Origin of the sequence: Idiomarina sp. OT37-5b (assembly GCF_002968395.1) — a bacterium.
Taxonomy (GTDB): domain Bacteria; phylum Pseudomonadota; class Gammaproteobacteria; order Enterobacterales; family Alteromonadaceae; genus Idiomarina; species Idiomarina aquatica.
In genome coordinates, this window is record NZ_CP027188.1 from 2,626,888 (window position 1) to 2,684,558 (window position 57,671).

Genomic DNA, 57,671 nt, shown 5'->3' on the forward strand with positions numbered 1-57,671 from the left:
GAGAATTAAACTCGGTCCCGACCATTGTGAACCGGAATACAGTTTTACGTCGTGGTTTGCGATGCTTTTTTCGGCCGGTTACGGCATTGCACTGCTGTTCTTTGGTGTCGCAGAACCCGTGTTACATTATGCCGATCCACCGGCAGGAGCCGCAGAAACCGTTAACTCAGCCAAACAGGCCATGCAAATCGCCTATTTTCACTGGGGCTTCCACATTTGGGCCATCTACGGGTTGGTCGGTCTGGTGCTGGCTTATTTCTCCTTCCGTCACGGCTTGCCGTTGTCAATGCGTTCCACCTTATATCCGCTGATCGGCGAAAAGATTAACGGCCCAGCCGGGCATGCAGTAGATACTTTTGCCATCCTCGGCACGATGTTTGGCATTGCCACTACGCTGGGCTTATCGGTCATCCAGATTAACACCGGCCTGAATTATCTATGGGAAGATATCCCGATTGGTTCCACGGTTCAGATCATCGCCATCGGGGTCATTACACTGGCCGCTATCGCATCCGTGGTCGCCGGTATGGATAAGGGCATCAAACGGTTATCGCTGATCAACATGACGCTGGTTTTATTTTTACTGTTGTTTGTGTTTTTTGCCGGCCCTACCGTGCATATTCTGGAGACCTTTTTACAAAATACCGGCGCCTATTTAAGCGGTATCGTTGAGCGTACCTTTAACTTACAAGCCTACACACGCAGTGACTGGATTGGTAACTGGACGCTGTTTATCTTTGGCTGGACCATTGCCTGGGCGCCGTTTGTCGGGCTGTTCATTGCTAAGATCAGCCGTGGCCGCACCATCCGCCAGTACGTCTTCGGTGTCATGCTGGTACCGTCGATTTTCACCTTCTTCTGGTTTGCCGTATTCGGTGACACCGCGCTGAATATGATCATGAATGAAGGTTACACAAGCCTCATCAACGAAGTGCAAAATAACCAGGCCATCGCGCTGTTTAAGCTTTATGAACAACTGCCACTGACCAGCATCATCAGCTTTGCGACGGTTATTTTGATCATCACGTTCTTCGTCACCTCCTCTGACTCAGGCTCGTTGGTGATCGATTCCTTGTCCTCCGGCGGAATGATGGAAACTCCCGTTTGGCAGCGTGTGTTCTGGGCGTCGACCGAAGGCATCGTTGCCGCTGTACTACTGCTGGCCGGAGGCCTTGGCGCTTTACAAACCGCAGCCATTACCAGTGCCTTACCCTTTGCGGTAGTCATCCTCATCGCTGCCGTTGGTATGTGGCGTGCCTTGATCATTGAAGGGCACCAATACACCAGTCTCAAGAGTCACCGTCAGTTCCACCGTCGTGGCGTGAATGAAGGCCCCGACTACTGGAAGAAACGGTTGTCAGGCTTGGTGGACTTTCCTAAAAAAGAGCCGGTACTCGATTTTATCTACAAAGCTGCTGCCGAGTCACTTAAGCAGGTTCGCGACGAGCTAAAAGAGCAGGACTGGCCGGCCGAATTTCAGGAAGATAAAGAGCATAACCGTATTATGCTCACCGTAGAGCGCGACAAAGAGCTCGACTTTGCCTATGAAGTCCGGTTACGTGACTACCTGCTGCCGGAGTTTGCACTCACTAACGATAAAAACCGTGAGGTTTATTATCGAGCTGAAGTGTTCCTGCGTCAGGGTGGACAGTCTTATGATTTGTATGGCTGGGAAAAAGCCGACATCATCAACGACGTCATCAATCAGTTTGAAAATTATCTGCACTTCCGTCACCACAGCCCCGGCGTGTTGCCGTGGGAGATGGAAAAACATGACGCAGACTTACAGGATACGGAAACACAAAAATAATTCGTATCGACTAAAGGCCGCCTTCGGGCGGCTTTTTTTATGATGTATAGTAGTCACATCACTCTGTAGCAAAAACGATCGCATGAGAATTCTGCATACCTCAGACTGGCACTTAGGGCGGCTATTTCATCAAATATCGCTTGTTGACGAACAGCGCTGCGCCATAGAACAAGTGCTCGACTATATCAAAACCTATCAACCGGACGTGGTAATTATTGCCGGAGATATCTATGACCGTTCGGTTCCGCCGGCATCCGCAATCTCGTTGTTCGATGACTTTGTCGATACCTGTTTGAGCCAATTGGGTGTACCAATCATTGCCATATCCGGTAATCACGACGGTGCCGAGCGACTTGGCTTTGCTTCGCGCCAATTGGCAACGTCCGGTATGTATCTGGTCACAACACTGGAGCAAATGACACAACCGATCGTACTCGACGATGAGCATGGGCCTGTCGACTTTTGGGCGGTTCCGTTTCATGACCCGGCTCAAGTAGCCGATTTCACCGGCGAGCCACAGCGCGATTACAACCACGCCCATGAAACCTTAGTGAATGCCTTAAAAAAGACAAATGACCGTCGTTCCGTGCTGGTCAGTCATTGCTATTTGGACGGTGCCAACGAATCCGATTCGGAAAGGCCACTCTCAATGGGCGGTGCCGACCGGGTTGACTGGCAGTTGTTTAGCGACTTCGATTACACGGCCTTGGGGCATTTGCACCAACCACAGTACAAAGGCCGCGAGAACATTCGTTACAGCGGCTCACTGCTCAAGTACAGCTTTTCTGAACAACATCAGAAGAAGTCTCTCACCCTGGTGGATATGGATGCCGACGGCAACTGCTCGATTCAGTTATTACCGATTCAGCCACGCAATGATTTACGCGTATTAAAAGGCACGTTAGAGGAAATTCTGTCCAAGGCTAAAGAGGACGCGCGCAGTAACGATTATGTACAGGTCATCCTCACCGACGATGAGGCATTGCTTAACCCAATGGCGCGAGTCAGGGAGCACTATCCAAACGTTATGGAATTGAAGAAAGAGCGCTTTCAAGTCCGTCAGGGAGAGCAACTGGCAGCTGCCGGTGAACAGCTAAAACGCAGTGAACTCGACATATTTGAGGACTTTTTCAGTCAAGTTCATCATCAACAACTTAATGATGAACAACGCCAACAACTTGAAGCGGTGCTTGCCCAAATCGCCGACCAGGAGCGCCAATCATGAAGCCTATATTGCTCGCCATGCAGGCGTTTGGGCCGTTCGCCGAACGTGAAGTTATCGATTTCAGAGCACTCGGAGAACATCCTCTTTTTCTGATCAATGGCGCAACGGGAGCCGGTAAAACGACCATTTTGGATGCCATCAGTTATGCGTTATTCGGAAAGACCACTGGCGCAGAACGACAAGGCGAACAAATGCGCTGTCACCACGCGGCCGTTGATGTAGCAACCGAAGTGGATTTTATTTTTGCGATAGGCACAAACATCTACCGTGTCCAGCGTTTACCAACTCAATGGCGACCAAAACTTCGCGGTGAGGGCTTAAAGGAAGACCGAGCGACAGCCACACTCTGGCAAATCACTGCGGGTACGGAGCCGACTTTCGATCTCAATACGGATCAACAAAAACTGCTGGCAAGCCGCAAAGTTAATGACGTTACTCAGCACGTTGAGCAACTTATTGGCTTAAAGGCTGACCAATTCCGACAGGTGGTGGTGTTACCCCAGGGCAAATTTCGTGAACTCTTAACGGCCGATGCCGGCCAACGCGAAGACATTTTTGCACAGCTGTTCCAAACACATCGCTACTTATTGATTGAAGAACAGTTAAAAGAGTCTGCTCGTGAACTGCGCCAGCAGATGCGTCAGCACGAACAAAACTTACAAGCCCTGCTGGATGATGCAAAAGTCACCAGCGAACAGGAGCTGACCGAGCGATTACAACAATTGCGCCCGCAGCTAAGCCAACTAGAGCAACAGAAGACGTCGCAGGCAAAAGCGGTGCAGCAACTGCGCTCGCAATTGTTGCAGGCTCAACACGTGCAAAAGCAGTTTGCACAACAACAACAGTTGCTGAGCGAGCGCGATCAATTGCGCAACAGAGAACCGCAAATAAACACCCAACAGCAGCGCCTTGAACGTGCCAAAAAAGCACAACAGTTGGCAGCCGACAGCCAACATTTGGCATTGTTACAGCAGCAATCGCAAGAGCTGCGCAGTCGTACCGAGCAGTTGCAAACACAGCAACAACAGCTCAGTGAGAGTAAACAACAGGTGGAACAGGCCTATCAGCGGGCACTTCAGCTCGACGATGATAACCAAACACTGCGCCGCCAGCTTGAACAACAACGGCAATGGTTACCCAAACTCGAATCGTTGCAGCAGATGGCCACAGAGCAACAGCAATTGGCGGCCAAGTTAACGCAAGATCAACGGCAATTGACTGAAATCGATGGCGAACTTCAGCAACAGCGCGAAAACAACATCCATGCTCAACAGCAATTGGATGAGCTTCGTACTGCACTGGATCAACAAACATCATTGGAAGCCGAACAGCATCAGCTAACACTGTGGCAGCAGCAACGCCAGCGGCATGAAGAACTCGAACGCCAGCAACAGCAACTGCGCCAACAGCAACAACAACTGCAGCAACAACTGCTGGCTCAACGCGCAACCACCCACGCCGCGGAGCAACAGAGCCAGCATCTGGAAAACCGATGGTACGATCAACAAGCTCTGACACTGGCTCGAACACTTGAGTCCGGTAAGCCGTGCCCGGTGTGTGGTGCCACCGAACACCCCAGCCCGGCGCACAATCAGGATGAGGAATTAGTAGAACACCAGCAAGTCATCGCTGCACGTAAAACGTTTCAACAGGAACAACAAAAGCAACAGCAACTGGAACAGCAGTTGAGTCACAGCCAAAACCGGTTGGATCTGGTGCAACAGCAGTTGCATGAAAATGGTGAGCCTAAAGCGCCACAACAACTGGACCAGCTGCGCCAGCAACTGGCCGCCAAAACGAGTCATTATCAACAGCAGCGCCGGCAGTTGGTAAGACTGAATCAACAAATTTCGGAGGGCCAACAGCGATTAGAACAGCTGGGTACGAAACAGCGGACATTAGCCGAACGTATTCATCAGCAGCAGTTGCAAAAGCAGACGGCCGATGAACGTTTGCGCATGTTGCGCCAAGAGATTCCGGAAGATCTGCGTTCGGCAGAACAGTTACAACAATCAATGAGCGCTTTGGAGCATCAGTTACAACAAAACTTAAGCCGTCAGCGCCGCGCCACCGAACAGCGCGAACAACTGCTCGAGCAGCTCTCCGCCGTCGCTTCTCAGCTCGATAGCACCGGCCAACAAGCCAAAAATGTGCAGCAGCAACACCAACACGTTGAACAAAAGTTCCAGAAACAGTTGCAAGAGCTGGGTTTTGCCAGTAACAATGACTATGAAAGTGCCCGCCTGAGCAGCGGCGAGTACCAGCAACTCGAACAACAGATCGCTGAGTTTAAACAGCAAGTTACTCGCGTCGACAGTTTGTTATTTGAACTGCAACAAGCGCTGGATGGTAAGCAAGCGCCCGATATTGATGCGTTACAGCAGCAACAACAAGCCGCTGAATCCGAGCGACAACGATCCGAACAAGATTGGCTTGCTCTCCGCGATCAGTGCATCCAGCTGGAAAACGTTTTAAAACGTGTTAATAACAGTAAAAAGCAAGCAGAACAATTACATAAGCGCTATGCTGTGCAAGGAACTTTGGCTGATGTCGCCAGCGGACAAAACACACAACGGCTTAGCCTTCACCGCTTCGTGCTGAGCGTCTTGCTTGATGATGTATTAAACGTAGCTTCCGAGCGCCTGCAGCAGATGACTCATGGCCGCTATCAGCTATTACGCGAACAGACCGTTGCCGATGCCCGTTCAGCCGGCGGCTTAACCCTATTGGTCGAAGATGCCTATACCGGCCAGCAACGCAGTACAAAAACGCTGTCTGGTGGCGAGGGCTTTATGGCCGCATTAGCACTTGCTTTGGGTCTTTCAGATGTCGTACAGAGTTATGCCGGTGGCATCAGGTTAGATACTTTGTTTGTTGATGAAGGCTTTGGTAGCCTCGATGATGAGGCGCTCGATATGGCCATTAATACCCTGGCAGAATTACGTGCCAGTGGTCGGACTATTGGAATTATCTCGCATGTGCGAGAATTAAAAGATCGCCTGCAAGACCGTATTGATGTCATCCGTGAACGCAGTGGCAGCAGGATAGTAATGAGGACTCAGTAACGCATGGAAACGGTAAACCACCCGATTGATCACTTACCGGCAATGCCCGGCATGTTGGCAAAATCTCTGTTGACGTTAAATCGCGTTGATAACGTTGAGGCCGACAAGTCCGAACTGCATCAACAGTTTTTAATCGAGGCGGTCAGTGACCGACAGCGCCGCAATTATCACCGTATCTTTGATGGCTTTGTCAGTGAGTTACCATTAGCCCTGTTTTACTGCATGGCCCAGCGCACTCACCTGGCGCAAATGTTGGATCCGCAGTTCCCCTGGCCGGCACCTGGTCTCGTGCACGTCAACAACAGTCTCCAACAACACCATCCGATTGACCTATCACAGGGCTTTCGGCTTGATGCCAAGGTTACCATTCCAGCCCGCGGACCCGATGTATCTCCACGACGTTTGCGTCCTCAATTCACGGTACAGTTCTTCCAGGATGACACGCTGGTCGTCACCTGCAAAAGCACCTATCAGGTGATGAAGGGGCAGGCACCGGAACGTCCGTCCAAGAAGCCCGCCAAGGTCTTTGAACCCGCTCCCGGTTGGTTTCATCATTGTCATTGGCAATTGGGATCGGGTATGGGTCGTCGCTACGCCCGTGTTTCCGGCGATTTTAATCCGATTCACTTACACCCCATGACATCGCGTTGGTTTGGTTTCAAAAAACCAATTATTCACGGTATGTACATGATGGCGCGAGCGCAGGCAGAAATTGAGAAACGTCACGGTCGAGCCGCAACCCAGATTGACGTGACCTTTAAACGTCCGGTGGTGCTACCGGCACGGGTGCAACTGTGGCTTTGTGAGGAAGATGATCAACACCGCTATGAAGTACGCAGTGCTGATCATGCCCATGCTCAGCTTGACGGAAAAGTCGTGTTAAGCGCTGATTAGCGCTTAACGACCTCACCGTTTTTCATAACAAAATCAACATCCTGAAGTACCTTAACATCCGCTAACGGATCACCATCAACGGCAATGATATCGGCATACTTGCCAGCCGCAATTTCGCCCAGCTTGTCGTTCTTCAAGATCTCTGCGGCGACCGTCGTTGCGGTTTGAATGGCTTCTGCGGCAGGCATACCAGCTTCAACCATGTATTCAAACTCTAACGCGTTATCACCGTGCGCAGAAACACCACTGTCCGTACCAAACGCAATATTTACGCCCGCCTTATAGGCTTTAGCAAAGGTTTGCTGAATTAACGGACCAATTTCCGCGGCTTTAGGGCGAACAACCTCGGGGAAGTACCCGTCAATTTTAGCTTTCTCAGCAACAAACTTGCCGGCAAGAATCGTTGGCACTAAGTAAGTACCGTTTTCTTTCATGGCGGCAATGACTTCATCATCCATGTAGGTGCCGTGCTCTACCGTTTTGACCCCGGCTTTTACCGCCCGCAGCATTCCTTCTTTACCGTGCGCATGAGCAGCAACGTGGAAGTTATAGTCGTTGGCAATATCGATCAGCGTTTCCAATTCGTCCTGCGTAAACTGTGGATTTTCACCACTGGATGCCATGCTCAATACACCGCCGGTGGCAGTGATTTTTATAAAGTCAGCACCTTCTTTATAGTGCTGACGTACCGCCTCTTTCGCATCAGCCGGACTGTTAATGACCCCTTCCGTTGGGCCAGGACGTCCCATAAGATCGTGCTTAACGCCATTGGTCGGATCGGCGTGGCCTCCGGTCGTGGCAAGTGATTTGCCCGCCGAATAGATGCGTGGCCCTTGCACAGTACCGGCATTAATTGCGTCTCGTAAGGCGATAGTAACGTTGTATGAGTCACCAGGGTTACGCACCGTAGTAAAGCCCGCCATTAACGTCTTCATGCCATAATTTTGCGCAGTCAGCGCCAGGTCGGCCGGGCCTTCCGTAAAACGGTTCATGTAGGATTGCGGTCCAGACTGACCATCCAGGTGTACATGCAGATCAATTAACCCGGGCAAACAGGTCTTGTCACTCAAATCAATGATCTCAGCGCCATCAGGTTGGTCACGGGTTACACGTTTGATCAGCCCGCCATCAACCTCTATATAATGTTCACCGCGTAATTCGCCCGCCTGACTGTCAAACAAGTTGCCGCAATGCAACCAGTCTGAAGCAGCGGCTTGTGAGGTGAGTAAACTGATACTTAATCCCAGAGCAGCTTTCTTAATCATTGTTATTCTCCACGGGTTTATGAGTTTTCAATTTCGGTCTGCCAAAGTACACGTATTTTTTCAGGTTGCTTGGTTAACGAGGCAATCGTGAACTGAGCCAGATGGCGATAAAAAATTTCTTTACCTTCATTAATGATGTGTTTTAATTCACAGACTGGAAAAATCGCACACTGCGGGTTATGACAATCAATCCAATGCTCGTCCCCTTCAAGCCTGCGAATCAGATGATCAAGGCGAATGTCTTCAGCCGCCATAGCCAACTTGAAACCGCCGTTTTTACCGCGCCGGGTTTCAATAAAACCTTCTTTTCCCAAGTGATGAATCACCTTGTTTAAGTGGTTTCTGGGTGCGTTAAACGTGCGACTGAGTTCATCGATGGTGACCAGTCGTGTCTGTTCTTTGGCGGCCAGGTAAATTAATACACGCAGGCCATAATCGGTATACTTCTTTAATTGCACGGTCGTCCTCTGGGTCAGCTCTTAATAGGCTGGCTTGAGTGAAAGTTGCTGACCATCATTGGCTACTAGCACGATGCTGTTATCTTTTATGTCAACTTTCACGGTATTATTCAATAGCTCGGTGAATTTTTGTGCAAGATCCATGGTTTCTTGCGTGCACAGCCGTTTTGTCGAACCCACTATATTCAGCCTCGGGATTTCACCCTGAACACTATAGTGACCAAAAAAACGGTTGCAGCCATCACTCCCGACCAGACGTCCTTGTGGTAAAAACTGAAGCTCTGGTTTAGCCAGTAATCGCTCCGCTATCCCCGATAATGACTCAATCTGCCAAGGCTGTCCCTGGATCAGTTGCTCGGTGTCACCACCACAGCCCTGTACCGACACCCCATTGAATTTACCGGAGGCATGATAAGGGAACGCCTTACCACTCATCGAATCATAACAAACCTTCTGGGTCATTGTGAGATGACCCAGGTCATCGATTTCGATTTGCCAACCCCCAGTTTGTTGCTTTTTATCCATCTGATCAACGGCAAATTCCTCTTCACCGGATGGTGTGGTGTAGCTGGCCTGGTGTTGATTGATGGTCAACAACCAAAAAGGCTCATTGCCACGCAACGCAATAGCACGCGGCAGATAGCCTCGTTCAATACATTGTGGGAGTGCTTCGCCTTTCCACGTCACCTGTGCTTCGTGGCCTTTCGACCAATACTCCGTACGTTCATCTGTCGACACAAAACGCGCACCGGAAGCGGATTTTACCGGTGCCAACACTTGTTGTTCCGAGCGCATCGACAACGTTACGTTCTGATCGTCATACACGACCGTGATCGGCTGTATACCACAGTCGTAAGCTGTGGGTTCCGGTGACGTTTTCGTTACCGAACAACTCGACAACAAGAGTCCCAGACAAGTCATTCCGATAACGGGTTTGAAGCGCATTCGCATGGGTTAGTTACCTTCTTTTTTGTGCCGCAACGCATGCAGTTGGATCAGCTGTTCCGCCTGTCCTGCGAGGAGTTTCAACAGTTGTTGTTCATCATCACTGAACGAGCGCGGTCGCGTATGCATAACACACAGCGTTCCAAGAACTTCATCGCCAACCGGCCGTAGCGGCGCGCCAGCATAAAATCGAATGAAAGGCTCTTCAGTCACTAACGGATTATCGTAAAACCTGTCATCCAACATGGCATCTTCGACCACCATGACCTTAGGTTTTTCCACGATGTGCGCACAAAATGACACTTCTCGATGAGTCTCACACACGCCTAAGCCAATACTGGCCTTAAACCACTGGCGCTGTTCGTCCACCAACGACACCGCCACCATCGGTAAGTCAAAAAGCGTTTTAGCCAGTTCAACCAAGCCGTCAAAACCAGCGTCGGATTCGCTATCTAATATCGCCAAACTGCGAAGAACATCCAGCCGTTTAGGCTCATTTGTCGGTATCTGAGCAGGTTCCACTGCGCCTCCTTAGTCAAATTTGAGTCTTCATTCTACTTGTACCTTGACTTATTTAAAGAAAATTTACTGAAAAGCAAATTATGCTATTGCGAATTATTCTCATTATGATTAGTATTACGCGCAGTTTCTTAACGCAAATTAAACAATCCTTTTAAATGTTGTAAACAGGACTTTTTATGAAAAAATCACTGCTTTCCTCGTCCATTATCGCGGCACTGCTAGCCTCAGCGCCATCCTTTGCTAATGATTCTATTGATCTCGATGCGGATATCGAGCAAATAAAAATCATCGGTAGCAAACAGGAGTCACGCGCAACTGCCGGCTCAAGTGCTGTTGTCGATGAAGAACAGATGCGCATAGAAGTTGCAACGGACATCAACCAACTGATGAAAACCGTACCGGGCGTTTATGTTCGTGAGGAAGATGGCCAGGGTTTGCGTCCCAATATCGGTATTCGCGCGGCAACAGCGGGTCGCGTCAGCAAAGTGACCATTCTTGAAGATGGCGTGATGATGGCACCGGCGCCATACTCGAATCCAGCCGCTTACTACTTCCCCAGCACCTTCCGTATGTCATCCGTAGAAGTATTAAAAGGCGCACCTTTGTTACGCTATGGTCCACAAACGACCGGCGGTGTCTTGAACCTGGTCACCACACCGGTGCCGGAAACCTTTGGTGGCCAAGTGCTGACCGAATTCGGTGAAAACAGCAGCCGTGATATTCATGCTCATGTTGGCGGTACCGATGGCCAATTCGGCTTTTTGTTGGAAACCATTCAGCGCAGCAGCGATGGCTTCAAAACGATTGATCGCAGTGGCCGTGACGCTGGCTTCGATATCGAAGATTACGTGGCGAAATTGAAATGGACCGGTGATCGTCAGAGCATTCTGGCAAAATTCCAATACTCGGAAGAAACCTCCAACGAGACCTATGCCGGTTTGACTGATGCTGACTTTGCGGAAAACCCGAATCGCCGCTACGGTATCTCTGAAATCGATCAAATGAATAACCATCATGATTCAATTACCGTTAACTACAACCTGGAATTGAGTGACGCGGTTGAACTGAACGTTTTAGGCTACAAGAACCACTTTAAACGTAACTGGTTCAAAGCCGGTGTCGCTAAAGGCCTGATTAACGCGGCAAACAACGGCGACCTGGATGCCTTGGCGGTGCTGCACGGCGAACAAGATTACCAGGACATCACCTGGACCAACGGTAACCGTGGCTATGATTCCTACGGCGTAGAAATTAACAGCGGTATTGAGCTGGCTTCACACGTTATCGAAGTCGGTTTACGTGACCATACCGATGAGATGGATCGTTACCAATTAAAAGAAGTCTACGATCAAATTAACGGCAGTCTGGTTTTTGATTCATTTATTCAGCCAACTGGCGGTGACAACCGATTAGAAAAAGCCGAAGCCATGAGCTTCTGGGTGACCGATAACTGGCAAGTCAATGAGGACCTGCTGGTTCATTTCGCACTGCGTCACGAAGACGTTGACTCTTCACGTCGCCAGTTCGCAACGCCTGATCGCAGCGAATTAGACAGTGCACGCTCTAACAACAGCAGCGAGTGGTTACCGGGCGCGTCATTTACTTACAATGTTAGCGATAACTGGCAAGTTCTTGCCGGCGCACATAAAGGTTTCTCTCCTTTAGGCGGCGGTGCTAAAGAAAACCAACAACCGGAAACCAGCGTCAACTATGAAGCCGGTGTACGTTTTAACCAAGGTTCGCTGTTTGCTGAAGCGGTTGCTTTCTACAGCGACTTCAGCGATACCACGCAGGTATGTTCGATTGCCAACCCATGCCCGAATGGTGCCGAGTCCGGTAACTACGTGTTGGGTGAATCCGTCGTTCGTGGTCTTGAATTCCAAGCCAGCAATACCTTTGAAGCTGGTAGCTTCCTGGTGCCGGTCGATGTCACCTACACCCACACCAAAGGTGAAATCAGCAAAGACAACCTCAATTACATGGATGGTGATGAGCTTGCTGATATCCCGCAAAACACCTTTAGTGTTCGCGTAACGCTGGATAATAACGATGGCTGGATTAATTACGTTGTTGCGAAGTACGCCGACGAAATGTGCGTTAGTGTTGGCTGTAACCGCTCTGACAGCCGCTTCGACAGAACCGAATCGGTGTTCGTGACCGACTTTGTCAGCCGCTATGAAGTGGACAACAACATGACGGTCTACCTGAAAGTAGAAAACGTGTTTGATCAACAGAAAATTGTTGCCCGTTCACCTCACGGTGCACGCCCGAACAAACCGCAAACCGCCTCATTCGGGGTTGAATACACTTTCTAAATGCCAACCTCTCCCTGGCATGTCAGCTGGCCCCCTCCGGGGGCCGGTTTTTTATTGAGCCAAGCGTATTAAATAATCCGCTAAAGCACCCATGCCGGTATTCTTAACCTTCGCACGCTGTTCAGCGGGCTGATTGTAATTGGTGTTGGTGTTGACATCATAAACAAACAAATCGCCGCGCTCATCCTCGATAAATTCAATACCCGCGACATCGATATCATTACTGCGCAGGAAGTTCTCAAGGGCAACAATGATCTCATGATCGTTGAATCGTTTGGTTATCGTAAATTTATGTGACTGCTGATCGGTGGGACAAAAAGCCGCTTCAATCGAGCAGTTATCCGCCGGGCATAGCTCAAAGCCGTCCTCGGTATTGACTTGCACCGCATAAACGAATTTCTGTCCAACAAACTCTGCCCGGGTGATGAACGGCTGCTTTGGCTGAATGTATTCCTGTAACAACCAAGTGCCATCCAACGGCTCTTCCAGATCGTCTCGTTGTACATACTGCTGAAGTTGCTCGATACTATCGATGCGTTGCACACCAAGGCCTTTACCACCGCGATTTGGCTTTACAATGAGCGGCCATTGAGCGAACCGCTGCGCCGCCTCCACTAAGTGCTGCTTACCAACCACGGCATGAGTTTTCGGTACCTTCAAGCCCGCTCGTTCAAGAGCTGCGTACTGCGATAACTTACAGATTTCCAGTGCCAGCACCTGACTGCCGTTAACCACCGTGCGGTTTTTACTTTCCAACCAAGTCAGTACGGATTTTGTCAGTTCGGGTGCAAACCGGTGCCCCCGGGTGTGTGACGAAGCACTCATGCGATTGTAGTAGACCGCATCTTCAGGGGTCTCGGTATAAGGCACGATACCGCTATCCAAAAACCATTCCTTGGCGACAACCCCTCGTGCTTTAAAGGCTTCACGCAAAGGTACCAGCCACTCTTCATTTTCATGCAGTACGACAATCTCTCTCATGTATTCCTCTAAAGGTTACTTTTCCAGTCTGTTACATTACACTCGACTCACGCTGAACGATCAATAAAAGAAACATGACGCATATTGTTCTTGGCCCTTTAGTTGCGCTGGCCACACTGCTTATTAGTTTGTCGTTTTCAATGCCTGCCAGTGCGGCGATGGCATTAGCTGTCGTTATCTGGGTAGCCTGGTGGTGGATTACGGAATGTATTCCATTACCGGTGACCTCACTGCTGCCGTTTGTGCTGCTGCCATTGGCGGGAGTCCTAGAAACAGGTCAGGCAGCCGCTGCATTGGGCGACAATATTATTATCCTGTTTATGGGCGCCTTTATGCTGGCGAAAGCGGTCGAAGCCAGCGGTGTGCATAAACGGATTGCATTAGGACTGATTGGCGCTATCGGCACCAGTAACGGTCGTAAAATTATCATCGCGTTTATGACAGCCACGGCGTTTTTGTCCATGTGGATATCCAATACCGCCAGCGTACTGGCATTGCTGCCGGTCGCTCTGGCACTGATTGACGCAACCGACGATAAAGCATTTCAGCGTGCGCTGCTGCTGGGCCTTGCTTACTCAGCGTCATTGGGTGGCATTGCGACTCTGGTGGGGACGCCACCCAACCTGATCTTTGCTTCTATTTATCAAAACATCACTGGCGAGGAGTTCGGTTTTACCCGCTGGCTCGGTATCGGCTTACCGATGGTACTGCTGGGTTTACCGATTGTCGCACTGTGGCTGACTCGCAAGGTCAAACTTGATAAACCTCTGACGTTGCCGCAAAACACCAGCATCAGCCACTACGAAAAACGAGTGCTGGCCGTATTCGCGGTTGTTGTGGCGCTGTGGATAACACGCACCAGTCCGTTCGGCGGCTGGACCGGGCTGCTGGGTATCGGTAGCCTCAATGACGCCACCGTGGCCTTAGCCGGTGTGATCGCCATGTTTATCATTCCGTCCGGACGCGGCAGCAACGATAAGCTGTTGAACTGGGAGTTAGCCAAGGATATCCCGTGGGGCATCCTGTTGTTGTTTGCCGGCGGCATCTGTCTGGCGCGAGGGGTTATGCAGAGCGGTCTCGGCGATATTATCGGAAACTCATTAACGGCACTGGAGTGGCTACCGGTGTGGTTGCTGGTGCTGTTACTCGCCGTCAGTGTTTCATTTCTCACTGAAGTGACCTCCAACACCGCTACTGCAACGTTGTTGATGCCAGTACTGGCAGCCACCGCAAGCGCCATTCATCTACCCATCGAAATACTGATGATTCCGGCGGTCATAGCCTGTAGCTGCGCGTTTTGTATGCCGGTGGCTACGCCACCTAATTCGATTGTGTTTGCATCTAACCGGATTACCATTAAAGAAATGGCGCGTGAAGGTGTTGTGCTGAACCTTCTATTAGCTGTGGTTACCACCGTTGTGGTGGTGTTATTTGCGTAAAGCTCTGCAGTGGTCGCGGTTTTTGGATACACTAGCGCTTTCTGTTACATGATGTATTTTTATCTTAAGGAACCAAGATGAGTGATTTTCCCGCCTGTCCGGAGTGTCAATCAACCTTCACCTACCATGATGGCAACCTGCTCGTATGCCCAGAATGTGGTCATGAATGGTCGGAAAACGACACCGGCGAAGTCAGCCAGGAACCGAGTTACCGTGATGCCAATGGTACCCCTCTGGCCGATGGCGATACCGTAACGGTGATCAAGGATCTTAAAATCAAAGGCTCATCGTCGGTCGTAAAAGTCGGCACCAAAGTAAAAAACATCCGTCTGGTCGAAGGTGATCATGATATTGATTGTAAAATCGACGGTATTGGTGCCATGAAACTGAAATCTGAATTTGTTAAAAAGGTCTGAGTGATATTACGAATGGATAAACTCATGAAACGATTTTGCGTCGCCGCGCTCCTGTTAGTCTCAACCATTACCTTTGCCAAAGAACAGCAAGCGGTTGTACTGATCTCAATTGATGGCTTCCGTCACGACTACGTCGAAAAACACGACGCCAAAAACATTAACGCAATAGCAGAGTCGGGGGTTCGTGCCGAGGGTCTGATTCCGGTTTATCCTTCAAAAACATTTCCCAATCACCTGTCTATCGTGACAGGTCAATACCCAAGCCAGCACGGTATTGTTGATAACAATTTTTTTGATAAAGAGCGCCAGCAACGCTATTCGATGGGTGATGGCGTTGAGGACAGCAGTTGGTTAACAACGCTTCCAATCTGGAACCTGGCCGAATTCCAGGGGGTAAAGGCAGCGACTTTTTTCTGGCCTGAATCAGAAGCACGCATCAATGGTCGTACGCCGAGCTACTATTATCATTACAATACGCCCACCCCGAACCGCCAGCGCGTCAATCAAATTATCGACTGGCTCAAATTACCGGAAGCGGTACGACCACGCGTCGTAACCGGCTATTTTTCCGTGGTGGACTCGATGGGACACCGGTTTGGCCCCGATGCCCATCAAGTAAAAGGCGCCGTGCAACACGTTGACGAACTGATCGGAGAGCTCTGGCACCGTCTTAACACGGAAGTCGATATGCCGGTCAACCTTATCCTGGTATCTGACCACGGTATGGCCAGTATCAAGGCTGATCAAATGATCGAAACACAAAGCCTGCCGATCGATGAAAGCTTATTCGAAACGGTAAATTCACAAACGCGTTTTATGATTTATGCCAAGCCGGATACCACCGAGCAACACATTGAACAATTGCGGCGCAAGCTGGAACAGATGCCGCAAAAACGCTTTTATCTCGAGTCCGAGCAAAGCCTTGCAGCATTAGCCGTTACGGAAGGCCCGCGGCGACCGGATATCGTACTCGCCACTAAAGCACCGGCTACCTTTACCGATCGGCCACCGGAAAAACGCTTTGACGGCGGCACCCATGGCTTTCACTCCAACCGCGACATGGACGGCATCTTTATTACCGCAGGCCCGGGCATCAATGCTTCGGCCACACTGGAACGTTTTAGCAATATTCACATTTATCCGTTTATGGCGGAGTTGCTGGGGCTTGAATTAATGACACCGATTGACGGCGACAGCGCCGTACTGGCTCCATTAATCAAAAGCGATTAAATTACCTTTAATTGTAAAGAAGCCTAAATTCATTGGTCTTTTTTGTAAAATTTCGCTAAAACCTAAACATACACTTTTGTATGTTTAGGGAGAGCAATTATGGAAATACCGGTTCTGCTGGCCATTGTTGCGGGGTTATGGCTCTTGCTCGTGCTCGCCGGTGGATTAGAAGCGCTCAAGCACCGCTTGTTGGTCAACCGTATTCCAGTAAGAGTTCACGTTAATGGCACCCGCGGCAAAACCAGCGTTACTCGGCTGATAGCCGCAGGCCTGCGAGCCGGTGGTAAAAGGGTTTGCGCCAAAACTACTGGCTCCGCCGCCGCAGTGACTGACCCCGATGGCCGCGAGTTTCCCATCTACCGCATCAGCGGTGCCAACATCATCGAGCAAATGCGAACCCTCAAACGCATGGCCAAACTCAAACCAGAAATTGTGGTCATGGAGTGCATGGCTTTGCAACCACAGTACCAGTCGTTGAGCGAGCTCAGAATGGTTCGCTCCAATGTTGGTGTTATCACCAATGCCCGCGCTGACCACCTCGATGTCATGGGGCCCGGTGAGGAAGATGTCGCTCTGGCATTGGCCGGAAGTACACCGGTAAACGGCAATTTATTTACCGCCGAGCGCGATTTACTGGCCATCTTTGAGCACGCCTGTCAGGATCGTAAGTCGCACTTACACGGCGTTACGCTGGACGAAGTCGATGCGATCTCAGACGACACCATGAGTCGCTTTCGTTATGCCGAACACAAGGAAAACGTCGCCCTCGCATTGAAAATATGTGAACACCTCGGGGTTGACCGTGACCAAGCGCTCGCAGGGATGACCGACTTGCAGCCGGAAGCCGGTGCCATGCAAGTGCTGCACATCAATTATTTCCGTCGCGAAATCATCTTTGTTAACGCCTTTGCCGCCAATGACCCAGAATCGACCGGCAAAATATGGGAGAACATGGTCACTAAGTTTGGCGATGAACGCCGCAAAATCATGTTGATCAACTGCCGCGCCGACCGTCCTCACCGGTCACAGCAAATGGCCGAAGAAGCCGTTAACTGGAGCGAGGCAGATAAAGTCATACTGATGGGCTCGGGTTGTTTTGTCTTTGTTCGAAGCGCCGTTAAACACGGGCTGGATCCAGAAAAGGTATTGGTGCTTGAAGGCGGTGAAACCACCGATATCACCGAGACATTACTTGAGGAATCTGCTGGCAACGCACTGGTGGTTGGCATGTGTAACATTCACGGCGGCGGCGAAGAGGTCGCACGCTTCTTCCAGAACCGAGCCGTTAAAGAGGAAGATTTATGATCGCGCTTAATATTCTGGCCGTTGCCATCGGCATCGGTTTGTTTTTCACCTTGTTACTTACCCATACCTTAGGACTGGCCGCCGGAGGACTTGTCGTACCGGGTTATGTGGCATTACAACTCACCGACCCTCTGAGTCTTGCCATCACGTTATTAGCCGCACTGATGACCTACCTCATCGTTAAAGTGATCGCCAGTTTTGCCATCATTTATGGCCGTCGCCAAACCATCATTATGATTCTAACGGGCTACCTGATTGCCGGACTGTTTGACTTGTTTATCGGCAACTTGGTCAACTGGGCCGATTTACAAATGATCGCCGGCGGCGACGGAGAACAAGCGCGAGTCGGCATGCTTGAGTCGACCATGCTGATGTCGGTGATGGAAAGTAGCATCATCGGCTATATCATCCCCGGTTTGATTGCCATTTGGTTCGAGCGCCAAGGCGTACTACAAACTCTGTGTGGACTGGCGGTAACGGCGGTATTGGTGCGCTTAGCGTTGATCGTCATCATGCCCGAATCCCTACAAATGTACGAAGCAAGCCAAGCTTTCCAAATGCCCGGCTGGTAACAGGAGACCCGAAATGAGCAGTTTTACTAAAATTTATTGGCGCTCTTCAGGTGTTCCAACCTGGGGCCTTATCTTTTTAATCGTTGTGGCCATTGTCACCATGGTCGCCGCCGAGAATATGAAACAACGCGACCCTGTGGTTGAAGAAAACTATGCCACCATGGTGAATGCAGCAAAAATTATGCGCGAAGGCATGAATGTGCTGCAACCATTGCGGGCGCAACTTGCGCCTATCAACCCAGAGTTTGATCCACAACGTTCAGGGCTGGTCGGGCTGGAAAACAGCATCGTGACCACCAACCACGGCGGCCGTGAGTCAAAGCAAACCACCATCAACCCGAACTGGGCTGCTGTTGCGGTTAAATTACTGGCCGAAGCTGGCGTACAAAAAGGGGACTTGGTTGCGGTAACGGTTTCCGGTTCGTTCCCGGCATTAAATCTAGCGGTGTATTCAGCACTTGAAGCAATGGAAGCGAACGCTGTGATTGTCGCTTCAGCATCGTCGTCACAGTGGGGCGCGAATGTCCCCAATTTCCTCTGGCTTGATATGGAGCGCAAACTTCGCGACGCCGGCGTCATTTCTTTACACGCTGAATACGCATCCATCGGCGGTATTGAAGACCGGGGCGTCGGCATTCCTGAGGAAGGCCTCCAGTCCATCAAGCAGTCGATTAATCGCGCCGATGTAAAATTCATTGACCCGGCCAATTACCAGGAAGCGGTAGCGGACCGTATCGCGATTTTCCGTGAGTATTCCGCCGAGAGAAGTTACAAGGCTTACATTAATGTCGGCGGCGGCGCCACAGTGGTTGGTCCCCCGGGTATCGACGACATGTTCAGTTCCGGTTTGCAAAAAGATGCGCCGGCGCGAGCCTTTGCCGTCGAAACCGTAATGGGTTACTTCCTTAAGGAGGACATTCCGGGCATCCACTTTATTGGCATCAAAACCATGGCAGAACGCCACGGCCTGCCGCTTATGCCGCAGCAAGCGGTACCCGTGGGGAATGGCGGTATATATTCAGCAACCACCTACAACCGTTGGTTAGCACTGGGGCTTGCGGTTGGCCTGTTCGCACTCACCTGGCTGATCGTTCGCTCCGCTCGTATTACCAGCCTGTGGCAACGTTCTGGCCACAGTGGCAAGGGCACCAAACCGATGGTGTAAACCCACCCTGGTGTTAAATCAAACAAAGGCCCTATTTTTGATAGGGCCTTTGCATATTTGGCCGATTTCGACAAGACTAAGTACAACATGTACCAGCAAAGGAATGGGCTATGGACCAACGTCTAACCAACAAAGTTGCCATCATCACGGGCGGTGCCGCGGGGATTGGTAAGGCAACCGCAGAGCTGTTTTTAAAGCACGGCGCGCGCGTCATGTTAGTCGACATTAACGCCGAACAATTAGCCGCAACAGCCGATGAGCTAAACAGTCCTGATGTTCGTTGGGTCGCTGCAGACGTCGCCGACGAAGCGGCGGTTAAAGATTATGTCAACCAGACACTGGACCAGTTCGGTCGCATTGACGTGTTTTTCAACAATGCGGGCATTGAAGGAAAAATGGGCCCTATCACCGAACAAAGCATGGAGAATTTTGACCGCGTTATGGCGGTGAACGTTCGGGGTGCATTTCTGGGGCTTAAATACGTTCTCAAGCAAATGCTGAAACAAGGTTCCGGTAGCGTGATTAATATGTCGTCCGTCGCCGGCCTGGATGGTACCGCAACGGCTTCACCCTATGTCACCTCGAAGCATGCGGTAACCGGCCTGTCAAAGTGTGCGGCTCTGGAAGTGGCCAGCCACAATATTCGCGTTAACTCCGTACACCCGTCGCCGATTAATACCCGCATGATGCGCTCTATTGAAGAATTATTCAGCCCGGGGCACCCCGAAGAGGCCAAGCAGAAACTGGAGCGCGGCGTACCCTTAGGGCGTTATGGCGAGTCCGAAGAAGTCGCCAATTTGGTTCTGTTTTTAGCGTCTGACGAGAGCAGTTATATCACCGGCAGCGCTTATCGTGTTGACGGCGGCATGGGCGCATGAACAAACGATCATTAGCTATCGCGGTTGGCATTCTGTTGATTGCGACCTTTTTTTATCTTGGCTTACAAGATGACGATACCGCCTATCCCGATATCGTTAGTGGTAATGGCCGTATTGAAGCCGTTGAAATTAATATTGCCACCAAAGTCGCCGGGCGACTTGAACAACTATGGGTCAGCGAGGGCGATTTTGTGTTGGCCGGCGATGAGCTTGCCAAAATGGATACCACAACCCTTGAAGCGGAACATCACCAGACCGCGGCTCAACTGCGACAAGCGCAGGCTGCTATCGAGGCGGCGGCCAGCCAGGTTAAGCAACGACAGGCTGAACAGCAAGCAGCGCAGGCATTGGTAAAGCAGCGGTTGGCGGAACAGACGCTCAGCCAAAAACGATTGCAACGTATCAAAACGCTGTCAGAACAAGGTTCGGTGTCATCGCAAGATTTAGATGATGCTCAGGCAGCTGTTATCAGTGCCGACGCAGCCATTGCCGCTGCTCAGTCACAGCTTGCAGCCAGTGACGCAGCAATACAAACCGCCTTATCACAACTCAGCAGCGCCGAAGCAGCGGCTGAAGCGACGGCTGCCACGCTCGATCGTGTTCAGGCCGAAATTGACGACAGTATGCTGTACGCGCCCCGCGACGGTCGTATTCAATACATTGTCGCTCATCCCGGCGAGGTTGTGCCTGCGGGAGGCCGCATCATTAATATGGTCGATGTCAGCGATGTCTACATGACCTTTTTCCTGCCAACTTCGGCGATTGGTCGAATTTCCTTAGGCAGTGAAGCGCGAATTGTTCTTGATGCCCTGCCGGAATACAAGGTTCCTGCTTACATCAGCTTTATCTCCGACGTCGCTCAGTTCACCCCGAAAACTGTCGAAACCCGTGAAGAACGGGAAAAGCTGATGTTCCGCGTACGCGCCAGTATTAAAAAGTCGTTATTGGAGAAACACCTCGAGCAGGTGAAAACGGGGCTACCCGGAATCGCCTACGTAAAATTTGACAGCAGAACAAGCTGGCCCCCAGAGTTACAAACGGAGCTCGACTAATGCATGCTGGATTGGTCGTTTCGGCGACTGACCTGTGTTATCACTATCGAAAAACCACCGCGCTCAATGGCATCTCGCTGGCGATTCCGCGAGGCCAACTTTGCGGCTTTATCGGCCCCGACGGGGTCGGCAAATCGACGTTATTATCCCTAATCGCCGGCGCCCGCGCAGTTCAGCGCGGCCAGTTGCAAGTCCTTACACAGGACATTACTTCGCGACGATCGCGAAAGCTATTGATGCGGCAGATCGCCTATATGCCACAAGGGCTCGGGAAAAACCTTTATCCAACGCTGTCGGTACTGGAGAACTTAACGTTTTTTGCCAAACTCTTCGCCATTCCTGCCAAGCAGCGAGACGAACGGGTCAAACGGCTGCTAACCGCGACTGACTTGTGGTCGTTTCGTCACCGCCCCAGTGGCAAATTATCGGGCGGAATGAAACAAAAGCTTGGCCTTTGCTGTGCGCTGGTTCATAACCCCGATTTACTCCTGTTAGACGAGCCCACCACGGGTGTTGACCCCCTTTCACGCCGGCAGTTCTGGAAACTGATCAGTGAAATACGTCAACAGCAGCCTGATATCAGTATTATTGTTGCCACCGCTTATATGGAAGAGGCTGAACAGTTCGACTGGCTGGCCACCATTAACAACGGCCAATTACTCACCAGTGGCAAACCTGCGCAATTATTGGCAGACACCCAGACGACCTCGCTGGAGCAGGCCTTTATGCGGCTGCTTGGGGTAACGTCTCAAGCAACCCCGAATCCACCGCAACCCCGACCCGAACACGACCGGGCTATCGCCATAGAAGCACAGCACCTGACGCTTAAGTTTGGAGCGTTTACGGCGGTTGATGACGCCAGTTTTCGGATCAATAAAGGCGAAATTTTTGGTTTTCTCGGTTCCAACGGTTGCGGCAAAACCACCACCATGAAAATGCTTACCGGGCTACTACCACCAACCTCCGGCAGTGCTGCACTGTTTGGTCAGCCGATCACCCATTACGATATCGAAACGCGGAAACGGGTCGGCTACATGACGCAAACGTTTTCGTTGTACGAAGAGCTCACCGTTGCCCAAAACCTGAAACTGCACGGCAAGCTTTTCGGACTGAGTCATGAACAGCTAACCGAGCGCATAGAAATATTGGCGCAACAACTGGATCTCAGCGCACTGATGCCACAACTCGCGAAACAGCTTCCGGTTGGCGAACGTCAGCGCTTATCGCTGGCCGTTGCCCTCATCCACGAACCGGACATTCTCATTCTCGATGAACCCACATCCGGGGTTGATCCTGTTGCCCGAGACACGTTTTGGCGCCAGCTTCAGGTGCTGGCACGGCAACACGGCGTGACGTTATTCATTTCCACCCATTTTATGAATGAGGCTGAGCGTTGCGACCGTATTTCGCTAATGCATGCGGGTAAAGTGCTGGTCACCGATACCCCAGAGGCCATCACACAAGCCAGTGGTAAAGACAGCTTAGAGGACGCTTTTGTTTACTATCTTGCACAGGCTCAGCCCGACACAGCGACGCCCCGCGTATCATCACCAACGCAGCGGGATGAGGTGGTGGTGCAACGTCGCGGTTTTAGCCTGTCGCGCCTACTCAGTATCAGCCATCGTGAAACCATTGAATTGATGCGCGACCCGGTGCGACTTGCCATGGCATTGATTGGCAGCGTGATTCTGATGTTTGTCCTCGGATATGGCATCAACATGGATGTCGATGAAATCGATTTTGCCGTGCTGGATCGTGACCGAACCAGTGTCAGTCGCGATTACACGCTCAATTTATCGGGCTCGCCGTATTTTCATCAGCAGGACGAGCTCACCGACTACACCGAACTGGAGCAACGGTTACGCTCGGCCGACATTAGCCTGGCCATCGAAATTCCGACAAACTTTGCCAGCAACCTGCAGCGCGGCAATCAGGTCGAACTGGGGGCGTGGATAGATGGTTCGATGCCGATGCGGGGCGAGACCATTCAGGGCTATGTGCAGGGCATGCACGCTGAATGGTTAAACTATCAACTGAGTCTGCAGCCAAGCGCGCCGTCTAACCCCGGCCGAATTTCGGTTGAAAGCCGATATCGCTACAATCCTGACATAGAGAGCCTCGCTGCCATGGTACCTGCGGTCATTCCGCTGTTACTGATGCTGTTTCCTGCCATTCTCACGTCCCTGTCAGTAGTGCGCGAAAAAGAGCTCGGTTCTATCACTAATTTTTACGTAACCCCGACCCGTAAAAGCGAATTTTTCCTCGGTAAACAGTTGCCCTATCTGGCACTGGCAATGCTTAACTTTTTTATTTTACTGGTGCAGGCCATCTTTGTGTTTGACGTCGAGCTCAAGGGCAGCCTGATGGCACTGACGCTCGCCTCGCTGCTTTATGTCGTCGTTGCGACGGCGTTAGGGCTTATTATGTCCGCCTTTCTCAATAGCCAAATCGCGGCGTTATTTGGCACCGCCTTAGCAACCATTCTGCCGGCATCGCAGTTTTCCGGCATGATCACTCCGGTTACGTCACTCGACGGACTGGCACGTTGGATAGGCGAAATTTACCCAACCAGCTACTACATGATCGCGAGTCGAGGCGCTTTCTCGAAAGCACTGGGATTTAGCGACCTGACGGTGATGTTGATCGGTCTGGCCGTTGCCGCCGTGTTGTTCACAATGATTGGCATTATGTTGGTGAAAAAGCAGGAGCGCTAAATGTGCGTAGCATAAACATCATTTTTAACCTTGGCATTAAAGAGCTGGTCAGCCTGTCACGGGACCCAATGTTGCTGCTGTTTATCGTCATGGCGTTTACTGTTTTTGTCTACACCGCCGCCTCAGCAACACCGCAAACGCTGCACAAAACTCCTATTGCGATCATCGACAATGATCGTTCACAACTGTCTCAACAAATCGTCAACGCATTTACCGAGCCCTACTTTTTACCCCCCGAGTATGTATCCGCTCAAACGGCTGATCGCGATATGGACCGCGGCCGGTTCACTTTTATTGTCGACATTCCCGAAGGCCTGCAACGCGACTTACTCGCCAACAAACAACCGGAAATTCAGGTGATCGTCGATGCTACCCGCATGAGTCAGGCATTTACCGGCAACGGCTATGTGCAAGCCATTATCCAAACCGAAGTCGCGGAATTCACTCAGCAGAAAGCCATCATGCCCGTTACTGTCGCACTTAGAGCGCGGTTCAATGCTGAGCTGAACAGTGGTTGGTTCAGCGCCATCATGGAGTTGATCAATCAAATCACCATGTTATCGATCATACTGACCGGCGCAGCGCTGTTACGTGAGCGTGAACACGGTACCATTGAACACCTGATGGTAATGCCCGTTACCCCCATGCAAATTATGCTCAGTAAGGTCTGGTCGATGGGGTTGGTGGTGCTGGTCGCTGCGGCATTTTCGTTATTTATTGTGATCAAACAAGTGCTGGATATTCCAACCCTGGGTAGCGCCGGATTGTTTTTGTTCGGCACCGCTCTGCACTTGTTTGCCACGACGTCAATGGGCATCTTTATCGGTACTTTTGCGCGCTCGATGCCGCAGTTTGGCTTATTGTTCTTACTGATTATACTGCCAATGCAAATCCTTTCCGGAGGCATGACACCGTTTGACAGCATGCCAATCGCGGTGCAGTGGATCATGTCACTGGCGCCCACCTCTCACTTTACCGAATTTGGTCAGGGACTTTTATTTCGTGGCGCAGGGCTGGATATCGTCTGGCCACAGTTGACCGCGCTGCTGGCCATTGGCCTGGTATTCTTTATCATTTCGTGGCGAAATTTTCACCATCGCATCGCGCAAATGGCCTAACGATGGTTACCATTTTTCAGATCGTAACATCGGCAGATTTCTCGCCAGGCTTCCTCTGCCGTATCCACAATACTAAAAAGCTCCAGGTCTCGCTGTTCTACCGTACCTTCTTCGACCAACAGCTCAAAATTGATCAAACGCGACCAAAATGTCTTGCCGACCAGCACGATTGGCACCGGCTCCGACTTTTGCGTTTGTACTAACGTTAGTGTCTCGAATAACTCATCCAAGGTGCCATATCCGCCAGGAAAGGCAACCAGAGCCCGCGCGCGTTGCAGAAAATGCATTTTTCGAATCGCAAAATAATGAAACTGAAAACAATACTCAGGGGTGATATAGGGATTTGGACGCTGTTCTTTGGGTAACACAATGTTGAGCCCAATACTCTCACCGCCAGCATCCATCGCACCGCGATTAGCCGCTTCCATCACGCCAGGTCCTCCGCCGCTGACGATCATCAAATTTTCGTCCGGCCGTTTAAGGCTATGTTCTGTCGCAAGTCGGGAAAACTCCTGCGCCTGCTGATAATAAAAGCTATTTTTAACGGCAATCTGTGCTCGTTTTACTTGTCCCCGCAACCGATCATCATTCGGCTTTTTGGCTAACTCTGCCTCGGCAATACGTAAATCATGAGAAGCTTGTTCCGGCGGCAAAAAACGCGCACTACCAAATACCACAATGGTCGCATCAATATTGTGCTGCTCCATGATCAATTGCGGCTTTAAATACTCCAACTGCAATCTCACGGCACGTAAATCATCCCGCAACAAGAACTCATTATCGGCAAATGCCAGTTTATAAGAGCCTTGTCCCTCGATGCGAGCAACCGCTTCGTCAGACTCCTTCGCCGACGCGAGCCGACGGCGGTGCAGTTCGTCTTTGTCTGCCATGCATCTATCCCGTGTTTAGAAATCGAGCAAAAGGTGTCGATAGTGTAATCAGAAAACGGCATGAAAACGACGATAATTTTACTTGGAAAGTGACGCAATTGTGACACAATAACCATATTAAAAGTAAGGATAAAGGTCGTCAGTCATGTTCTTAACCAAAGGTAAAGTCACTGAATATTTAGAGGCCTTCGCAGAAGGTAGCCTCGACGCAAACGAGGCTCCCGACTGGATGGCTCCCCTATTTCGGAATGATTCGAGTAGCATGGATGCATTTGGGCTTGCTGATAGCAGCATCGACTCGATCCGCAACATCGTCCGTTTTGGCCGAGAAGGGCTGACATTCCAGGAGCAAATCAACGGTTTGGAGTCGGACTCTGAGCAGTTGGCTACGGCCGTCGAAGAGTTATCGTCGTCAGCAACACAGGTTGCCGCCTATGCAGAACAAGTACTGTCGGCCGCTGAGCAATCCGCACAGGATGCGGACAGTGGTTTACAGAAATTAAAAACCCTGGTGCAGCATATGGGGGAAGTCGAGTCATCGATTTCACGGGTTACTGAACACACCAGAGCATTCGTTAATCAGACCGAACGCATCACTCATTTGACGCAAACCGTGAACGAAATTGCCGACCAGACCAATTTATTGGCGCTCAACGCAGCTATCGAAGCCGCGCGGGCCGGTGAGGCCGGACGGGGCTTTTCTGTTGTCGCCGACGCGGTTCGTGAACTGGCTACCCGTAGCTCTGAAGCGGCTACCGAAATTGATACTATCGTTACCGATGTTGTTAAAGGAGCGCGCGATATCGAAGCCGTTATCGAAACCAGTAACGAAGCATTAACCGAATCCCGTGACGATCGTTCGCAAGTTTGCGACATTCTCGAGCGTGCACGAAACTCGGCAGAAGAAAATCTCTCAGCCACAACCGAAGTGTCCTCGGCAACACGAGAACAATCGAATGTGGCGCGGGACATGGCTGCCCGGCTTCAACACATGTCCGATGCAGTAAAGGTCGCAAATGCATCCTTTAATGATATTGCCAAAGTCATGCGCCAGCTGCGCGAAAACCAACTGCACGAATTACAAATGCTACCCGATGACGACCCCGCGATGCTACTTCGGTTGGCCAAGGCTGACCATATCGTGTGGGTCGATAAAGTCATTCGCTACGCACTTTTCAATCAAACTTCGTTAACCGAGGGCGAACTCAAGGATCATACTCAGTGTCGACTGGGTAAATTCCTTGACTCTGATCGAGGTCAAACGATGCTTGCGGGTAAAAATAACTTCGCTGAACTGTACAACCATGTTCATCCTAAGGTGCATCAGTTAGGTCGGGATATTTTCAATAACGCCAAGCAAGGCAACCATCACGAAGCGCTAGAGCCGATGATTGAAGAACTGATTGCCACATCGGATCGGGTTGTCGGGCTGCTCGACGAGTTTATTTCCGACTAGTCGCCCTGTAAGGTGAGGACGAGCCGGCGGGCACCTGCATTATCACGGTGCTCACACAAATACAGCCCCTGCCAGGTACCCATATTCAGACGACCATCGGTAACCGGAATGGTGACACTCGTGCCCAGCAAACTTGCTTTCAGGTGAGCGGGCATGTCGTCTGACCCTTCAAAGGTATGTTTATAATAGGGCTGGTTTTCCGGAACCATGACATTGAAATGGCTTTCAAAATCCTGTCGCACCGTAGGATCGGCATTTTCATTGATGGTTAACGATGCCGACGTATGCTGTATAAACACATGCAGCAATCCGCACTTCACTCTGGGTAACTCCGCGAGCGCACGCTCAACATCGTCTGTGATTAAGTGAAAGCCCCGGCGTTTTGGAGACAGCGTCAGCTCTGTTTGTGTGAACATAATTGACCTTTATTATATTGCTTTTACAGCATTTCAGTGCCAGCCTAATATCATGTCAGTTTATCAAAGAGAACCAAGCCATGCGTGCCCTATTCGTATCGATGTTACTGTTGTTAAGCTCATTTTCAGTATCCGCTCAAACGGATTTAAAACAAGAGTTAACGCAAACACTAGAAACTTTTCTTTACGGTGCCAGCATTAACGACCCCGAGGTTCATGCCAACTTTTGGGCCGATGACCTTACCTACACCAGTTCGCGTGGCACTCGCTATGGTAAAGCCACATTAATGAAGGGCCTTGAAGGCGTTGAAGCGAATGACCCGGAGCAGGTGGATACCTGGTACGGCGCAGAAAACATCGAAATTAAGCCCATCGGCGAGGTCGTAATCGTTAACTTCACGCTCACTTCAGCGACAGGCGGCAAAGTAACTGATCGCTTTTATAACAGTGGTGTTTTCATTAAAAAAGACGGCCGCTGGCAAGCGATTAACTGGAATGCAACCGTGGCCAAAGACTAATTGTCTTGGGCATGGTCGTAACGCATCGCGACCATGCCGCGGTTTTCGCCCACTTCGTTAAAACCAAGGCTCAGGTAAAGCTTTCTCGCTGGCGCATTATTCGGATAAACGTTGAGGGTGATGCGGTTCACGCCCGAAATGGACAGCGCATGATTCATGAGGTCGGTAACAAACCGACGCCCAACACCCTGCCCGCGCGCTTGTGGTGCCACAATCAGGCAAGCAATATGACGAGCATTGGCCTCGCGCTCATAACATTGACCAAAACCGAGCTGACCCGTCTCATCGGTAAACACAAACGTGTCCCGCGAGTCCGCTTGGATTTGCTGCCAAATGGTATCGGCAGAACTGCCGTACACGATCTTATCGCCAAACCAAAAAGCAAATTCAGCCTCATTCTCCGGCCATGTCAATGCGGTTACTAAATGCTCTTTTTGCGCTCTGCTAATCACCACTAAACTCCAGTTCCGGTATCGCCGGCTTCATAAGTTCAATTCGACGGACTTAAGTCACCATGTAAGAATTTACACACAAACACCACCTTACCATAGCGCTCGAACGACCACTTAATACAACGCTGCAGCGCTTCCATCACGTCATCATAATCACCAAACACCTGGGTGCTGAGGGTATTGGTGATTACCTTAACGTCAGCGGTTTTGTTCAGCTCATCAATAAAGCCTTTTATTGGGCCGATGTAATCATCCGCCAATGGGTATTTGCTGATTTCTACCGTCAGTTTCATGGAGATTCTCCTTTTCGTTGTTCAGTATTCAGTGAGCGACATTCACAGACGCAACATACTACCATGAAGTCATCTGAGTCCATCGTTTGGCATTAACGCTGATGGATGTTCGCCTTAGTGGACTGCACCTTCGATATCTTTATCGCTTCATTAAGCACCTTTACACCAGTACAATGGTAACTCGCTTGCGTGCCGTGTCTGCCGAAATTGCTAAGGAATAGGAAACATTACTATGGGATTACAAGTTATCAAGCACCCATTGGTTCAGCATAAGCTGGGTCTAATGAGAAAATCCGGCATATCAACGAAAAGCTTTCGTGAGTTATCCAACGAAATTGCCACCTTGCTTACTTACGAAGCAACCAGCGACTTTTTGCTGGAAAGTACAACCATCGACGGTTGGAGTGGCAATACCATTGAAGTGCAGCAACTCAAAGGCAAAAAAGTTACCGTGGTACCGATTCTACGTGCTGGCATCGGTATGCTTGACGGGGTTTTGGATTTAATTCCGAGTGCTAAAGTCAGTGTGGTTGGCTTATACCGAAACGAAGAAACCCTAGAGCCAGTCAGCTACTTTGACAAATTTGTTAGTGCACTTGATGAGCGCATCGCACTAGTTATTGATCCTATGCTGGCTACCGGTGGCAGTATGATAGCCACGCTGGACATGCTGAAACAACGCGGCTGCAAAGACATCCGTGTGCTGGTATTGGTTGCAGCACCAGAGGGCGTAGAAGCGGTATTAGCCAAACACCCCGATGTACGCATTTTTACCGCCGCACTGGATAGCAACCTTAATGACAATGGTTACATCATGCCTGGACTGGGTGATGCCGGTGATAAAATATTTGGCACCCGCTAAGTTATTGCTACTGTCTACGTGCGCCCCGGCGCACGCTAGGGTTTCACATAAATGGCCAGGCCTTCGGCGGTTTTGTCGGTTAACCCGAATACCCGACCCAATTGCACACTGAGCCCAACGTTGCCGCTGTAACGACCAACACCAGTACCAACGTAGATCGAGTTATCGCGCTGGTCAGCCGTTGCCTGTAACAAGACCCCGTTGGCACCCACTTTGGCGGCTTCTTGTTTCAACAGCCTGATGACTGCATCCATCTTGGCTTGTTCACCAAAGCTCCAGGAACCATCACTGGTCACCGACAACAAGGCTATCGGTTCGTAATTTTCTGGCTTTTCGGTATAAATCCGTACCTGTTCAGGTGCAATGGCAGCACGTTTCTCACCCACCAGTGTGGTTGACGTGGGCGACGCACACCCCACCAACAATAACGCCAATAACGTGATTAATACGTTATACATACCACCATCCTTTCTCGCTTTGCGAACATTTTGTGACGTGCATCTACCCTACACTGTAGGACAAAATTCGGGAAATGTGGCTGCGGGGTAAGCCTGTTTTTTCATGCCAGTGATTGATTGCGGTCTGCACCTGCCGGAGCCCTGTCTGGCTGGTGACTGACGCATCCAGTAAGCGATAGTTAGCGAGCGCCCTGACAACATCAGGTGAGGTTACAAAACCGTCCCAACCCAGCATTCGTAACGCGTACTGCGAGGTGTTACCACCCAGCCTTGCGCCGTTTTTCTTTAACAACAATAACAGCCCAACCTGATCGCTATTAGGCCACTGCGCCAAAAAGCGTCCAAAACTGCCATACTCTTCGGCGACCTCGACGATCATTCGGGCATTAATCGGCACCGTTATAATTTTTTGAAAATTACGGACAATACGTTCGTCGTTTGCCAACGCTTCAAGACGCTCCGGCGGCACTTGTTGCCAGTACAGCGGCACAAAACCACTGAAGGCCTGTTCAAATTGCGGCCATTTATTATCAATAACCTGCCACACAAAGCCAGCGCGGAAAATGCATCGAGTGAGCAGTGATAAAACGCGATCGTCTGTTAACTGCATCAATTGTTCATCAGACGCCAATGTTGGCATTTGAGCAAGCATATTCTGCTCGCCGCCTTTGCGTTCGCACGCGCGGTCATAAAATATCGAGAAATCTGGGATTTTAGCCATGGTTAGATCCGCTCTGTCATCCGACTGAATAAACGATGCTATCACCTTTTAGGTTCAAAATTGTTAAACTAGCGCATGCATTATAAGGAGGCATCATGGCACGCGCACACGCTCTACACATATTAGTACAAACCAAAGATGAAGCAGAAGATCTTAAGAAACAGCTAGCCGGCGGCGCTAAATTTGCCGATTTGGCACGTAAACACTCACTTTGCCCTTCCGGCAAAAAAGGCGGTGACCTGGGTGAATTCCGACGTGGCGAAATGGTACCGGCCTTCGACAAGGTTGTGTTCGGTAAACCGACACTGGAAGTTCACGGCCCGGTAAAAACGGCCTTTGGCTGGCATCTGATTAAAACGCTTTCCCGTGGCTAACCACGCCATTTGGCGCGCCGTTAAACGCGCGCCAAAATTTTATCCAGTTCATTAGCAAACTGCATACGGTCGCGTTGGTGCAACGGCGGTGGGCCACCGGTGTGTTCACCACTACTGCGCATGGTGTCCATAAAGTCGCGCATATTCAGTCGCGAGCCGATGTTACTCTTAGTGAATAATTCACCTCGCGGGCTTAACGCCAGCCCATCTTTTTTAATCACATCAGCGGCCAACGGAATGTCCGCCGTGATCACTAAGTCACCCGGCTGACAACGTTCAGCAATTTCGTTATCCGCAACATCAAAACCGGACGATACCTGCATGGTGCGAATCCATTTCGACGGCGGCACACGCAACGGCTGATTGGCCACCAAAATCAGTGGCAGTTGCTTGCGCTCAGCCGCTCGATACAAAATGTCTTTAATAACCGTAGGACACGCGTCGGCGTCGACCCAAATCTTCATCGTTGCTCCGTTGTCTCGAATAACCACAGTAAGTGTGAGCAAAAAAGCATTTTCTGTGCTAAAAAGCCCATAGAACATGCTTTTAATTCATTCCCTGCAGTGTATCGCTGTCGGAACAAATGGCAACTTTATCGTACTACTATGATCACAAGCTCGTTTGCTGATATTGCTGAATACATGGATCTTCTGCTCGATGCCATCTGCGTCGTCGATGAGCACAGTCGTTTCCATTATCTCAGTCCCGGTGCTGAACGGGTTTTCGGTTACCACCCCGACGAAATGGTTGGTCGCTCCATGCTCGACTTTATTCATCCCGACGACCGCTTGATGACTCAAAAAACCGCACACCGGGTTAATCACGGCGGGGAGGTGACACACTTCGAGAACCGTTATCTCCGTAAAGATGGCTCCGTTGTGCACATTTTATGGTCGGCGCGGTGGTCCGAACGCGATCAGATGCGTGTCGGTGTCGCCCGTGATATCTCCGGCCAAAAACAGTTAGAAGCCGAACGAGAACGTCTGATCAAGCGGCTTGAGCAAATGGCGCTAACGGATGCTTTGACCGGATTACCCAACCGCGTATTGTTGTATGATCGTATTAAAACGGCAACCACTCGGGCGCAGCGTGACGGCAATGATATCGGCCTGCTGTATCTGGATCTGGATCGCTTTAAGCACATAAACGACACCTATGGGCATGCAACCGGTGATGAATTATTAAAAGCTGCGGGCTTGCGCATTCAAAGCGCCATTCGAGCAACGGACAGCGTCGCACGTATTGGCGGTGATGAATTCGTGGTGTTGGTGGATGCCATTGATACGCCGGACGCGTTAACGGCAGTGGCAGACAAGATCCATGATGCCTTATGTCAACCGTTACAACTTCCGCACGGTGAAGACATTATTACCGCCAGTATCGGCATCGCCAGGTGGCCGGAGCATGGCCATACCATCGAGCAATTACTGCACCATGCCGACCAGGCTATGTATCGCGCCAAGCGTAATGGCGGCAACCGCGTTGCTGTCTAAGCAGCAACGCGGCTCACTCGGTTTACTTAAGCGCTTTTCTTCTCGCTAATGTAGTCATTAACGAACTGCTCAAGGATGTTTAACGGTACCGGACCACTGCCAAGTACAACATCGTGGAATTCACGGATATCGAACTTATCGCCAAGCTCCGTTTTCGCTTTCTCACGCAACTCCAAAATCTTATTCATACCAATTTTGTAAGCCGTTGCCTGACTTGGCATGACGATATGACGTTCGACCATTTTCACCGCATCCGATTTTGCATTTGGCGTATTGGTCACATAAAAGTCGATACCTTCTTCACGCGTCCATTTCTTCGCATGAATGCCGGTGTCCACAACCAAACGCACCGCACGCCATAACTCCATCGCTAAACGACCAAAGTCCGAATACGGGTCTTTATACAGCCCAATTTCTTTTGGCAGCTTCTCGGTATAAAGTCCCCAGCCTTCGCTGTAGGCTGTATAGCGTCCGAAGCGACGGAATTTAGGAATGCCTTCCAGCTCTTGTTGAATCGCGATTTGCATGTGGTGACCCGGAATACCTTCATGGTAAGCCAGTGCTTCCATCTGGTAAGTCGGCATGGCCGCCATATCATAAAGGTTGGCATAGTAAGTACCCGGACGCGTTCCATCCATCGACGGTTGTTGATAAAACGCTTTACCCGCCGATTTTTCACGGAAAGGTTCAACCGCTTTCACAATTAAACCCGCTTTCGGTTTGTTAATGAACAACTCGTCCAGACGACCACGCATGTTATCAATGTATGCGGTTGCTTCGTCCAGGTAGCGTTTACGCCCCTCTTCGGTATTCGGATAAATAAAGTCTTCATTGTTGCGCATGTGCACAAAGAATTCCTGCAACGTGCCTTCAAAGCCAACGTCTTTCATGATGCCGCGCATTTCCTCGTGGATGCGCTCAACTTCACTCAAGCCGATCTGATGAATCTCGTCGGCCGTCAGGTCGGTCGTTGTTGTGCGCTGCAAGGCATTATTGTAAAACGCTTCACCTTCCGGGAATTTCCAGGCACCGTCTTTGGTGTCCGCTTGCTCGGCAATCGCTTCTACCGACGCGATGAGGTTCTCGTAGGCCGGCTTCACGGATTCCAGCATGGCTTTTTCAGCCGCTGCCAGAAGCGCATCACGCTGGTCTTCTTCGATTTCCAGGTTTTCAACTTTTTTCGTAAAGTCAGCCCAAAGTGCGCTCGCTTCACCATCGTCAAATGGCGCGCCGGTAATGATGTTTTTGCTGTCGCTGATCACATACGGGTAGACGAATTTCGGCGCGATTATGCCTTTCTCGGCACGCAGCTCAAGGTTCTCCCCTAGCTGCTCAAATAACGCCGGAAGGCCGTTAAGACGCGCAATATAATCTTCGGCATCATCCACCGAGCTAATGCCATGCTGGTTAATCAGCAACGACGCTACGCTCGAATGCAGGCCAAACATTTGGTTTACCGGGTAGTTATAATGACGCCATTTGAAATCGGCAATCTCGTTTTCCAGCTTCTGCTTCATCAGCATCCAGCTGATCTTGGTCTGCTCATCAAGCTTCGACTCATCGATCGCAAGCACTTGTTGCAAATGCTTTTTCTGCAGCGCTAAGTCTTCTTGCGCCTGCTCTTCAGAAATATCATCCCACTTGTCCTGATCGTCTTTAATACCCAAATACGACTGATACATCGGGCTGCGCATGACATTTTCCATAAAAATGTCTTCGAATAACTGGTTCGCTTTTTCCGACTCACTTTGCTGCGTTTCTTGCTGAGCCGGCTCGGCCGCTGTTTGTTGCTCAGCCGTGGCCGACGTCGCTTCTTGTTTGCTTGCCTCTGAACAGGCGGTTGTCATCAGCACCAGCGACACCGCTAGCGCAATTCGTTTGTATTCGAACATGTGTCATCTCCTATCAGTTTGCCAACTTGATAACCGTTACGCCACGGGATGTCAACGCAAGGGCGACCGCAGGGGCGATTGTTACGTTGGGCGGTTAACGCAAGCGCCTAATCCAGGCCGCAATGTCAGTACTTAGGTTCTCGTCAAATCCTTCCGGTAGCTCTGCGTATAACTCAATGTTGCCATCCGTTGTCGGTTGCAGCATATGATTATAGTCAGCCAATATCTTTACCTTAGTAGCGGGATGACGGCAAGAGGCTAGCGCCTGCTCGAGGCCGGCAACGTTTTCAACCGCCGGCACTTGCACATCCTTATCCCCGTTTAGTATCAAAGCAGGAACGCAGACTCGTTGCCAATGCTGGGTGGGGTCCGTCGCCAAAATTGAAAATAACGCCTTATCGTTCACATTATCGACGGCCAGCGTATAAGTGTCTGCTCCGTATTGCTGATAGACGTCTCGCTGCTGCTCGCTCAGCGACGCCAACCATGCTTTGGCCTGTTGCTCCCGAGCCTTATCATCCGGCGCATTAAGCACAATCGCATAATACTCCCGTGCGATCTGCTGCAGCACTTCAGCCTGTTCTGCGGAAGCGCCACGCGCCATCGACTCGGTTTTATCCTGCAAGACAATGGCATCGATACCATTAAGTCCGACGCCACCCAGTGAGATCACAAAATCGGCATTGACCTCAGCCAGCGCCATCGCGACCACTGTTGCCCCCTCACTGTGACCAACAAAACCAATTTTTTCCGGGTTGATCGCCTTCATGCCACGAATCAACTGGTACGCTGTCTGGATATCCTGCGCATACTGCTCAACCGTTGCCTGTGTATAATCGCCGCCAGAACGTCTGACGCCTCGCTTATCGAAGGTAAACAGCGCAATACCCTGTTTCGCCAGTTCAATACCAAAGTTACGGTAGGGCTTTTTACCGGCAAAAGAGCCATCACGATCGCTCGCACCGCTGCCGCCGGAGAGAATAACCACCGGCGCTTGCGGTTGATTCACCGGCTGATACAAGGTGCCGCTCAACCACGAACCATCAGCGGACTGGAAACGCAGCTCATCAAGCTCTGTGACGCCTTCGGGCAGAGAAGCCAAATAATCATCATGGGTCAGGCTTTGAGTCGGGCATAACTCAACCGGCAACGCCATACCCTGATTGAGCGCTCCGGCCAGGCAACCTTCATTATTTGGCTGTAACTGCAATGCCGCGCCCAGCGTCGGTAACTGCATTGATAACGTGTTCACCGTTTGACGGAATGCAGTGACCGGAATGTTCTGTACACCTTGCGCCGGACTTCTCACGTTAGCCGTTGTAGTATGAGGGGTTTTAAACACCTCGAGTTCTAATGGCATCTGCTGGCCATTCGGCAACGCAACATGTCCAGCCCATTTTAAGTGTTCATCCTGCGCTACCGTTGCAAACGTCATGGGTATCAGTAACGCGGCAATACAAAATCTAATCATCACAGTCTCCGGTCTACCAGCCCCGTTTGAAACAACAAGGCGATCTGTTGCGGAGTATAGCGACGGTACGGTTGTTCGCCAGTGAAATTTTTTATGCTGACCTCGTTCATCAGAGCGAGTCGATGCCGTTGGACTCGCCAATTTTGATTACTATACTGAAGCAATCAGCCGTCGTATGGGAAATGGCTATTTGTTAAACCCTGAGAATTGGACACTACTTCAAGGCGTGGCCGTATTTGGGCTCTGTGCCCTCGTCATTGCCATTGCCGGTACTCGTATTACACGCATTGTTGATCAGCTTGCCGACCGCACAGGGATCGGAGAAGCGGCAGCAGGTGCCGTGTTGCTGGGTGCAACAACCTCACTGGGGGGATCGGTATTGTCGGTAACCGCTGCCTGGAACGGTAATGCCGACTTGGCGCTCAGTAATGCCCTTGGCGGCATTGCGGTGCAAACCTTTTTTCTGGCAGTGGCCGATATGGTCTATCGCCGCGCGAACCTCGAGCATGCCGCAGCGTCAGCGCCGAACATGATGCAAAACGCACTGCTCATCATGCTGCTGTCGCTGATTCTGATGACCCCGCTGTTACCTAACGTCACGATCTGGAACATACACCCGGTCACGCCGCTACTTTTTCTGGTTTATGTCTACGGTATTACCCTTGTGCATCGCGCGCACCATGCGCCTATGTGGGCGCCAACACAAACTCGGGAAACCCGTGAGGACAAGCCGGACGATATTAGCCAAATGCCGCCGATGGTGCGGCTGGTCAGCGAGTTTTTTGTGCTGTTTGTGGTATTGGGTTTTGCCGGCTATTTACTGGAACCTTCCGCCTCTGTGATCGCCGCCGAAACCGGGCTGACCCATACTGTGGTGGGTGTAATGCTAACCGCCATTAGTACTTCCACACCGGAGTTGGTCACATCAGTCGCTGCCGTTCGCCGTGGCGCCTTAACGCTCGCAGTCGGCGGCATCATTGGTGGCAACGCATTTGATACGTTATTTACCGCCGCGTCGGATATCGCCTACCGTAACGGCTCAATTTATCACTCGATGACCGACGACATCTTATTCTGGCTTTGTCTTACCCTGTTAATGTCCGCCGTTTTGCTCATGGGGCTGATTCGGCGAGAGCGCCAGGGTCCGGGTCGTATTGGCCTCGAAAGCCTGCTGATAACGCTACTTTATATGGGTGGTGTGTGGCTGATGTTCAGCCAGGTTTAACGTTTAAAGTCCCGTTATCCCCCGCTTAACCTTTTATACAATATGTGTAAATTTTGTGACAGGTCTGCACGGGTCATAGCGTTTACCACTCGCATTATCGAAAGCCAATATTCCCACCCAGTAGAACTGTGTAATTTGTTAACAATACGTGATGTATCCGTAGGCAGTATCCAGCACTTAAAACACCTAAGTAGGTATCGCAAGTACCCGACAATCAAAGGAAAGTGGGAAAGAATAATGGAACGACTTAATGGTATCACCCTCGGCATATTGCTCGCCTGTTCAATGCCAATGCTCGCACAGGCACAACAAGCAGAAGCTCAAAACTCTGACGCTCAAGAACAAAGTGACAATAACGAAAAAGTAGCAACAGAGAGTGGTTTAGAAGTTATTTCGGTGACCGCAACGAAACGAAAAACCAAGTTAATGGAAACCCCGGTTGCAATCTCAGCGCTAAGCGAAGAGGTACTTAAGCAAAATGGCGTAAATAATATTAGAGACATCGCAGACTTAGTTCCTGGTCTGGATATTTCAACCGCAACCGATCAATCAGCCCCTGTTATTTCCATGCGTGGTGTTCGCTCAACAAACATTACTGAGCTGGGTGACCCGGCAGTAGGCGTCCATCTCGACGGTATATACTCACCCCGGATGCAAGGTGCGCTGGCACTGATGTACGACGTTGACCGAATCGAAGCGCTTCGCGGGCCACAAGGAACCTTGTTCGGCCGTAACTCAACCGTCGGCAGCATTAATGTTATCTCTGCAAAACCTGAATTTGGTGAACTATTTGGCAGCGTGAGCGGCGAACTGGGACGATTCAATGCACGTAGCATTGAAGGTTTTATCAACATTCCAGTAAACAGCGAGTTTGCAATCCGCGTTTCTGGTAAAGGACTCAAACGTGATTCGTATCTTGAAGGCTACTGGGATCCGAATCAGTATGACCTACGCCGTTTATCCGATGAGGTTATCAATGCAGAAGTTATCGCCGAAGACTCGTATTCCGGTGTCGGCTCAACACTCACTCAGCGAGAGAACTGGTGGATTGATGGTGCCGGTACCGATCCCGAAAGACAACGCATTAGAGCCCTGACTCGTGCCGGAGCAGATGATTTCTACAACAATGCGAACGAGTATTCTTACCGGGTCAGTGCGCTTTGGGAACCGCTCGATAGCAACTTCTCCAATCACACCGTTTTCCAACAATACATAAATGATAGCGGCAACAACGTTGATCTCGTTAATTGTGAAAAATTATCAGGACGTTCCACCGAGTACGGCGGTGACTGCTCAACGTTTTTACCCAGCGACAATACCTACCAAGCGGTCGTCAACGTACCGGGTGAGCTCAACCTAGACATAACTTACCTTCGAAACACCTTTAACTATACGTTTGACAACGACATGAGTGTCGTGTGGTTGCTCGGCTATGAGGACATGGAACGCGCCTCAGCCCAAGACAGTGAAGTGGCGTTGGATCCATGGGATGGAGCAACCTACTTCCTTGATGGCACTGGCGCAGAATCTTATTCTACCGAGGTGCAGTTGCAGTCGAATGATTACGGTGACTTAGTTTGGATAGCGGGACTGAATTACTTCCATGAACAAACAACCACCTACGGTTATTACGACAACCCCATGGACGACAAGTCATTTTGGGATCAGCCTGATCGCTCTACCGATGCCTACGCGTTGTTTGGCCAAGCCACTTACAATCTAACGCAGAAACTGCACTTAACCTTAGGTTATCGGTTCAGCGACGAAACTAAGGAAGACAAAGGTGGGCGAACCTACCGTTGTTCCAATGCCGACGGTTGCGCACCGGGCTGGCTTAACCGCACGGCACTGAATGATTTACCCGTGGACTACTTCGAAGACCCATCGATTTACGCGTCTTACTTTGCCAATGACAATAAGGGAAGCTGGACACGTAATGACTTTCGCGTTGGGCTTGATTACGACCTAACTGATGCGACCATGATTTACAGTTATGTCGCCTCAGGGTTTAAAGCCGGCGGTATTGGCGATGTGTATGAGGTGGTCAATGACCGAACCGGCGAAACCACCCGCTTTGAGACCCAGTTCGATCCCGAAGAGGTTCTCACCTGGGAGGTGGGAGCTAAGTCAAGCTTGCTGGATAACTCATTAAACCTTCAGGCGGTGTTCTTCTATACGGATTACACCGATATGCAATACGCATCGGTTGGCTCTATTGGCAACGTCGAGCGTTTGTCACCGGTTGAAGGTGAAGATGGTACGCCGATCCTCGATGACGACGGCAACCCGATTCTCGACTACCAAAACCAACCGGTTATTGCCTACTACACACAAAATGTGCCGGGCTCAACCATCAAAGGTATTGAGCTTGAATTTGACTGGAAACCCTACGAAAACGGCCGCGTGAATGGTTATGTTACCTGGACAGATGCCACCATCACGGAAGACTGGATTACCAAATGGGATTACGATCCAGAGTACTTGTTTAACTTATCCTACGAGGAGTCCATCGACCCGACTAATACGTTGCTTACCACCAATTTAAAAGGCAACAACCTGGCGATGACACCAGAGTACACCGCCAATTTAAGTTACACCCACACCGTTAATTTGGGCGATTATGGATACATCCATGGTTGGTTTAACGTGAGTTGGAAGGATGATTCTTATTCAACCATCTGGAACGTCGACAAACATTTGGATGATATGGCGTTTGCAGTGCCGGATGATGCGGTAGCCTACATGGATGACTCACGTGACGCTTTTGCCGTAGTGAATGCCTCACTGAAGTATGAGCCACAAAATCAAAACTGGTTTGCTGAGATCTTTGTCAATAACGCAACCGATGAAGTCATTCAATACTGGAACAATACAACCAAAGGCTTTGCTAAAGGTAGTTTCGGTATGCCGAGATACTACGGCATCCGCGCAGGTATTAAGTTCTAAAAACTCACCCCACCTACCTGCAGTCACTTGAGAAAAGTGATTGCAGGTCACTCGTTAACACCAAATTTAGTCGTTATATCAGCCGAATACCCACGAGGAGAACCTAAATGCTAAAGCGCAAATTCACTAGAAGATCGATACCCCTATTGGTGTCGATGGGTTTAATGAGTTTTAGCAACCTAGCGTCAGCCCAAACAATAGACTGGTCCTTAGAAAAACAACCCCAAACCCATAGCACCCGCGTTGAGCAGAAAGTTCAGGAACTCCTGGCAAACATGACGGTTGAACAAAAAGTTGCGCAGATGATTCAACCGGAGATTGGTTACTTGACCGTGGAACAAATGCGCACCTACGGCTTTGGCTCCTATTTGAATGGCGGTAATACCGCCCCCTACGGCAATAAGCAGGCGGATCGAAATACCTGGTTACGATACGCCGATGAAATGCACCAAGCGTCCATCGATGATTCTATCGATGGCAGTTCAATACCCACCATGTGGGGAACCGATGCTATGCATGGTCACAGTAACGTATTTGGTGCAACGTTGTTTCCGCACAATATTGGTTTAGGGGCTACTCGTAATCCCGAGCTGATCAAAATGATAGGTGAGGCAACAGCCAAGGAAGTTGCAGCAACCGGTATTGAATGGAGTTTCTCGCCCACCGTCGCCGTTGCCAGGGATGACCGTTGGGGGAGAGCCTATGAGAGTTACTCGGAAGACCCGGAAGTCGTAAAACAATACGCTAAAGCCGTGGTTGAAGGTATTCAAGGCACCGTCGGCAAAGACTTTTTGAAAGGCTATCATCGGATTGCCACGGCCAAACACTTTATCGGTGATGGCGGAACCACCGCTGGTATCGATCGCGGCGATACTCGCGTTGATGAGGCCGAGCTTCGTGATATTCATGGAGCCGGATACTTTTCGGCGCTTGAGGCGGGTGTGCAGTCGGTAATGGCGTCTTTTAATAGTTGGAATGGCACCCGAGTTCATGGTCACAAGTATTTATTAACCGATGTGCTGAAAAATCAAATGGGGTTTGACGGGTTTGTCATCAGTGACTGGAACGCACATAAGTTTGTTGACGGATGCGACCTGGAACAATGTGCCGCCGCTATCAATGCCGGTATCGACGTATTAATGGCACCGGAACATTTTGAGGCACTCTATAAAAATACCGTTGCACAAGTAAAATCAGGCGTCATCCCACAAGCACGTATCGACGATGCTGTAACTCGTATTCTCCGGGTTAAAGTACGCTGGGGACTGTTCGAGCGCAACAAGCCATCCTTACGCCCCGAAACCCAGCACGCAGAGTGGTTTAATGCAAAACAGCACCGGGAGCTTGGCGCTCAAGCAGTGCGTGAATCGCTGGTGTTGTTAAAAAATAACAAGCAAGTCCTGCCGATATCTCCTAAAGCCAATATTCTCGTTGCTGGCAAAGGCGCACATAACATCGCTATGCAGGCCGGTGGATGGAGCGTTTCCTGGCAGGGTACTGACAACACCAACGCAGATTTTCCAAATGCGACCTCAATCTACGAGGGTATCGAGCAGCAAGTTGTTGCTGCGGGTGGCTCGGTCACGCTCAGTGAGGACGGCAGCTTTGATGAAAAGCCCGATGTCGCTATCGTCGTCTTTGGCGAGCAGCCTTATGCTGAGTGGTTTGGTGATATTCAATCATTAGATTTTGGCCAGGTGGATAGCGAGAGCTATGCGCTACTTAAACAACTCAACGATCAGGGCATTCCAACGGTTTCCGTGTTTCTGAGTGGACGTCCTTTATGGGTCAATAAAGAACTGAATGTATCCGATGCTTTTGTCGCCGCATGGCTACCTGGTTCGGAAGGGCAAGGCGTAGCCGATGTCATTTTGCGAGATGCCAATGGCGCAATCCAACATGACTTTAAAGGTAAGCTGAGTTTTTCCTGGCCCAAGTATGACGACCAATTCACCTTAAATCGTTATGATGACAATTACGATCCACTGTTTCCGTACGGTTATGGGCTCACCTATGAAAGTGAGCAGCACATTGGCTTACTGAACGAAGAAAAGCGGCTCGCTGACAACCCTTCGGAATCGAACAGCGTTCCGTTGTTTGTACGGAACTTAGCAAAAGGCTGGTACTGGGGTTTTGCAGAGGTTAATAACGCGTTGACACCCATCTCAGGTCCTTCAGGAACCAGTGCTGACAAACAGTCAGTGACAATGCAGTCGGTCAACCTGGCTTATCAGGAAGACGGGCGACGCTTTGTCTGGCATAAAGCCAACACGTCTGTTGCCGCGATCTTAGCCCGAGAAGAGCCGCTTGAATCGCTTACGAATGGCGAAGCTCGTTTTCTGCAGGCAAAAGTCCGTTTCAGCGATAACCTCAGTGAGCCGGTTCGACTGGGTGTGCTATGTCACCAACAACAGTGTACTAACGCAGTGCAGTTAAGGGAGTCGACGCCACAATTGAAACTGGGAGACTGGAATACGCTGGCGATTGAAACAGGATGCGATAATTCGAACCTTAATCAGAAGGCATCGATAATGCTACGCCTGGATAGCTCCGCGCAAGCGAGCTTATCGATTGCTGACGTCGCTTTGGTGAGCAAACCGAGCGAACAAGCCTTGACGGTGCCGTGTAACTAACGCAATCATGATGTGGGCAGCTGAGTTACTGCCCACAGTCGTATGTGATAAGTGAGCCGGTGATGTCAAAATTTGTTGAGCGATTGCGGTTGTTTTGGTTCTGTCAGTTCTGCGGATGGTCTATTTATGCGCTATTGACCGAACTCTTGATCAAACTGCCAAGTGATGAACCGTGGCAGATCCACGTTCCCCATCTGTTGCTTGATGTCAGCTCCGGCTTTCTTATTACAATGGGCCTGCATACGTTTTACAAGCGGGCAAAGCGCTTTGATAAATATACCGTTGCTGCACACGTTATATTGATCATCGTCGCAGCGCTGGTCTGGACACAATTTCAATGGTATGCGTTGCAAGCGCTGTATGGTGGAACATGGGATCCAATGTCATGGTTTGACTTTGGTACCTGGACCAGCGCTTCACTAACCATGCTGTCCGCCTGGACCGCAGTGTATTACAGCATCAAAAACTATCTCGACAACGTAGAGCAACGCGAAAGAGCCGAGCGCGCGACACACCTGGCCAAAGAAGCTCAGCTAAAAATGCTCCGCTATCAATTAAACCCTCACTTCATGTTTAACAGCATCAACGCGATCTGCACGCTTATTCTCAAACATGAAAATGACCGTGCGGTTGATATGTTAGAGCAATTGTGTGATTTCTTACGCTACAGCTTATATACCGATCCGCTAAAAAAGATTCCGGTATCAGAGGAGGCAGCACTGCTTAAGACCTATCTGGAAATTGAGAAAAATCGATTTCAGACGGCGCTGGATGTCTCGATAACAACCGATCCCGATTGCGAAGCAGCCTTGATTCCGCCTTTATTAATACAACCATTGGTCGAAAATGTACTGAAACATGGCATGCTCGCCAATCAAACCATGTCAATTGCCGTTGACTTTAGCGCCAGCCAAGAAGGTATTCACATCCAGGTCACGGATAATGGTAACGGCTTTGAGGAGCAGTATCATTGCCAACGCGGCATCGGCTTAGACAACTGCCAACAGCGCCTACGACTGACTTATGAGGACGACGCTCAGTTATCTATGGGAAACCGACCCGAAGGGGGTGCTTGGGTGAACATTTTAATACCTCGCGAACTACAAAGTAGCGCCTTATGAAAACATTAAATACGTTATTAGTTGACGATGAACTGAGTGCTATTGAAGGCCTGAAGCTAAGACTCGAACGAGTGGATGGTATTCATATTATTGATATGGTGACCAGTGTCGATGAAGCCATTGAGTGCGTTAAAAATGATCTACCGGATTTAATCTTTCTAGACATTCAAATGCCGGGCAAAAGCGGCTTTGACCTACTCAAGCAATTTCAACCCGAGCAACATCCTGCCATTGTTTTTGTGACCGCATTTCATCAATACGCGGTTCGGGCATTCGAGGTTGAAGCGGTTGATTACTTGCTAAAGCCCGTACGCCAAGCCCGTCTGAATGAGGCCATTGAACGGGTTAGAGCAAGGCGCCCAGATCCGCTGTATAAGCAACAACTACTGACCGCTTCCGATGCCCTGGATGGCAGCCCTGGAGCTGGCTCATCGTCCTCATCCAGCTATCGGGTAGAAAGTGAAAAACTGATCATTACGGATGGACGTAACTCAGGCCAATTCGTGCCCTTTAATGAGATTGTTTGGGTTGATGCCGCCGGTGATTATATGTGTATTCACACGCATAACGAAACCTATGTTATGAGAGCCCGACTTAAGCATTTAGTCGAAAATATATTACCCCCCGAGTTTGTTCGCATTCATAAATCGACAGCCGTCAATATTCGCTACATCAAGCACATCGAGGCGCTCAGAAACTCCGAGTACAGCATTGAACTGACCAATGAAAAAACGCTTAAAGTCAGCCGAACCTATAGCGCCTCCCTGAAAAGTCATTTGTTCTCAGCGGTCGAAAAATAGCTGTTTTCAGCACTCCTTGTTCCATTAGCCTGGATTCGCAATACAGCATCAAACTTAAAGATATTTACGTTTTACATAAATATTTTATTGCAAAAGATTAATTTTTAGACTAGATTTTGACCATCGTCCAATATCCGAAGCTCGTTATGACAACCACTCATTCATACCGATTAATCAATTTCGCTCTCGTTATTACGGTGATCGCTACCCTAAGTTTAGCCGTTGTCGCCATCATCCTGCCGGCGTTGGGCGAGCATATGCTAACGACTTGGCACATTGAGTTTGCCAGCTCAGCAGGGTCTTATCATGACGTTCTTCCCGCAGGAAAGTGGGGAATAGAGAGCAATCAAGGCACCCTATATATTCAGACATCTGGGTTTGGATTCGCGATCAGCCGTGCACTGACCATTTTATTGATTGGTGGACTGATTAGTTACGCTTTATGCGGTCTACGACAATTCATGAATGACTTGCAAACGGACAGGCCCTTTAAAATCTCCACTCCCACGTTGTTGAAGAAAGTGGCTACCTCGTTTATCGCGCTCGCCGTATTGCTCTACGTCGAAGTCATTATTCGCTTTTATCTGTTTATGCCCGACGCCTTTGAGATTGCTTCCTTCTATGTCACGCATATCAAAGTATCGCCTGCGCATGGCGAGAGCTTTTATATTTTTGGCTCGTTTTATTGGGGCTTGCTTGCTGCCGGGCTATTTCTTTTGGCCATCTCACGAGCATTTACTTTGGGACTGTCACTACAAACCGAAAACGACGAGATTATCTAATGCCAATTATTGTAAACCTAGATGTGATGATGGCTCGTCGGAAAATAAAGATGAAAGATCTTGCCGACGCCATTGGCATCTCACAAACCAACTTGTCGCTGTTAAAAAACAGTCACGTGCGTGGTATCCGTTTTAATACCTTAGAGAAGTTGTGCGAGGTGCTGGATTGCCAGCCAGGTGATTTACTTGAATACATTGAGGATAAATCATGAAACGGCTCTCTTTCCTATGGCTGTGCCTGTTCATTTCAGGCTGCCAAAACTACGATGTCGCGACGCTCACCGATATCCCGCCAGACGTTAAGCAAAGCATTCATTCGGCCGTCGACAATCAGCACCGACCCGGTGTTGTCATCGGCTTGGTTAATCCTAAAGGCACCCATTTTTACAGTTATGGCGTGTCGCAAGCGGGAGGATCGCAAAAGCTAACCGATCAGTCACAGTTTGCGGTTGGTTCATTAGCGAAACTCTTTACCGCAGAGCTTTTCGAGACACTCGAAAGAAAAGGCATTGTAACCCGCCAAACGTTGCTTACTGATATTTGGCCAGATGTTAAAGACAACGCCAATACCCGCCTCGCGTACTTACTTAATCACACCGCAGCATTGCCTCGGGATCTATCACACGAAACATTATCCAAAAACAGTACCGAGCATTTGCTCGCAACCCTATCACGTGAAGCAAACCTACCTGCCGATGACTCATACTCCAGTGTTGGCATGGCCATACTTGGGCTGTCGTTGGGTCAAATAACCGACTCAGATTTTAACACGCAACTGAACACAGAAATCCTGACGCCACTTAAACTAAACGAGACGAGCTTTAAACCTCATCCGGATCTTCTCGCCACTCGCCATCAAACCACAATTCCTATCAGCGCCCCTGCCGAGATACCGGATGTTGCCTACGGAGCCGGCGGCCTTTACTCCACCGCACAGGATTTGATGAGCTTTTTAAAACACGAAATGCAACAACCCGAGCATTTAGGCTGGAAGCACTATCAAAACGACACTTTTGAGGCGTTTTATCATGGTGGAGACGGCAATGGTCACCAGGCATTTATTGCGTTCCGTCCAGACAATCACGTCGGTGTCGTGTTACTGAGTAATTCAACCTCTGACGATGCACTACAGGATATTGCCCTTCATTTCATCGACCCCAGAATGGACTTACCAAACTTTGATCACCGCCCACGTCAACAGTTGCCGGAAGAAACACTGACACTGTATGAAGGAAGCTATCAACTGCAAGATGATGACAGTGGAAACCAAATACAGCTGAGTATTTCGGCTAACCGCCTCGTTTATCATGAGCTCGCCCCTGACGGTAGTACCGTTCGACAAACACCACTACACGCAATTGACGCGCAAACCTTTGAATTAGCCGATCTGCCGGTAGTCATTTCATTTAAAGGCGCTACCAATAAGGCTGATGCGACATTACGGTTTGGAGACAAGGCATTTACGATGGTGCGCTTAAATTAGGAGCCGTGACAATGAAAAAGCAGATGCTAATTGCGCTGTTACTGTTAACGATTCTCGGAAGTTCCGTTTCAGCCGAACCGATAGAGCACATTCAATCGATTGAACAACAGTTGCTGCCAAATCAATTTTTAGAAGGCCATTTGAAAACCACGTCAATCGCCGAGGTCATGCTGAGTGACAACATCGCGGGTGTCAGTATGGCCTTTATCGATAACGGGAAAATTGCCTGGCGGCGAACCTACGGCTATGCAGAACTCAGTAAGCTTTCGCCAGTGACATCTCAGACTGTATTCGCCGGCGCCTCACTCAGTAAACCGCTGACAGCAGTCACTGCAATGCAGTTGGTTGACGCCGGCAAGGTCTCTCTGGATGAAGATATAAACAACTATCTAACCTCGTGGCAGTTGCCCGACAATAAGTTCATCAATACCCAGCCAGTAACGCTTCGGCAGCTTATTGGTCACCGCGCAGGGATTAGTAACTACGTACCAGCTCCATACGCAGTCGGTGAAAAAGTGCCCACCGTGACTCAAATGCTGAAAGGCGAATCACCCTATAACGGCCCCGGGATCACACTTTTTTCCAAGCCCGGTGAGCAGTATCACTATTCGAACCCTGGCTATACGATAATTCAACAGCTTATCGAAGATGTCACAAAAACAAGCTTTGAAGCTGCGGTGCAAAACCGGGTATTTGAGCCACTTGATATGGAAAGCAGTTCATTCAGGCAGCCCATACCGGCAAGCCTCAAGGTTCGCCGCGCGACGGGGTATACCGAAGACGTGGCTCCATACCCCTACCAACTTTTCCCTTTTAAAGGCGCTGGTGGCGTTTGGACAACGCCGACCGACTTGGCCACGTTTACGATGGCTCTCATCGACGATTATCATTCCGCTCAAGGTCAATTGGTTTCGCAACAAATTGCCAGGGAGATGTTTACTCGAGACCCGATCCGGCTGGGTTTCAAAAAGCACTACGTTGACGGCTCTAACGATATTATTTTTGATCACTGGGGCAGTATTCCGGGCTTTACCAGCTATATGGTTGGCTCCGTTCAAAACAAACAGGCGTTAGTCATCATGACCAATAGTGATAGTGGTTTTAACTTAATGGCCGCTATTGCCAGAACGGTTGCACAGCAGTATGGCTGGGAGCCCATTAAACCCAAAGTTTACCAACGATATGATATTGATTCTAAGCTGCTTCCCAAGTTAGCCGGGACATTTGGTAAACCAGCGGGTAATGAGGCGCAGCACACTTTTGCAGTGAATAACGACCAGTTGCATTTAACCTTGAATCTTGAAAGTGGCACCACCCCACTCGTTGCTGTCGGTGACTATAAGTTTATCGACCCAGCCTCAAATACCACATTTGAGTTTCTGCCCAGCAAAACGGGTGAAGTGAACTGGGTACGTGTAACCTTAGAAAGCGGTTACAACTACGACCAACCGAGACAGCAGACACTGACAAGTTTTATTCATAAACGTCGGGTTGAGGCTGACGTAGAGGGACTCGCGGTCGCTGTGATTCAGGACGGCGAGGTCGTATTTAATCAAGGTTTTGGTTTAGCTAATAAAGATACTGGCGATAACATCTCATCGCAAACCCTATTTGAAGCGGCGTCTTTATCCAAACCCGTTTTTGCGTATTTTACGTTACTGCAGGCTGAAAAAAGCGTTATTGAACTCGACCAACCGCTTTATAGCTACTTACCCCACCCTGATCTTGCGGAAAATGAATGGCATCAATTAATCACCGCGCGGATGCTTTTAACGCACACCTCAGGTTTGCCCAACTGGCGCTCTAGCGCGAATGGTAAGCTCTCACTGTTGTTCAAGCCCGGTACACAGTTTCAATACTCAAGTGAAGGTTATGAGTATTTAAGACGCGTTCTGCAGAAACGACTAAACGTTGATGACAGTGGGCTGCAGGCTCTAATCGACGAGCAAATAACACATGAAATTGGCGCAGACTTCATTAAATATATCTGGGATGACGAGATAACCGAACGTAAAGCCTTTGGTCACCGCGAGGGCAAGCCCACCGATAATCACAAGCATGATCACAACTTTGGTGCCTCATACAGTCTAATAACCACTGCTGGCAACTACGCTAAATTTATCGCCGATATTTTAGTACCTGACACAGCGGAAAAGCAGAAGGTCGTTGAAGAATTACTTGAGCTCCAAACGAATGTTCCGCATGAAAATGGAAAGCTTCATCGAGCCATAGGCTTCGCTGCCAAGCAAGTCGATGGACGACTGAAATATTATCACTCAGGCAATAACGGGGATTTCCTTTCATACGTAGAGTTCGACCCCACTACTCGAAACGGTGTCGTTATCTTTAGCAATTCTGACAAGCTCTTTTCGTCAAATTTGGCGAAAGACATTGTCGATTACGTGAACCGCAACAGAGCATCGCTATGAGTGATTTAAGAGCTCGGATGGTGCGTTTTTATCCGCTAATGCATTGTGTGTTCGTAGCGCGCCTCAATCTGACGTGCAGGCAACTCACCACCCACGATGGGCTTCAACGCGCGCTGTACCTCTGGTACTAACGCGGCCAAAGCCGACAACATCGCTGGCTCACTGACATACTCATCAAACACCAAGGTCACCACCAAGCTCTGTGGAAAGCGCTGATAATTCACCTCGTGCGTGAGCCACACGAAGCCCTCATGCTCAACCTTCGCATCTTCGCAGACCTCGGTCAGCGCACGAATAATGTCACGTTCGGTGTGTTTGTGTTTTGGGGGCATGGTTAAAAAGCCTTGAGGTGATTTATGATACTTTCTGCCTTATCGACACCCCCTTTCGCTAGATAGAGATGCCGATTCTCGGAATGCCTGTCAACAACGGATGAAAACTGATCCACTTTTGTCCTAAAAACAACGGAGTAAAAGTGATCCACCCTTAGCTAATTTTATACTTCAGACGCCGGCTACAAAGTGATCCACAAAAGTGCTTACTCAGCGTCAATTATCATGGCCGGTTTGCGGTTTATCCGAAAAGCATCGGAATAAAATTGATCCACCTTTACAGCCATTTTCGTGCACAACAACGGTATTTAACTGATCCATTGCTGCATTTAAGCATCAACAAGTACTTCTGCGCTTGTTTCGACAGCAGGTATTATTCCTGCAGCTTTTTTGCCCTTTAATCGGAAGCTCTCTCCACTAATTTGCACAATGTGCGAATGGTGCAGAAGCCGATCTAATAATGCCGCTGTGAGCGTTGTGTCATCGGCAAAAGCGTTCGACCATTGTGAAAATGGCAAGTTGCTAGTGACGATGACACTACCTTGCTCATATCGCTTGGCGATAACATTAAAGAACAGATTCGCCTCATCGCGACCAAAAGGTAGATAACCTATCTCATCAATAATGAGCAGCTTCGGCGCAAGTACACTGCGCTTTAAATACTGCTCAAGTCGGCCTTGGCTTTTTGCCGTTGCGAGTTGAAGCATTAAATCAGCCGCTGTAATAAACCGAGTTTTAATACCACGCATTACCGCAAGGTAACCGAGGCTGATAGCCAAGTGGCTTTTACCAACGCCGCTAGGGCCGAGTAATACAATGTTCTCGGCACGTTCAACGAACGCTAAGCCAGTTAGCTCTTTTAGTTGCTGTCGTGGTGCGCCACTAGCAAACTTAAAATCGTAATCATCGAACGATTTTAATGCTGGAAAGCCAGCCAACTTAAGAAGCGTCTCTTGTGTTCGTCGTGTCCGTGCTTGCAGTTCAAGCTGCAGTAGTTGCTCTAGAAAGTCGGCAAAAGTACCTTCTTTAGCACTTGTTTTATCTGCGACGGCAGACCACTCAGAACTAATGGTTCCGAGCTTGAGCGTCTCACAAGCGTCTAGTATGCGTTCTTGTTGAAGGTTCATAAACGTCCCTCCAACAAGCTGTCATAGACGCTCAGCGGGTGCTGTAAGCTCTCTATCGGTGTTGGTCGGCTCGCTGATGATGTCACGATACGACCGTGTTCTTTAGTTGGTAGCGGTTGTAAATGAAACCGCTCTTGCTCAAGCAATATCTGCGGCTTCTGTCCCGTTGTACCGTGAATACGTTGATGCGCAACGTGTTCAAGCCATGGGCCAATGTGAGCGTTGGCCACCGACACATCAAAGCGTAAGCCATGCTGCTTCAAACTCGCCGCTAATGGCGTGATGAAGCTGCTTTTTAAATACGAGTTGAAACGCTCAACCTTGCCCTTCGTGCGAGCCCGATAGGGGCGGCAAGCACGCGGTTGGAAACCGTAGTACTTAGCGAACTCGAGCAGCGCTTGGTTCCAGCGATGCTGTCCTGAGCCATATGCATCACGTTCGATCATAATGGTCTTGGCGTTATCAAACAGAACGTGTTGAGTAACACCACCGAAGAAGACAAATGCTTTTTCTAAACCGTACAACCAATCTTCTTGGCGCTCGCGCTCTGAAAAGTGTACGAAGGTTGCACGACTAAACGATAACGTCGCGACAAAGCCCTTCATGCGACGCCGGTTGCGGTTGATGTTAGTGAAATCAACTTGCAACTGCTCACCGGGCTGGGTCTCGAAACGAACCACTGGGTCGCTCGCTTCTGGCTTTTTAAACTGCGATACATACTGTCGCAACTGAGTCATACCGCCGTTATAACCTTGGGCTTCTATCTCTCGAAAGAGAACCGTTGCCGGTATCCAATCAGGCTCAGCGGCTTTAATCCGTTCCCGAAGATATGCCTCATAAGGGCCTAACTTCGTTGGGCGCGCTTCACGCGCCGAATAGCTTGGCGTTACTGTTGGCCGGGCCAGATAGTTTTTTACTGTGTTGCGGGAAATACCAAGACGGCGTGCAATCTCGCGATTACTTAATCCCTGTCGGTGTAAAACGTGAATGTCCACTAGTTGCTCCTGAGTTAGCATGTTAGGCCGCCTTGTCTTATTGAAAAGTGCGGCTATGATGCCTCAGGTGGATCACTTTTAAACCGTTGTCAGTGGATCAATTTTACTCCGTTGGTAACATGCCTTAGGTTCAAGCGGTGGAATAAACAGCTAAACCCGAAAAGCAAAGACAAGTTACTTTTTACTATACGGACTTGATTGGATTCATCAATGCCTGGCTACGACAACCAAAAACCATTATTCATCGGACACTACTGGATGAAAGGAGAGCCTTGCCTTTAATCCAGCCGTATCACCTGCGTCGACTGGTCTGTCGCGGCTGGAGGTAAAATGGTCGCCTACCGACTCAATTCGTCTTCGCTAAATAATGACGCCTTTGTTGCAGTTTGAGAGGCGGCGGTAGCTGAGTCGCGCCAAAGGCGCGACCTACTCGATGTTTTGGATCTGCTTGTTGATTGAAAAGATTATAATCATTAAAAATCAATAGTTTAGGACGTATTTGGCAAACCTTATTTTGACTATACTCACCGATGTACTTACCAGTCGGCGGAAGTGTAACCTGCTTTTTACTGCTCGAAGTTGTTTGCGTAACAATCGTAAAGTAGATCGGCAAACTGTTTTTCATCAATAATGCTGGTTGCTGTGAGTTGAAAAAGTTGCATCACATAGAAGCCAAGCGTCTGAAAGTTTTCTTGTGTTGCGCAAGAATCATTCGTGCCTCTGTATAAACTAGACGTTGCCCCTCTGGAGTATCCAGATTTAGTTGCTTAGTTGGTTTGATCTTCGGTCGACTAATTGGTTTTTTAACACCATATTTTGCGAGTTTATTTTCCATGACCGCACTCAGCCTTTTCTGCCGTTGAAGCCCAACGTTGTAGCCATTAAGAATTTTATTATAAACCGCTAAGTAACACCATTCACAATAGAAAATTAGGTTCGTACACATGTGTACGAAGGTATTCGCTTCCGACTTTATCGGTTCGATTCATATATCAACTCTATGATATTGGTTGCTCTCATAATGTAGGAGGTCTCTCAAGTAATGCCTAACGCCCGCGTAAAGCGCGCGAGGTACGAGCGTCGCATTTGACGCGTTTGTTATGTTTCATCTTCTTCTGCGTCATTACCATCGTCGAAATAATCGTACCACCAGTCCATAGGCTTAGGAGCTTGCACAACTAAGCTAAATTTCTCTATGAATAACTCATAGGCCATATGAACGTACTTACATGATCTAAATAGAAAATCTATATCCATAGGAGCTTCGAATAAATCTGGGATGAGATGATGCTTGTGAAGTGGGCTATTGCAATCTTTACAGTTATAGATTGATACGTGAGGCCACATGTTATGAACAGCATGGCTAAATGGCTTGTAGGCAAATTTATATAAACTTTCACAATCGGCTTCCTGAGACATTCGTCTGTAATCCAACTGCGCCCAATTACCTAGATTGACCTCGACAAAAAAGTCACGACGCTGTGAATTTATCCAAGCAGATTTAGCATCAACAAGCTGACTTAATTGCTCATTGTTGGGATTTTCAGAGTTATCCTCTAATTCTTTCTTGAAATGCTCCATAAGTAGCTTCTCTTCACCCAACCCATGCAATATATATTTCTTCGAACGCTCCTCTAGATCTAGCATGATCCACGACAACGCTATATGTAAATCTGTCATCGCTCGGAGAAACAATGGGGCCGAATGTCCATTCCAAATATTTGGCGATCTTGCCATTTGAATAGACATGGTGACTTGGCGGGACAATAACCCCCCAATAACGGAGTATGCCTCTAGCTTGTCGTACTCAATTTTCACACTCGCCCAAAGCTCCTCAAAGCTTGACTTTAGATATGATTCATACGACTCGATTAACTCAGAAACTGGATCTTTATCTTCCATTTATGAACAAGCCTCCAGATTAAAACACTGGCTCCAGAATGATTTTGACCATTCGTTTTCACCTCCTTCTGCATCCTTGAATCCTGCTCCAGCATTAATGTTTGCACGTACAAAAGAAGCGACTCTTTTGCTTTCATCTGAATCAGGCGCTGTAAAAATTGAATTGAAATCAGGGAGATCTATTGCAGAACTTAAAAACAACTTTCCAGTAGCTGTCATTGAAACGAAAGCTGTAGTTTGAACCTTGGTAGAGTGCATTGTGTATCGATCCAACAAAGCCGATACATCCTCTTTAAGACACTCCAACGCTTCATCCCGATCAACACCATAAACATGATCTTCAAATAGAAAGCCAAGAGGATAATCTTCAAGAAGGTGATGTTGATGAACCAAGCTTTCTCTCAGGAAGTTGAGCATAGCCTGATCTTCGATACCTTCTGAAATTCTTCTCTTTTGCTCCGCAGTAAGTTTGTCGAAGTTATTCAGAAATACCAGTGCTGGTGACTTATCATCATTCAAAATATCCTTGCACTTGATAAGAAATTCAATGACATAATGAACCGATTGCCGATCAGGGTTTCTAAGAAAAATGGCCGACAACCAAATCAGGCAAGGCAGCGTACTATCCCTAAATGATGTTTCTTTCATATTGGGTAGCTGCATCAAAGGTGGTATAAATTTTTGTCCAACTTTTTTATGGTCTCGCAACACCTGACCTTGGTGATTCCCTTTAGCCATTCTTCCTCACTCTAGAAACATAACGCCCGCAATAAGCGGCCGAGTGAAACGAGGTCCGGCGACCGCAGGGAGCGAACTTAATTGCTTGGTTATGTTTCGTCATTCTCGGAGCCGCTTCTTGTAAACTGCCTCAACATCACGAACAGCATTCTTAATCTGCTTAGTGAAATCATCTTCATCATTTACGTAATAGACAATTTCATCATTCTTGGCCACTCGCTCGGGACTCCGGTCTACCTGCGCACCAGGTCCTGCGTAAGCTCCCTTTAACCAGAAATGGAGCCAAATTTCAGAGTGGAGCTTCCCGATTAACTTTTGAATTGCTTCGAAGTGGTCTTGCTCTCCCCATATGGCTCTTGCTTCGAGAGCCAAGGTTCTCAGTTCAGCTCGTTTCTCATTCAGCCGCTGCAACCGTTCTGCATAGATTCGCTGCTCTTCCTCAAGGGCTCTTCCCGCCTCAACCTCCTCTTTTCGGAGATGAAGCATTGGACTCCGTACTGCCTGAATCGCGTCCTCGATCTTGTACGTTGTTGTGAGAATATTCTTGGCGACTTCAAACTTGGAAGTCCCATGAAGCTGGCGCCGCCAAGTACTCAGACCAAGAACACCGATTGCCAGTGCCCCCACAGTTCCAATGATCGCTACGACATCCTTAGTAAGACCGATGTCTGCGGATGTAAGGCTCAAACAGATGCTCAAAATTATCCCCTAGAAACATAACGCCCCAAGCAGGGCATATTTTGCGTTTTGAGCGCAGCGAAGCAAAATATGTCCCGCTGCCTTGGTTTGTTAGGGCTGGTTTTGATTTTGCTCTATAACTTTCTGGTTATGTGAGGCCAACAGCTCCTTGTAACCGACTTTACCTTGAAGCTCAACATAGCAATTTACTAGCGTTTCAAATGACGACCTAATGTCGATAGAAAAGTCATTTAAAACTGACTTTTCTTTCAACATACGTTCTTTGTATTCGCATAACTTTTCTTCCCATTCGTGGGCCAGAAAATTTCTTGTGCTAGCCAAGTCCAGCATAGCCATCTTCCTATCATTATCAATTATTCCAAGTCGCTCAATATACTCAATGCGACTTTTGAAAGGTATATCCTGGATCATTGAGGGTAATTCGCTCTGATATATAGGAGATACCGTCAGTACTAAATTTTCAGCCTTCGGATTATCCTTAAAATACTTAACCTTGCCGGTCAAATTCGGCTTAACTGAATGCAAGAAAAGATTTATACATTCGTTAACCAGAAATTCTAGCTTGGCGAATATTGATAGTATTTTCCCTCGATCTAGCTTGTTTATCGATGCATATCCAAACTCGTTAATATGGTGTGTCTTTTTGAAGCGCCTATTGACGAATCGAAATATGAACTTCTCTTCAATAACAAAAACTCTCAGATCTTTCATTTTTAATGGGTCTGATCGCCAAAGCTCGATAAGCTCTTCTACAGTTTCTTCCATTTTGGTCCCCTTGGCTACCAGATGTCGGCTCGCCCTAACGCCCGGCTCTGCGGCTGGTAAAAGTGGAGGTGAAGCCGGAGCTTTTAGCAGTCCGACAGCAGCCGCTTGTTAGCACTTTTAGATGTCCCATATTTCCCCTTTATATAGTCGATCACTTATTTTAGGGGGATTTTCTTTAACATTTGGATGGTTAGCCAGAATCAACCGTAGTGTTCGAACTGCGTCATAGGCGTTAATGACTATATTACGCTGCTGTTTGAACAACTCCTGATCGAATGCATCAGCGTTGACTTTATGTGCGGGTTTTTGACGAAGCTGCCTAACTTTTCTAAAGGTCTTCATCATATTTTCGATTGGTTCAGGATCAGCAGGACGGAAATATTTATTAATCCAATCCTCTAGGATTTGTATTGTTCCTTTTTGGCTTACAATAATTTTTCCATCTTCGCGCTCTTCCTCACTTTCAAGATCAACGTCATTTTCAAAGAATTTCTTGTTGATGTTTTCTGACATCATTTTGTCTAAAAGCAACATGAAGTTGTTGAATTCTGACTGTGTAGGCCGCAAAAGAAACCCAAACTCTTTGGGAGTTTCTTCGTCGTAACTATTTCTAAAGATAGCGGGTTTTCCAATTAATACACTCATCTCGTTTATAATTTTTAGCTCTTCTGTAAAGGCTCTAAATATTGACATTCTTGAGCCCCAAGATCCCAATATACTCGAAGCGTAATAGTCAGGATGAAGCTTTATATTCCCTTTTACTTCCTTGGCGGCCCAAACTCTTTGGTGCTCAGGGCTAAGATTGCCCAAGTATCGCAAAAAGACTGCTACATATCTGTTTAGATCATCGTCGTACGCAAAGCCAAATGTCTGTAGGAGTATCTGGTCATGCTCTGGAACGCTATCAGACTCAAAAAACTCATCAGTAATGGATATTTGGCCATGAATAAAATCAGTTTCGTATGAATAGCGAGGATCGTTTCGATAGTATTCCAAAACAGACAAGTCAAAAGTTCTATAGTCGAGTTG

Annotated in this window: 51 protein-coding genes (2 of these 51 only partly in view); 29 read left to right on the forward strand and 22 right to left on the reverse strand. The window is 49.2% G+C overall.

Features of this window, described 5'->3' with window-relative positions; genetic code table 11:
* The 4 genes from C5610_RS12370 to C5610_RS12385 form a co-directional block, all read left to right on the forward strand.
* A protein-coding gene (locus C5610_RS12370; RefSeq protein WP_105307426.1) for a BCCT family transporter crosses the window boundary here: on the forward strand, positions 1–1,810 show its 3' portion. 230 nt of this gene lie to the left of the window's left edge; the window shows 1,810 of its 2,040 coding nt (coding positions 231–2,040); the start codon falls outside the window, past its left edge; its stop codon occupies positions 1,808–1,810.
* A gap of 82 nt (positions 1,811–1,892) precedes the next feature.
* Positions 1,893–3,035 (forward strand): exonuclease SbcCD subunit D, encoded by a 1,143-nt coding sequence (locus C5610_RS12375; protein WP_105307427.1) that lies wholly within the window; start codon positions 1,893–1,895, stop codon positions 3,033–3,035.
* Positions 3,032–6,100 (forward strand): AAA family ATPase, encoded by a 3,069-nt coding sequence (locus tag C5610_RS12380; protein ID WP_105307428.1) that lies wholly within the window; start codon positions 3,032–3,034, stop codon positions 6,098–6,100. Before C5610_RS12375 ends, C5610_RS12380 begins: the two co-directional genes overlap by 4 nt.
* Before the next feature lie 3 nt (positions 6,101–6,103).
* Entirely contained in the window at positions 6,104–6,994 is an 891-nt protein-coding gene (locus tag C5610_RS12385) for a MaoC family dehydratase (protein WP_105307429.1), read from the forward strand.
* On the opposite strand, the gene C5610_RS12390 is transcribed toward C5610_RS12385, so the two are convergent.
* The 4 genes from C5610_RS12390 to C5610_RS12405 are packed head-to-tail and all read right to left on the reverse strand — an operon-like array spanning position 6,991 to position 10,184.
* Positions 6,991–8,259: a metal-dependent hydrolase family protein gene (locus tag C5610_RS12390; RefSeq protein ID WP_105307430.1), complete on the reverse strand. Its 1,269-nt coding sequence runs from the start codon at positions 8,257–8,259 to the stop codon at positions 6,991–6,993. The genes C5610_RS12385 and C5610_RS12390 overlap by 4 nt on opposite strands.
* Before the next feature lie 17 nt (positions 8,260–8,276).
* Positions 8,277–8,717, reverse strand: a complete 441-nt coding sequence (locus tag C5610_RS12395) for an RrF2 family transcriptional regulator (RefSeq protein ID WP_105307431.1) — start codon at positions 8,715–8,717, stop codon at positions 8,277–8,279.
* A gap of 21 nt (positions 8,718–8,738) precedes the next feature.
* The gene (locus tag C5610_RS12400; RefSeq protein WP_105307432.1) at positions 8,739–9,668 is read right to left on the reverse strand and encodes an META domain-containing protein; all 930 of its coding nucleotides are present in this window, start codon (positions 9,666–9,668) and stop codon (positions 8,739–8,741) included.
* A 3-nt stretch (positions 9,669–9,671) separates the two neighbouring features.
* Positions 9,672–10,184 (reverse strand): GAF domain-containing protein, encoded by a 513-nt coding sequence (locus C5610_RS12405; protein WP_105307433.1) that lies wholly within the window; start codon positions 10,182–10,184, stop codon positions 9,672–9,674.
* Positions 10,185–10,360: 176 nt separating this feature from the next.
* Between C5610_RS12405 and C5610_RS12410 the strand changes: the two genes are divergently transcribed.
* Positions 10,361–12,499, forward strand: a complete 2,139-nt coding sequence (locus tag C5610_RS12410) for a TonB-dependent receptor family protein (RefSeq protein ID WP_105307434.1) — start codon at positions 10,361–10,363, stop codon at positions 12,497–12,499.
* Positions 12,500–12,550: 51 nt separating this feature from the next.
* Here the strand turns inward: C5610_RS12410 and C5610_RS12415 are convergent, their stop codons facing one another.
* Positions 12,551–13,480 (reverse strand): RimK family alpha-L-glutamate ligase, encoded by a 930-nt coding sequence (locus C5610_RS12415; RefSeq protein ID WP_105307435.1) that lies wholly within the window; start codon positions 13,478–13,480, stop codon positions 12,551–12,553.
* A gap of 74 nt (positions 13,481–13,554) precedes the next feature.
* On the opposite strand from C5610_RS12415, the gene C5610_RS12420 reads away from it, so the two are divergent.
* The 10 genes from C5610_RS12420 (at position 13,555) to C5610_RS12465 (ending at position 25,369) form a co-directional block, all read left to right on the forward strand.
* Positions 13,555–14,919 carry an SLC13 family permease gene (locus C5610_RS12420; protein ID WP_105307436.1) on the forward strand — a complete coding sequence of 455 codons (1,365 nt, stop codon included), beginning with the start codon at positions 13,555–13,557 and terminating at the stop codon, positions 14,917–14,919.
* Between the two features lie 77 nt (positions 14,920–14,996).
* Complete coding sequence (locus C5610_RS12425) at positions 14,997–15,335, forward strand: zinc ribbon domain-containing protein YjdM (protein ID WP_105307437.1); 339 nt, start codon at positions 14,997–14,999, stop codon at positions 15,333–15,335.
* A gap of 24 nt (positions 15,336–15,359) precedes the next feature.
* Complete coding sequence (locus tag C5610_RS12430; RefSeq protein WP_105307827.1) at positions 15,360–16,565, forward strand: ectonucleotide pyrophosphatase/phosphodiesterase; 1,206 nt, start codon at positions 15,360–15,362, stop codon at positions 16,563–16,565.
* 99 nt (positions 16,566–16,664) lie between these two features.
* Positions 16,665–17,870 carry a poly-gamma-glutamate synthase PgsB gene (pgsB, locus tag C5610_RS12435; protein WP_105307438.1) on the forward strand — a complete coding sequence of 402 codons (1,206 nt, stop codon included), beginning with the start codon at positions 16,665–16,667 and terminating at the stop codon, positions 17,868–17,870.
* Entirely contained in the window at positions 17,867–18,442 is a 576-nt protein-coding gene (pgsC, locus tag C5610_RS12440; RefSeq protein ID WP_105307439.1) for a poly-gamma-glutamate biosynthesis protein PgsC, read from the forward strand. Before pgsB ends, pgsC begins: the two co-directional genes overlap by 4 nt.
* Positions 18,443–18,455: 13 nt before the next feature.
* The gene (gene pgsW, locus C5610_RS12445) at positions 18,456–19,607 is read left to right on the forward strand and encodes a poly-gamma-glutamate system protein (protein WP_105307440.1); all 1,152 of its coding nucleotides are present in this window, start codon (positions 18,456–18,458) and stop codon (positions 19,605–19,607) included.
* Positions 19,608–19,717: 110 nt separating this feature from the next.
* On the forward strand, positions 19,718–20,485 hold the full coding sequence (locus C5610_RS12450; RefSeq protein WP_105307441.1) for an SDR family NAD(P)-dependent oxidoreductase: 768 nt from the start codon (positions 19,718–19,720) through the stop codon (positions 20,483–20,485).
* Complete coding sequence (locus C5610_RS12455; RefSeq protein WP_105307442.1) at positions 20,482–21,537, forward strand: HlyD family secretion protein; 1,056 nt, start codon at positions 20,482–20,484, stop codon at positions 21,535–21,537. Before C5610_RS12450 ends, C5610_RS12455 begins: the two co-directional genes overlap by 4 nt.
* Positions 21,537–24,251 (forward strand): ribosome-associated ATPase/putative transporter RbbA, encoded by a 2,715-nt coding sequence (gene rbbA / locus C5610_RS12460; RefSeq protein ID WP_105307443.1) that lies wholly within the window; start codon positions 21,537–21,539, stop codon positions 24,249–24,251. Before C5610_RS12455 ends, rbbA begins: the two co-directional genes overlap by 1 nt.
* 2 nt (positions 24,252–24,253) lie before the next feature.
* Positions 24,254–25,369 (forward strand): ABC transporter permease, encoded by a 1,116-nt coding sequence (locus C5610_RS12465; protein ID WP_105307444.1) that lies wholly within the window; start codon positions 24,254–24,256, stop codon positions 25,367–25,369.
* On the opposite strand, the gene C5610_RS12470 is transcribed toward C5610_RS12465, so the two are convergent.
* On the reverse strand, positions 25,366–26,259 hold the full coding sequence (locus C5610_RS12470; RefSeq protein ID WP_105307445.1) for a TIGR00730 family Rossman fold protein: 894 nt from the start codon (positions 26,257–26,259) through the stop codon (positions 25,366–25,368). The genes C5610_RS12465 and C5610_RS12470 overlap by 4 nt on opposite strands.
* A gap of 145 nt (positions 26,260–26,404) precedes the next feature.
* Here C5610_RS12470 and C5610_RS12475 point away from each other — a divergent pair, with 145 nt between their 5' ends.
* Positions 26,405–27,715: a methyl-accepting chemotaxis protein gene (locus C5610_RS12475; RefSeq protein ID WP_105307446.1), complete on the forward strand. Its 1,311-nt coding sequence runs from the start codon at positions 26,405–26,407 to the stop codon at positions 27,713–27,715.
* Here C5610_RS12475 and C5610_RS12480 read toward each other — a convergent pair.
* On the reverse strand, positions 27,712–28,131 hold the full coding sequence (locus C5610_RS12480) for a secondary thiamine-phosphate synthase enzyme YjbQ (protein WP_105307447.1): 420 nt from the start codon (positions 28,129–28,131) through the stop codon (positions 27,712–27,714). The genes C5610_RS12475 and C5610_RS12480 overlap by 4 nt on opposite strands.
* Positions 28,132–28,211: 80 nt before the next feature.
* On the opposite strand from C5610_RS12480, the gene C5610_RS12485 reads away from it, so the two are divergent.
* The gene (locus C5610_RS12485) at positions 28,212–28,649 is read left to right on the forward strand and encodes a nuclear transport factor 2 family protein (protein ID WP_105307448.1); all 438 of its coding nucleotides are present in this window, start codon (positions 28,212–28,214) and stop codon (positions 28,647–28,649) included.
* Here C5610_RS12485 and C5610_RS12490 read toward each other — a convergent pair.
* Together C5610_RS12490 and C5610_RS12495 are read right to left on the reverse strand one after the other, a co-directional pair.
* A complete protein-coding gene (locus C5610_RS12490) occupies positions 28,646–29,101 on the reverse strand; it encodes a GNAT family N-acetyltransferase (protein ID WP_105307828.1) in 456 nt (151 codons plus the stop codon). The genes C5610_RS12485 and C5610_RS12490 overlap by 4 nt on opposite strands.
* Positions 29,102–29,139: 38 nt before the next feature.
* Entirely contained in the window at positions 29,140–29,394 is a 255-nt protein-coding gene (locus C5610_RS12495; protein ID WP_105307449.1) for a YkoF family thiamine/hydroxymethylpyrimidine-binding protein, read from the reverse strand.
* A 232-nt stretch (positions 29,395–29,626) separates the two neighbouring features.
* On the opposite strand from C5610_RS12495, the gene upp reads away from it, so the two are divergent.
* Entirely contained in the window at positions 29,627–30,256 is a 630-nt protein-coding gene (upp, locus tag C5610_RS12500) for a uracil phosphoribosyltransferase (protein WP_105307450.1), read from the forward strand.
* Between the two features lie 35 nt (positions 30,257–30,291).
* Here the strand turns inward: upp and C5610_RS12505 are convergent, their stop codons facing one another.
* Positions 30,292–30,714, reverse strand: a complete 423-nt coding sequence (locus C5610_RS12505) for a hypothetical protein (protein WP_105307451.1) — start codon at positions 30,712–30,714, stop codon at positions 30,292–30,294.
* A gap of 43 nt (positions 30,715–30,757) precedes the next feature.
* Entirely contained in the window at positions 30,758–31,435 is a 678-nt protein-coding gene (locus tag C5610_RS12510) for a DNA-3-methyladenine glycosylase I (RefSeq protein ID WP_105307452.1), read from the reverse strand.
* Between the two features lie 95 nt (positions 31,436–31,530).
* Here C5610_RS12510 and C5610_RS12515 point away from each other — a divergent pair, with 95 nt between their 5' ends.
* On the forward strand, positions 31,531–31,809 hold the full coding sequence (locus C5610_RS12515; RefSeq protein WP_105307453.1) for a peptidylprolyl isomerase: 279 nt from the start codon (positions 31,531–31,533) through the stop codon (positions 31,807–31,809).
* A 20-nt stretch (positions 31,810–31,829) separates the two neighbouring features.
* On the opposite strand, the gene C5610_RS12520 is transcribed toward C5610_RS12515, so the two are convergent.
* Entirely contained in the window at positions 31,830–32,273 is a 444-nt protein-coding gene (locus C5610_RS12520) for a YaiI/YqxD family protein (protein WP_105307454.1), read from the reverse strand.
* 141 nt (positions 32,274–32,414) lie between these two features.
* Between C5610_RS12520 and C5610_RS12525 the strand changes: the two genes are divergently transcribed.
* Entirely contained in the window at positions 32,415–33,302 is an 888-nt protein-coding gene (locus C5610_RS12525; RefSeq protein ID WP_105307455.1) for a sensor domain-containing diguanylate cyclase, read from the forward strand.
* 26 nt (positions 33,303–33,328) lie between these two features.
* Here the strand turns inward: C5610_RS12525 and C5610_RS12530 are convergent, their stop codons facing one another.
* A complete protein-coding gene (locus tag C5610_RS12530) occupies positions 33,329–35,194 on the reverse strand; it encodes a DUF885 domain-containing protein (protein WP_105307456.1) in 1,866 nt (621 codons plus the stop codon).
* Positions 35,195–35,288: 94 nt separating this feature from the next.
* Positions 35,289–36,665: an alpha/beta hydrolase family protein gene (locus C5610_RS12535; protein WP_105307457.1), complete on the reverse strand. Its 1,377-nt coding sequence runs from the start codon at positions 36,663–36,665 to the stop codon at positions 35,289–35,291.
* A 175-nt stretch (positions 36,666–36,840) separates the two neighbouring features.
* Here C5610_RS12535 and C5610_RS12540 point away from each other — a divergent pair, with 175 nt between their 5' ends.
* From C5610_RS12540 to C5610_RS12580, 9 genes are all read left to right on the forward strand, one after another.
* On the forward strand, positions 36,841–37,890 hold the full coding sequence (locus tag C5610_RS12540) for a sodium:calcium antiporter (RefSeq protein WP_105307458.1): 1,050 nt from the start codon (positions 36,841–36,843) through the stop codon (positions 37,888–37,890).
* A gap of 237 nt (positions 37,891–38,127) precedes the next feature.
* Positions 38,128–40,836, forward strand: a complete 2,709-nt coding sequence (locus tag C5610_RS12545) for a TonB-dependent receptor (protein WP_105307459.1) — start codon at positions 38,128–38,130, stop codon at positions 40,834–40,836.
* A gap of 275 nt (positions 40,837–41,111) precedes the next feature.
* Positions 41,112–43,469, forward strand: coding sequence for a glycoside hydrolase family 3 protein (locus C5610_RS12550; RefSeq protein ID WP_262339877.1), 2,358 nt, complete (start codon positions 41,112–41,114; stop codon positions 43,467–43,469).
* Between the two features lie 62 nt (positions 43,470–43,531).
* The gene (locus C5610_RS12555; protein WP_105307461.1) at positions 43,532–44,590 is read left to right on the forward strand and encodes a sensor histidine kinase; all 1,059 of its coding nucleotides are present in this window, start codon (positions 43,532–43,534) and stop codon (positions 44,588–44,590) included.
* The gene (locus C5610_RS12560) at positions 44,587–45,390 is read left to right on the forward strand and encodes a LytR/AlgR family response regulator transcription factor (protein ID WP_105307462.1); all 804 of its coding nucleotides are present in this window, start codon (positions 44,587–44,589) and stop codon (positions 45,388–45,390) included. The genes C5610_RS12555 and C5610_RS12560 overlap by 4 nt, the downstream gene beginning before the upstream one ends.
* A gap of 146 nt (positions 45,391–45,536) precedes the next feature.
* Positions 45,537–46,172, forward strand: a complete 636-nt coding sequence (locus tag C5610_RS12565; protein ID WP_105307463.1) for a DUF2975 domain-containing protein — start codon at positions 45,537–45,539, stop codon at positions 46,170–46,172.
* 50 nt (positions 46,173–46,222) lie between these two features.
* Positions 46,223–46,384: a helix-turn-helix domain-containing protein gene (locus C5610_RS12570; RefSeq protein WP_410054411.1), complete on the forward strand. Its 162-nt coding sequence runs from the start codon at positions 46,223–46,225 to the stop codon at positions 46,382–46,384.
* Positions 46,381–47,655 (forward strand): serine hydrolase domain-containing protein, encoded by a 1,275-nt coding sequence (locus C5610_RS12575; protein ID WP_105307465.1) that lies wholly within the window; start codon positions 46,381–46,383, stop codon positions 47,653–47,655. Before C5610_RS12570 ends, C5610_RS12575 begins: the two co-directional genes overlap by 4 nt.
* Positions 47,656–47,666: 11 nt before the next feature.
* Positions 47,667–50,084, forward strand: a complete 2,418-nt coding sequence (locus tag C5610_RS12580) for a serine hydrolase domain-containing protein (RefSeq protein WP_105307466.1) — start codon at positions 47,667–47,669, stop codon at positions 50,082–50,084.
* 35 nt (positions 50,085–50,119) lie between these two features.
* Here the strand turns inward: C5610_RS12580 and C5610_RS12585 are convergent, their stop codons facing one another.
* The 8 genes from C5610_RS12585 to C5610_RS12625 form a co-directional block, all read right to left on the reverse strand.
* Entirely contained in the window at positions 50,120–50,416 is a 297-nt protein-coding gene (locus C5610_RS12585; RefSeq protein ID WP_071462112.1) for a hypothetical protein, read from the reverse strand.
* Between the two features lie 329 nt (positions 50,417–50,745).
* A complete protein-coding gene (istB, locus tag C5610_RS12590) occupies positions 50,746–51,543 on the reverse strand; it encodes an IS21-like element helper ATPase IstB (protein WP_105306322.1) in 798 nt (265 codons plus the stop codon).
* Complete coding sequence (istA, locus tag C5610_RS12595; protein ID WP_105306323.1) at positions 51,540–52,559, reverse strand: IS21 family transposase; 1,020 nt, start codon at positions 52,557–52,559, stop codon at positions 51,540–51,542. The genes istB and istA overlap by 4 nt, the downstream gene beginning before the upstream one ends.
* Before the next feature lie 1,077 nt (positions 52,560–53,636).
* Positions 53,637–54,440, reverse strand: coding sequence for a DUF5677 domain-containing protein (locus C5610_RS12605; RefSeq protein WP_105307467.1), 804 nt, complete (start codon positions 54,438–54,440; stop codon positions 53,637–53,639).
* A complete protein-coding gene (locus C5610_RS12610) occupies positions 54,441–55,178 on the reverse strand; it encodes a hypothetical protein (RefSeq protein ID WP_105307468.1) in 738 nt (245 codons plus the stop codon).
* A gap of 99 nt (positions 55,179–55,277) precedes the next feature.
* The gene (locus C5610_RS12615; protein WP_105307469.1) at positions 55,278–55,877 is read right to left on the reverse strand and encodes a hypothetical protein; all 600 of its coding nucleotides are present in this window, start codon (positions 55,875–55,877) and stop codon (positions 55,278–55,280) included.
* A gap of 90 nt (positions 55,878–55,967) precedes the next feature.
* On the reverse strand, positions 55,968–56,642 hold the full coding sequence (locus tag C5610_RS12620; protein WP_105307470.1) for a hypothetical protein: 675 nt from the start codon (positions 56,640–56,642) through the stop codon (positions 55,968–55,970).
* 117 nt (positions 56,643–56,759) lie between these two features.
* A protein-coding gene (locus C5610_RS12625; protein ID WP_105307471.1) for an AAA family ATPase crosses the window boundary here: on the reverse strand, positions 56,760–57,671 show its 3' portion. The gene runs 351 nt beyond the window's last position; 912 of the gene's 1,263 nt are visible here — the last part of the coding sequence; its start codon lies off the right edge, out of view; it ends in the stop codon at positions 56,760–56,762.

Coding starts and splice junctions, on each gene's coding strand:
- C5610_RS12375 (WP_105307427.1), top strand. CDS start 1,893: ATGAGAATTCTGCATACCTCAGACTGGCACTTAGGGCGGCTATTTCAT.
- C5610_RS12380 (WP_105307428.1), top strand. CDS start 3,032: ATGAAGCCTATATTGCTCGCCATGCAGGCGTTTGGGCCGTTCGCCGAA.
- C5610_RS12385 (WP_105307429.1), top strand. CDS start 6,104: ATGGAAACGGTAAACCACCCGATTGATCACTTACCGGCAATGCCCGGC.
- C5610_RS12390 (WP_105307430.1), bottom strand. CDS start 8,259: ATGATTAAGAAAGCTGCTCTGGGATTAAGTATCAGTTTACTCACCTCA.
- C5610_RS12400 (WP_105307432.1), bottom strand. CDS start 9,668: ATGCGAATGCGCTTCAAACCCGTTATCGGAATGACTTGTCTGGGACTC.
- C5610_RS12410 (WP_105307434.1), top strand. CDS start 10,361: ATGAAAAAATCACTGCTTTCCTCGTCCATTATCGCGGCACTGCTAGCC.
- C5610_RS12415 (WP_105307435.1), bottom strand. CDS start 13,480: ATGAGAGAGATTGTCGTACTGCATGAAAATGAAGAGTGGCTGGTACCT.
- C5610_RS12420 (WP_105307436.1), top strand. CDS start 13,555: ATGACGCATATTGTTCTTGGCCCTTTAGTTGCGCTGGCCACACTGCTT.
- C5610_RS12425 (WP_105307437.1), top strand. CDS start 14,997: ATGAGTGATTTTCCCGCCTGTCCGGAGTGTCAATCAACCTTCACCTAC.
- C5610_RS12430 (WP_105307827.1), top strand. CDS start 15,360: ATGAAACGATTTTGCGTCGCCGCGCTCCTGTTAGTCTCAACCATTACC.
- pgsB (WP_105307438.1), top strand. CDS start 16,665: ATGGAAATACCGGTTCTGCTGGCCATTGTTGCGGGGTTATGGCTCTTG.
- pgsC (WP_105307439.1), top strand. CDS start 17,867: ATGATCGCGCTTAATATTCTGGCCGTTGCCATCGGCATCGGTTTGTTT.
- pgsW (WP_105307440.1), top strand. CDS start 18,456: ATGAGCAGTTTTACTAAAATTTATTGGCGCTCTTCAGGTGTTCCAACC.
- C5610_RS12450 (WP_105307441.1), top strand. CDS start 19,718: ATGGACCAACGTCTAACCAACAAAGTTGCCATCATCACGGGCGGTGCC.
- C5610_RS12455 (WP_105307442.1), top strand. CDS start 20,482: ATGAACAAACGATCATTAGCTATCGCGGTTGGCATTCTGTTGATTGCG.
- rbbA (WP_105307443.1), top strand. CDS start 21,537: ATGCATGCTGGATTGGTCGTTTCGGCGACTGACCTGTGTTATCACTAT.
- C5610_RS12470 (WP_105307445.1), bottom strand. CDS start 26,259: ATGGCAGACAAAGACGAACTGCACCGCCGTCGGCTCGCGTCGGCGAAG.
- C5610_RS12475 (WP_105307446.1), top strand. CDS start 26,405: ATGTTCTTAACCAAAGGTAAAGTCACTGAATATTTAGAGGCCTTCGCA.
- C5610_RS12480 (WP_105307447.1), bottom strand. CDS start 28,131: ATGTTCACACAAACAGAGCTGACGCTGTCTCCAAAACGCCGGGGCTTT.
- C5610_RS12485 (WP_105307448.1), top strand. CDS start 28,212: ATGCGTGCCCTATTCGTATCGATGTTACTGTTGTTAAGCTCATTTTCA.
- C5610_RS12495 (WP_105307449.1), bottom strand. CDS start 29,394: ATGAAACTGACGGTAGAAATCAGCAAATACCCATTGGCGGATGATTAC.
- upp (WP_105307450.1), top strand. CDS start 29,627: ATGGGATTACAAGTTATCAAGCACCCATTGGTTCAGCATAAGCTGGGT.
- C5610_RS12505 (WP_105307451.1), bottom strand. CDS start 30,714: ATGTATAACGTATTAATCACGTTATTGGCGTTATTGTTGGTGGGGTGT.
- C5610_RS12510 (WP_105307452.1), bottom strand. CDS start 31,435: ATGGCTAAAATCCCAGATTTCTCGATATTTTATGACCGCGCGTGCGAA.
- C5610_RS12515 (WP_105307453.1), top strand. CDS start 31,531: ATGGCACGCGCACACGCTCTACACATATTAGTACAAACCAAAGATGAA.
- C5610_RS12520 (WP_105307454.1), bottom strand. CDS start 32,273: ATGAAGATTTGGGTCGACGCCGACGCGTGTCCTACGGTTATTAAAGAC.
- C5610_RS12525 (WP_105307455.1), top strand. CDS start 32,415: ATGATCACAAGCTCGTTTGCTGATATTGCTGAATACATGGATCTTCTG.
- C5610_RS12530 (WP_105307456.1), bottom strand. CDS start 35,194: ATGTTCGAATACAAACGAATTGCGCTAGCGGTGTCGCTGGTGCTGATG.
- C5610_RS12535 (WP_105307457.1), bottom strand. CDS start 36,665: ATGATTAGATTTTGTATTGCCGCGTTACTGATACCCATGACGTTTGCA.
- C5610_RS12540 (WP_105307458.1), top strand. CDS start 36,841: ATGGGAAATGGCTATTTGTTAAACCCTGAGAATTGGACACTACTTCAA.
- C5610_RS12545 (WP_105307459.1), top strand. CDS start 38,128: ATGGAACGACTTAATGGTATCACCCTCGGCATATTGCTCGCCTGTTCA.
- C5610_RS12550 (WP_262339877.1), top strand. CDS start 41,112: ATGACGGTTGAACAAAAAGTTGCGCAGATGATTCAACCGGAGATTGGT.
- C5610_RS12555 (WP_105307461.1), top strand. CDS start 43,532: ATGTCAAAATTTGTTGAGCGATTGCGGTTGTTTTGGTTCTGTCAGTTC.
- C5610_RS12560 (WP_105307462.1), top strand. CDS start 44,587: ATGAAAACATTAAATACGTTATTAGTTGACGATGAACTGAGTGCTATT.
- C5610_RS12565 (WP_105307463.1), top strand. CDS start 45,537: ATGACAACCACTCATTCATACCGATTAATCAATTTCGCTCTCGTTATT.
- C5610_RS12570 (WP_410054411.1), top strand. CDS start 46,223: ATGAAAGATCTTGCCGACGCCATTGGCATCTCACAAACCAACTTGTCG.
- C5610_RS12575 (WP_105307465.1), top strand. CDS start 46,381: ATGAAACGGCTCTCTTTCCTATGGCTGTGCCTGTTCATTTCAGGCTGC.
- C5610_RS12580 (WP_105307466.1), top strand. CDS start 47,667: ATGAAAAAGCAGATGCTAATTGCGCTGTTACTGTTAACGATTCTCGGA.
- C5610_RS12585 (WP_071462112.1), bottom strand. CDS start 50,416: ATGCCCCCAAAACACAAACACACCGAACGTGACATTATTCGTGCGCTG.
- istB (WP_105306322.1), bottom strand. CDS start 51,543: ATGAACCTTCAACAAGAACGCATACTAGACGCTTGTGAGACGCTCAAG.
- istA (WP_105306323.1), bottom strand. CDS start 52,559: ATGCTAACTCAGGAGCAACTAGTGGACATTCACGTTTTACACCGACAG.
- C5610_RS12605 (WP_105307467.1), bottom strand. CDS start 54,440: ATGGAAGATAAAGATCCAGTTTCTGAGTTAATCGAGTCGTATGAATCA.
- C5610_RS12610 (WP_105307468.1), bottom strand. CDS start 55,178: ATGGCTAAAGGGAATCACCAAGGTCAGGTGTTGCGAGACCATAAAAAA.
- C5610_RS12620 (WP_105307470.1), bottom strand. CDS start 56,642: ATGGAAGAAACTGTAGAAGAGCTTATCGAGCTTTGGCGATCAGACCCA.